This window comes from Pseudorhodobacter wandonensis, assembly GCF_001202035.1.
GTDB lineage: Bacteria > Pseudomonadota > Alphaproteobacteria > Rhodobacterales > Rhodobacteraceae > Pseudorhodobacter > Pseudorhodobacter wandonensis.
In genome coordinates this window covers 396,921-451,665 of sequence record NZ_LGHT01000025.1, presented here as the reverse complement: position 1 = coordinate 451,665, position 54,745 = coordinate 396,921, and the positions used below count along the sequence as shown (strand labels likewise).

The following is a 54,745-nucleotide window of genomic DNA, read 5'->3' as shown; positions in this document are numbered from 1 at the left end:
TGACGCGGGCGTCATCGTAAAGGATGGCAAAGCCATGGAGGATGGGGTTGCGCGGCACATCGGCCCCGCGGATGTTCAACAGCCAGCAGAGCGAATCCGGCAGCGTGACAACCATCGACTTCTGACCTGCCTTGCGCAATTGCGCGGCAAGGGTTTCGCATTTCTCGATGCGGGTCTTGCCTGCCAGCGCGTCCGGGTGGGCAAAGGCCTGACCCATGGGAGCGGCAGGTTGGTCGGGCCAAATGGAATCGATGAAATTTGTTGTTGGCGATAGGGTTACGCCGGTTTCTTCAAGTGCTTTCTCAATCGCGGCGATTTCATCCGCGCTGTGCAGCCATGGGTCAAACCCGATGGTGCCTTGCGTCAGATGCTCGGCGATCCACGGGCCGGGTTTTACCTCGGGCCATGGAACGGGCGTGAAATGCGCCAGATCGACTTGGCTTTTTACTTGGGTGCGGTAGCGGCCATCGATGAACACACCCGCAATTTTGGGAAGAACAATGCAAAAACCGGCCGAGCCGGTAAAGCCGGTAAGCCATTGCAAACGCTCATCCCGTGGCGCGACATATTCGCCCTGATGGGCATCGGCGCGGGGGATGATAAAGCCGGCAAGGCCGTCTCCGGCCAATGCGGCGCGCAAGGCGGCCAAGCGCGCCGACCCTTGGGCGGGGTTGGCGGTTGCATCAAAAGTTTGGTGCATTTAGCTGACCTTTCGCATGCCCAAAACACGGGCCCGTTTACGCGGATCGGTGTCAAACAACCCGGCGAGCTGCTCTGTCATCGCGCCGGCAAGTTGTTCGACATCAGTGATGGTGACGGCACGGTCGTAATAGCGGGTGACATCATGGCCGATACCGATAGCGATCAGTTCAATCGCCTTTTTCTTTTCGACCATGGCGATTACGTCGCGCAGGTGTTTTTCCAAGTAATTCGCGGGGTTAACCGACAATGTTGAGTCGTCAACCGGTGCGCCATCGGAAATAACCATCAGGATTTTGCGCGCCTCGGGGCGGGCCAACATGCGGCGGTGCGCCCATTCCAGCGCCTCACCATCGATGTTTTCCTTTAGCAGCCCTTCCTTCATCATCAGGCCAAGGTTTGGCCGCGCACGCCGCCATGGGGCATCGGCGGATTTATAGATGATATGGCGCAGATCGTTCAGGCGGCCCGGTTGCTGCACGCGGCCGGCACCAAGCCAGCGTTCGCGGCTTTGGCCACCTTTCCACGCGCGGGTGGTAAAGCCGAGGATTTCCACCTTGACCGAGCAGCGTTCCAGCGTGCGGGCCAGAACATCGGCGCAAATGGCGGCAATCGAAATCGGGCGGCCGCGCATGGACCCCGAGTTGTCGATCAGCAAGGTCACGCAGGTATCGCGGAACTCGGTGTCTTTTTCCTGCTTGAACGACAGTGGTGTAGTGGGGTTGGCGACCACACGGGCAAGGCGCCCTGCGTCCAGCGTGCCTTCCTCTAGGTCAAACAGCCAGCTGCGGTTTTGCTGCGCCTGAAGTCGGCGTTGCAGCTTGTTGGCAAGGCGTGAGACAGCGCCTTTCAGCGGTTCAAGCTGTTGGTCAAGATAGGCGCGCAGGCGTTCAAGCTCGGCCAGTTCGGCCAGCTCTTCGGCGCGGATTTCTTCGTCATAATCAGTGGTATAGACATGATAATTCGGGTCAGCATCGGAATGCGGCGCGGGGGGCGGCGGCTCTAGCGGGGCCTCGCCTTCGGGCATTTCGGCCTCTTCGCCGTCTTCCATGTCGGACATATCGTCTTCGGACACTTGTGCCTGTGAGGCGTCTTGCTGTTCCTCTTGGCTCTGCTCGGGTGAGGCTTCGCTGTCCTCATCCTCGCTATCGTCTTCGCCGGTGCTGTCTTGCTGCTCTTCCTCTTGCTGGGCGTCATCGCCTGCATCGGGGTCTTCGTCCTCGGCATCCGGGTCGTCGCCCAACTGGTCGCCATAGCCAAGATCTGCGATCACTTTGCGGGCGAGGCGGGCAAAGGCGGCTTGGTCGGCCAGCACATGGTCGATGTTTCCCAGCGTTTCGCCGGCTTGTTGTTCCATAAACCCGCGCCAGAGGTTCATCACATTTTCCGCGCCCTTTGGCAGGTCGCGACCGGTGGCGAGGTGGCGGACAAGGTAGCCAGCGGCAACAGGCAAAGGCGCGTCACTGGATTGCGTGATGTCGGCATAGCCCTTGCGCGTGGCCTCATGCCCGATTTTTGCGTCGATATTTCCGGCAGTGCCGGGCATGTCGCGTGCGCCTACGGCCTCGCAGCGCGCGGTTTCCATCGCCTCGTAAATCTCGCGGGCGAGGGTGCCATTGGGTGCGTATTTCGCGGCGGTGGCATCATTGTGATATTTGCGGCGCAGCGCAAACGCATCGGCGGTGCCGCGGGCCAGCAACACCTCATCCCGCGTCATACGGCGGGATACTTGCGGCAGGCGCACGCCTTCCTTGGTCATGCCTGACGGGTCGACCGAATAAGAGACGGTCATATCCGGATCATTGGCCAAGACCTTTGTAGCCTCGGCCAAGGCTTTTTTGAACGGATCAGCGGGGTTATCGGTGGGTTTTGTCATTGTTTTGGGCCCCTGTAGGGTGGGGTTTGGCCCCACCATTCCGGTAATGGCGGGGTGAACCCCGCCCTACATTATTTCATCGCCATGCTGGCAGCAGATTCCGGCAGTTCCTCGGCAAAGCAGCGCTGGTAGAATTCGGCCACGGTTTGTCGCTCCAGCTCGTCGCATTTGTTGAGGAAGGTCAGGCGGAAGGCGTAGCCGACGTTTTGGAAGATACGTGCGTTTTCGGCCCAAGTGATCACAGTACGCGGTGACATGACGGTCGACAGATCGCCGTTCATGAAGGCGGTGCGCGTCAGATCAGCGACGGTGACCATCTGGCTGATGGTTTTGCGGCCTTTCTCGGTGTTGTAATGCGCGTTCTTGGCCAGCACAATCGCGGCCTCGGCGTCATGCGACAGGTAGTTCAGCGTGGCGACCAGCGACCAACGGTCCATCTGGGCTTGGTTGATCTGCTGGGTGCCGTGGTAGAGGCCGGTGGTATCGCCCAAACCAACTGTGTTGGCAGTGGCAAACAGGCGGAAGGACGGGTGCGGAGTGATGATTTCGTTTTGATCAAGCAGGGTCAGCTTGCCGTCATGTTCCAGCACGCGCTGGATGACGAACATCACATCGGCGCGGCCTGCGTCATATTCATCGAACACAATTGCCACGGGGTTGCGCAGCGCCCAAGGCAAGATGCCTTCATGGAACTCGGTCACTTGTTTGCCGTCGCGCAGTTTGATGGCGTCTTTGCCGATCAGGTCGATCCGGCTGATGTGGCTGTCAAGGTTGACGCGCACTGTGGGCCAGTTCAGCCGTGCGCCGACCTGTTCGATATGCGTCGATTTGCCCGTGCCGTGATAGCCCTGCACCATGACACGGCGGTTATAGCCAAAGCCTGCAAGAATGGCCAAAGTGGTATCGGGGTCGAACTTATAGGTCGGGTCAACGGCCGGTACGCGGTCGGTTGGTTCGGCAAAGCCCTTTACCTTCATATCGGTGTCGATCCCGAAAACCTCACGTACAGAGATTTCTTCGGTGGGTTTCATCGTTGCGTCAACCATTGCTTTGCCCATTTCCTTGCGTAGGACAGGCACCCAACGCGGGGTGTCCCGATGTGTTTCGTGTTACCCGAGTGATGGAACATATTGCAAAAGGGTGCAAGGGAAAGGGGGCAAAGATTTGTATCGGTCACAAGGTGGCGGGTGGGTTGGATGGCGTGGTGCCAATGTTGCCGCGCGCGACCGAGACGGATTTAAGAATGGCAAAGCACCGGGTTCCAACCGCCAGCCCAAGGGCCGTGGCCGAGCGGCGGGTGATGCGGGCCAGGATAAGGTCATCGCCTGCACGCAGTTGCACCAAGGCGCCGGGGCCATCGCCTGTGCGCACGTCGGTCACTGTCGCGGGAAGGATGTTTAGCGCCGACAGGCCCGTGGGTGCGCTGCGCGACAAGATGACATCCTGCGCCAAAAGACGCACGCGGATGCGGCTGCCGATTGGCGCCGTAACTTGCGGCAACCACAAAGGGCCAGCCGAAGTGGTCAGCTGCGAAAGGCCGTCATCATCTTGGGCGGTCAGGGTTGCACAAAGAATGCTGCCTGCTTCGCGCACGCCCAAGGTGTGGGCGATGCTTGGGTCTGACAGAAGCGCCTCTATCGGGCCGTGATGGGTGATGCGGCCTGCGTCGATCAGCATCAGATGCGTCGCAAGGCGGGCCACCTCGGCCATATTATGGCTGACATACAGCATAGGGGTGCCGATCTGGTCGCGCAGGCGTTCCAGATAGGGCAATATCTCGGCCTTTCGCGCCTCATCAAGCGCGGCAAGCGGTTCGTCCATCAGCAGCATACGCGGGCGTGTCAGCAAGGCGCGACCGATCGCTGCGCGCGATGCCTCGCCCCCCGAAAGCGTGGTGGGGCGGCGGGACATCAAGGGGTCAAGGTCAAGCGCGGCAATGATTGCATCGAGGCTGGGGCCGGGCAGGCCTTTGGCGCGCGTGTCGGCATAGGCCAGATTTTGCGCCACAGTCAGGTGTGGAAACAGGCGGGTATCTTGGAACACAAAGCCAAGGCCGCGTTTATGGGGCGGGGTGAAATGGTTGGAATCTTGCCATACCTCATTCTGCCACGCCACGCGGCCTTTGGCGCCGGCATCCAGCCCCGCGATGACACGCAACAGTGTGGATTTGCCCGAACCAGAGCGCCCGAAAAGCGCGGTTATCCCCGATGATGGCAGGGCTTGCTGCACGCGTAGCTGAAAGCCGGGGTAGCTATGGGTGACATCCAACGTCAGCATTAGGCCTGCCCCCCATGCGCAAAGCGGCGGTTCAGGCTGTAGACCAGCAGCAAGGTGACAAAGGAAAACACCAGCAAAATGGCCGACAGCACATGGGCATCGGCATAGTTGATGGTTTCCACATGCTCATAGATCGCAATGGAAATCACTTTGGTCTTGCCCGGAATGTTGCCGCCAACCATCAGCACGACGCCAAATTCGCCTAAGGTATGGGTAAAGCTAAGGACCATCGCCGTCAGAAACCCGCGTTTGGCCATAGGGGCGGCGACAGTCAGAAAGCTGTCAAAAGGCGAGGCGCGCAGGCTTGCGGCAGCCTCGAGGGGCGCGCGGCCGATGGATTCGAACGCGGCCTGAAGCGGCTGCACGGTAAAGGGCAATGAGTAGAGGATTGATGCGATGACAAGGCCGGTAAAGGAAAAGGTCAGCGTCTCGCCCGTGGTTTGCAGCCAAAACCCGCCAAAGGTTGAGCTGGGGCTGAACAGGATCAGCAGGTAAAAGCCCAAAACCGTCGGCGGCAGCACCAGCGGGAGCGCGGTTAGCGCCTCGACCACCGGTTTGGCGCGTGACCGCGTTTGCGCCAGCCACCAAGCCAGCGGCGTACCAAGGACCAACAGCAACAGCGTGGTGATCGCGGCGAGGTGGAGCGAGAGCCAAAGTGGGCCGAGATCAGGAATGCTCATGGCAGGCCGTACCCATTTTGGGCGATGATCTGGCGGGCCTCGGGCGTTTTCAGAAAAGTCAGAAAGCCGGAGGCAGCGGGGTTGTTGGCCCCGTGCTGCAACAAGACTGCGTCTTGTTGAATGGGCGGGTAGAGGCTGGGTGTCACATCCCAAACATAGCCCTTGGCATCTGCGGGCAAGGCAGAGCGTGCTATAAACCCGGACTCGGCTGCGCCGGATTCAACCATCGCATAGGTTTGACCAATGTTTTGCCCCATCACGATTTTTTCGGCAATATTGTCGTAAACGTCCATCGCCTTTAGCGCCGCCATAGTTGCATGCCCATAGGGCGCAAGCGCGGGGTTTGCGATGGCGATATGGTGGATGCCTGCGTCTTGCAGAGTGACGGTCGGGGTGCGATCTGCTGGCAGGTTCGGGGCCCAAAGCGTCAGGATGCCAATCGCATAGGGCTGCGGCTGGCCGTGCCCTGCGGCGTGCAGCCGTGCCGGAGTGTCTGTATCGGCAGACAGCAACAGATCAAACGGCGCGCCTTGGGTGATTTGCGCGTAAAGCTTGCCGGTCGATCCGGTCGTGATCTGGATCTGGTGGCCGGATTGGGTTTCGAACCTTGCCGCCAGTTGCGTGGCTGTTTGTGCGAAATTCGCGGCCACCGCAGCCAGCGCGGTTTCGGCCTGCGCCATTTGGGTTTGGGCGGGCAGCGTGACGCATAAAATCAGGGCAGCAAGTCGCAGCATCGGCGGCCTTTCGGGGCGGTTTGGCTGAATATCGCTGTGCCGGGGGCAAGGGGCAAGGGGCTGATTTGCCCTTCACGCGGCGTGGGGGCTTGGCTTTTCTGCGCGGTTTGCCCAAAAGGGGCGGCAAATATGGGGGCTCTGATGGTGCAACGGTTTGGGTTTGAGGTGACGGCGACGGACGGTCGCGCGCGGCAAGGGGTCATTTCTACCCCGCGTGGTGAGGTGCGCACACCTGCGTTCATGCCGGTTGGCACAGCGGCCACTGTCAAGGCGATGATGCCAGAGTCGGTACGCGCCACGGGTGCCGATATTTTGCTGGGCAATACCTATCACCTGATGCTGCGCCCCTCGGCCGAGCGGATTGCGGCCCTTGGTGGCCTGCACAAATTCATGAATTGGGATCGGCCGATTTTGACGGATTCGGGCGGTTTTCAGGTGATGAGCCTGTCCAAACTGCGCAAGCTGTCTGAGGAAGGCGTGCAGTTTTCCAGCCATATTGACGGATCAAAACATATGCTGAGCCCCGAGCGCAGCATGGAAATTCAAAAGCTGCTGGGGTCGGACATCGTGATGTGTTTTGACGAATGCCCCGCCTTGCCCGCGACGGATGCCGAGGTGGCCAAGTCGATGGCGCTGTCGATGCGGTGGGCGCAGCGGTCTCGCGATGCCTTTGGCGACCGGCCCGGCTATGCGCTGTTTGGCATTCAGCAAGGCGGCGTGACGCGTGATTTGCGGGCCGAAAGCGCCGAGGCGCTGCGCGCGATCGGCTTTGACGGCTATGCGGTCGGCGGCTTGGCCGTGGGCGAGGGGCAAGAGGCGATGTTTGGCGTGCTGGACTATGCGCCCGACATGCTGCCCGAGGATAAGCCGCGCTATCTGATGGGCGTAGGCAAACCCGATGATATTGTCGGCGCGGTTGAACGCGGGATTGACATGATGGATTGCGTTTTGCCGTCACGCTCTGGCCGCACGGGGCAGGGCTGGACGCGGCACGGGCAGGTTAACCTGCGCAACGCGCGTCACAGGGATGATCCGCGCCCGCTGGAAGAGGCTTGCGGTTGCCCCGCTTGCCGCCAGTATTCGCGCGCCTATTTGCACCATGTGATCCGCGCGGATGAAATTATCGGGTCAATGTTGCTGACATGGCATAACCTGCATTACTATCAAGACCTTATGGCGGGGTTGCGGGCTGCCATTGGCGCAGGAACCTTGGCCGGTTTTGTCACTGATTTCCACGCGAAACGCGCCGAGGGCGATATTGAACCGCTTTAAGGCGGCTTGCGACAGGTTGCACCCTTTTCGGGCGCGGTGTCTTGGGGTAGGGCTGTTGTGATGGAATTGCGTGTAGATCAGCTTGCCGTGGCCCGTGGGGGTGTGACCGTGCTGGAGGGGGTAAGCTTTGCCCTGCCGGCGGGGCGCGGGCTGGTGCTGCGCGGGCCGAATGGCATTGGCAAAACCACACTGTTGCGCACGGTTGCAGGCTTGCAACCTGCTGCGGCGGGGGCTGTGTCGGCGGGTGCCGAGGCGATTGCTTATGCCGCCCATGCGGACGGGTTGAAAGCCACGCTGACGGTGACGGAAAATCTGGCCTTTTGGGCGGCGGTTTATGGCACAGCGGCGGTCGAGTATGCATTGGCGCAGATGAACCTGCTTGATCTGCGCGACCGCCAGGCCGCGAACCTGTCGGCGGGGCAAAAGCGGCGGCTGGGGCTGGCGCGGTTGCTGGTTACGGGGCGGCCGATCTGGGTGCTGGATGAACCGACGGTTTCGCTTGATACGGCTTCGGTGGCCCTGTTTGGCGATGTGGTGCGCGGGCATATGTCGCGCGGTGGTTCGGTACTGATTGCCACGCATATCGATTTGGGGATCGAGGCCGAGGTGCTGGAACTGGGGCCGTACCGTGCCCGTGATGGCAGCCAATCAAGCGCGTTTGACGCAGCGTTTGGCGGGGATTTCGCATGATCGCGCTGTTGGTTCGGGATATGCGGCTGGCGATGCGGGCGGGGGGTGGCTTTGGCCTTGGGCTTGCGTTTTTTCTGCTGGTCGCGGTGCTGGTGCCTTTGGGCGTGGGGCCAAATTCGGCGCTTTTGGCAAAAATTGCGCCGGGGATTCTATGGGTCGGCGCCTTGCTGGCCTGTTTGCTGAGTCTTGACCGGCTGTTCGCGCTGGACTTTGAGGATGGCTCGCTGGATTTGCTGGTCACAGCGCCGATCCCGTTGGAAGGGGCCGTGGCGATCAAGGCACTGGCGCATTGGCTGGTGACGGGGCTGCCGCTGACGCTGATCGCGCCGGTGCTGGGGGTATTGTTGAACCTGCCAGAGGCCGGATATTTTTGGCTGGTGGTTTCGCTGGCATTGGGGACGCCCGCGCTGTCGGTGATCGGGGCCTTTGGCGCAGCGCTGACCGTGGGGTTGAAACGCGGCGGGTTGCTGCTGTCACTGCTCGTGCTGCCGCTCTATGTGCCGACGTTGATTTTTGGCGCCGAAGTGGTCAAGCGCGGGGCAGATGGCATGGCGACGGCCACGCCACTGGCGCTGTTGGCCGCGATTACGGCGGGGGTGGCGGCGCTGTTGCCTTTTGCCTCGGCTGCGGCAATCCGTATCAATCTGCGGTGAACGAACTGTGTTACTGCTTGCCGCCGAAACAAGGAAAGTTTAGCTAATCGCCATGTCACTTTGGGAATATGCAAATCCGCAGAAGTTCATGCAGCTGTCACGCTGGGTTTTGCCCTTTGTGGCGGCGGCATCGGTGTTATGCCTTGTGATCGGGCTGGCGTGGGGATTTTTCTGGACGCCGGATGATTACAAGCAAGGATCGACGGTCAAGATTTTTTACCTGCATGTGCCTGCGGCGATGATGGCGATCAATGCTTGGGTGATGATGTTGGTGACGTCACTGGTGTGGCTGATCCGGCGGCATCATGTGTCGGCGCTTGCGGCCAAGGCAGCGGCACCGGTGGGGCTGACGTTTACGCTGATCGCGCTGGCGACTGGTGCGCTATGGGGACAACCGATGTGGGGAACCTGGTGGGCCTGGGACCCGCGTTTGACCAGCTTTCTGATTTTGGCGCTGTTTTATCTGGGGTATATCGCACTGTGGCAAGCGGTGGACGACCCTGATACCGCGGCCGATTTGACAAGCGTTTTGTGCATCGTCGGCTCGGTTTTTGCGCTGCTGTCGCGCTATGCGGTGAATTTCTGGAACCAGGGACTGCATCAAGGCGCATCCTTGTCGCTGGATAAGAAAGAAAACGTGGCGGATGTGTTCTGGTATCCGGCGCTGGTGTGCATCGCGGGGTTTGTGCTGCTGTTCATCTCGCTGGTGTTGCTGCGGACGCGGACCGAAATTCGGTCGCGGCGCTTGGGTGCGCTGTTGGCGCGGGAGCGGATGGGATGATGCCAGAACTGGGAAAATATGCAGGTGCGGTGCTGGGGTCTTATGCGGCGTCATTGGGGCTGATCGTGGCTTTGGTGGCATGGAGCCTGTGGCGCAGCGCAAAGGTGCGCCGAACCTTGGCCGAGGTCGAGGCCCGTGCGGCAAAGGCTGCAGCGTTGAAAGCAAAGGCTAAAAAGCATGGCTAAGGTATTGATGTTCTTGCCGCCTGTGTTGTTTGCAGGCTTGGCCGCGTTGTTTATTGTGGGGATGAACCGCGAAGACCCTGACACTTTGCCGTCGGCCCTTGCCGGTAAGCCGGCGCCCGCTGTGCAGGTGACCCCATTGGCGGATTGGCCCATGTTTGCGGATGCCGATTTGCGCCTGCCGGGTGTGAAGTTGGTAAACTTTTTCGCCAGCTGGTGTGCGCCGTGCCGCGCCGAGCATCCGATATTGGAAAAGCTGTCTGGCGAAGGGATTACGATTTACGGCGTGAATTATAAAGACCGCGCCGAGGATGCGCAGGGTTTTTTGGCAGAGCTGGGCAACCCATATGCCGCGATTGGTCAGGATGGTGGGCGCATGGCACTTGATTGGGGTGTCTATGGCGTGCCCGAAACTTATGTTATTAATGGCGCAGGGCAGATCATCCTGCGTTTCGCCGGACCAATTACCGAGCAAGAGCTGGAGCGCAGCATTCGGCCTGCCATTGCCGAAGCCTTGAAATAGCCTTTATATTTTCGTTGAAAATAAGGGGGCTGTCTGCCCCCTATGCCGTTTGCGGGTGCAAACGGCCCCCCGAGGATATTTGCGCCGAACAGAAAGCAGAACAATCTTTTGGGGGTTGCTGCGAGGTTTACAGCAAGCTTTGCATGAGAACCATCAACCCGAGGCCTATCAGGGCTGACGCCCAAGGCAGCGGACGGGTGATGCCCTGTCGTGGTTTGCTGCGTCTAAGCTGGTTATCGATTTCGGATTGGGATGGAAGCTGTTGGAAACGCATTTTGCCGGATTTTCCTTGATGTACCTTAGCATCACTATCAGATCAAGATTTTAACAACGGCATAACAGCAGACCTTACGCATGAAAAAAAGCGCCCCATAGGGGCGCTTTTGGATTGGTATATGGTGGAGAACTGGCCGCTTAGGCAGTTTTGGCCAAGTCGCGCAGCACGTAGTGCAATACGCCGCCATGCTCGACATATTCCTTTTCAATCGCCGTATCGATCCGGCATTTGATCTGGATTGTCTTGGTTTTGCCATCGGCATAGGTGATGTGGCATGGCACGTTTGACAAAGGCTTAAGATCGCCAGCCAAGCCCTCGATGCTGACCACTTCGTCACCTGTGAGGCCGAGCGTTTTGCGGGTGTCGCCGCCGGTGAATTCGAACGGGATGACCCCCATACCAACGAGGTTGGAGCGGTGGATACGTTCAAACGATTCCGCGATAACAGCCTTGACGCCCAGCAATGCAGTGCCTTTGGCTGCCCAGTCACGGCTGGAGCCTGCGCCATATTCGATGCCGCCAAAGATAACCAATGGTGTACCAGCATCTTGATAGGCCATCGAGGCATCAAAGATCGAGGTTTGTTTGCCATCCGGGCCCTTGGTGTAACCACCTTCAACGCCATCCAACATCTCGTTCTTGATGCGGATATTGGCGAAGGTGCCGCGCATCATCACTTCGTGGTTGCCGCGACGCGAGCCATAAGAGTTGAAGTCTTTGGGCGCAACCTGACGGTCTACAAGGTATTTCCCGGCAGGCGAGGTGTCTTTGAACGAACCCGCAGGCGAGATGTGGTCGGTGGTGATCATATCGCCGAGCAATGCAAGAACGCGCGCGTCTTTGATATCGGAAATCACGCCCGGTTCTTTGCCCATGCCGCGGAAATAAGGCGGGTTCTGGATATAGGTCGAGGTTGACGGCCAGTCGTAGGTTTCGGAATCTGGCGTCTTAACGGCTTGCCATTTTTCGTCGCCTTTGAACACATCGGCATATTTTTTCAAAAAGGCAGCGCGGGTCACGGTGCTTTCGACCAGATCCGAGATTTCCTTATTGGTTGGCCAGATGTCTTTCAGATAGACGGGCTGACCGTTGGAACCAATGCCCAAAGGCTCTGTCGTGATGTCGATGTTCATGTCGCCTGCCAGCGCGTAGGCCACCACGAGCGGTGGGGAGGCGAGGTAGTTGGCGCGAACATCGGGCGAAATGCGGCCTTCAAAGTTGCGGTTGCCCGAAAGAACTGCCGTCGCAACAAGGTCGCCTTCGTTGATGGCGGCCGAAATTTCAGGTTGCAGCGGGCCAGAGTTACCGATGCAGGTGGTGCAGCCATAGCCAACAAGGTTGAAGCCGATGGCATCGAGGTCTTCTTGCAGGTTTGCGGCCTCAAGGTATTCGCTGACCACCTGAGAGCCGGGGGCGAGCGAGGTTTTCACCCAAGGTTTGCGGTTGAGGCCCAAAGCGCGGGCCTTGCGGGCAACCAAACCAGCGCCGATCATGACGTAAGGGTTGGAGGTGTTGGTGCAAGAGGTGATGGATGCGATAACGATCGAGCCATCGCGCAGTTTGTAATCTTCGCCTGCGACAGCGGCTGTCGAGAAGCCATCGGTGTTGCCGGGAACATGGGCAGGGGCAGGGGCGCCGCCTTCGTCACGCATCTCGGTTTTTTCAGCCTTTGGCGCATCGGGAAGTTTGCGGACGCCGCGGATGTAATCTGCGAATACCGACGATGCGGTGTCGAGTGCCACGAAATCTTGTGGACGTTTTGGACCCGAGATTGCAGGCACGATGGTGCCCATGTCGAGCTCAAGCGTCGAGGTGTAGATCGGTGCGTAATCGGCATCGCGCCACATGCCGTTGGCTTTGGCATAGGCCTCGACCAAGGCGATACGGTCTTCGTCACGGCCCGAGTTGCGCAGGTAGCGCAGGGTCTCATTGTCGATCGGGAAGAAGCCGCAAGTCGCGCCATATTCCGGTGCCATGTTAGCAATGGTCGCGCGGTCGGCCAATGGCAGGTGGTCAAGACCTTCGCCATAGAATTCGACGAATTTGCTGACAACGCCATGTTTGCGCAGCATTTGAACGACTTTCAGCACGAGGTCGGTGGCGGTTGTGCCCTCAATCATCTCGCCTGTCAGTTTAAAGCCGACGACTTCGGGGATCAGCATCGAAACCGGCTGGCCCAACATTGCGGCCTCGGCCTCAATCCCGCCAACGCCCCAACCAAGTACGGCCAAGCCGTTAACCATGGTGGTGTGGCTGTCGGTACCGACCAGCGTGTCGGGATAGGCGACTTCCTGGCCGTTCTGGTCTTTGTCGGTCCAGACGGTTTGGGCCAGATATTCAAGGTTTACCTGATGGCAAATGCCGGTGCCCGGGGGAACAACGCGGAAGTTGTTAAAGGCGTTCTGGCCCCATTTCAGGAAGGTGTAACGCTCAAGGTTGCGTTCATATTCGCGGTCAACGTTCATTTGGAACGCGCGCGGGTTGCCGAATTCATCGATCATAACCGAGTGGTCGATGACCAGATCAACAGGCGCCAAGGGGTTGATTTGCTGGGCGTTTCCGCCAAGACCGATGATGCCGTCACGCATGGCTGCAAGGTCAACTACGGCAGGAACGCCGGTGAAATCCTGCATCAACACGCGGGCAGGGCGGTAGGCGATTTCGCGCGGGTTCTTGCCGCCGTTTGCGCCCCATTCAGCGAAAGCCTTGATATCATCCACCGAGACGGTTTTGCCATCTTCAAAGCGGAGCATGTTTTCCAACACAACTTTCAGGGCGGCAGGCAGTTTGGCGAAATCGCCAAGCCCGGCCTCTTGGGCGGCTGGAATCGAGTAATAGGCGATGGATGAACCGCCCGCAGTTAGCGTGCGGCGGGTCTTGGTGCTGTCATGTCCGACGGTTACGGTCATGTCTAACCTCCTGGCTGGCGTGAATGTCGATTTCTTCCCTTGGGTAATGCCCGTAAAAGGGCATCCATGCAAGGGAGTCGCCGCTTTGTATACAATAGTATGCAGAAAATCCAGCCCCATTTTTAAGGCTATCTTGATGCAGTATCTTGGCGAGGTAAGTGTATTGTAACGAAGCCTCGCAAAACCTTGATTGGCCCCAGCAAGGTGATTTAGGTAGATAGAACGGGACTAGGGGAAACAGGACAACCAGCATGAAAAACACGCTTACAGCTCTTTGCGCCGGTTGGCTGGTGTTGGCCTCACCTGTATCTGCGCAAAGTGATGATGCCGTTGTGGTTGAATTGTTTACTTCACAGGGTTGTTCTTCTTGCCCTGCAGCAGATGCGCTGATGACCGAGTTGGCGAAAGACCCGCGTTTGCTGACATTATCCTTGCATGTGGATTATTGGGATTACCTTGGCTGGAAAGACAAGTTTGCCAGCCCGCAGTTTACCAAACGTCAAAAGGCCTATGCGCATTATGCGCATGACAAAATGGTCTATACACCCCAAGCAATCGTGCAGGGGCAACACCGCCTTATTGGCAACCGAGCAGACGAATTGGCTGACGCCGTCGGAAAGCAATTGTCGCATGAACAGCCGGGGCGTGTGGTGCTGACCCGACAGGGTGATGTGCTGTCCATTGATGCCGCGCCGATTGTTGGCGGGCAAGGGCCGATCCGTGTGCAGCTGGTGCGCTATACGCCAACCGAGACTGTGCAAATTGAACGCGGTGAAAACGCCGGAAAAGAACTTACATACAATAATGTTGTAACATCCTGGACGACTATTGGAAAATGGGATGGCGCCTTGCCGCTTGCCATGCAGGTGCCCGTTGAAGGCGACGCGGGGCTTGCTGTTATTTTGCAGGCTGAAGGGCCAGCCGCGATTTTGGCGGCGGCGGCATTGCGTTAAAGCTGTCGTGCCGATCAGGCCCGCATCTATTGTCGCCTGCTATTTCCAGCGGCGGTGAATCCAGAACCATTGATCCAAATGCTGCCGCACAAGGCGTTCAAGCGAATCATTCAGGGCTTGGGTCATTTCTTCGGCGGTGCCATGCGGGATAGGAGGCTCGATGATAATATCGAAATCCAGACCACTTGCGCGGCGCACGGCATAAGTCGGAACCACCAGCGCATCATATTTCAAAGCGAGTTCGGCGGCGGAAAGGGCGGTCATTGCCGGTTGGCCAAAGAACGAGAGCGGCACGCCGTGTCCCATATGCTGATCTATCAGCAGACCCAGCATACCGCCCGAGCGCAAAAACCGTACCATATCGGCCAGGCCCGCGCGACCACGCGGAAAAACGGGTGTGCCAATCCGCGAAATGGCCTCAACGTAATGCGCATTGAAATCGGCCGCGCCCATCGGCCGGTAAAGCGCGCCAACCCGATAGCCGCGCGCAATCAGGGCGGCACGGCTGGCGTCGTAATTTCCGAAATGTCCGGTCACCAAGATAACCGGGCGGCCCGCGGCGTGGGCCTCATCCAGCGCGGCCAAACCTTCGCCTTTCAGCGGCTCGGCAGCGGCGCGGGCAACGAATTCGTCACCTGAATAAATCTCGATCAAGGTGCGGCCGACATTGCGGGGCACGGCGCGCATCATGCGTTTCACCTCATCCTGCGGCAGATCGGGCAGAACCAGCGCAAGGTTTTCGCGGACACGTTTGTCGTAGCCGGCAATAGGGGCGATGATATAGGCCATCACCCAACCGCACAGCGGCACACGCCACGTGTAGGGAAGGGCCAATAACATCCCGATCAGGTTGCGCAAAATGAAGTTGCGTATCTGTTTGGACCGGGTTTCGTGTTCAGTTTGTTTTGCCATCAGCCTGTCAATTCGTCTGTCCGCGCGATGCGTGTCTCTCGGTGCCAGACATAAAGCCCCGCGACGACGATCACAAGCGCACCGACAACGGTCCAGCGGTCGGGGTAGTTGCCAAAGAACAAAATGCCCCACACCGTCGCAAACAAAATCCCGGCATAGGCGAAAGGCGCCACAGATGAGGCCTCGGCCAAGGTGAAGGCGCGGATGAGGCAAAGCTGGGCGATTGTGCCGAGCAACCCGACTAGGGCAAATCGCGGGAGGTCATTGCCGTCAATCGGGACCCAAAAGAACTGCAGCGCAAGGCTGGCGAGGGATGTACAGATGACCGATGTAAAGACCATCGAGGTCCAGGCGCTTTCTTTTGCGCCGATCCAACGGGTGATAAGGGCGTTGGCGGCATAGCTGGTGGCACCGATTAATGGCAAGAGGGCCGCAAGCGAAAAGACCGACGCACCGGGCCGCAGAATGATCAGCGCACCGGCTAGCGCAGCTAGAACGCCAAATATCCGGCGCGGCCCCAGCTTTTCACCCAAGAATAAAGCCGCGCCCAAGGTGATGAAGACTGGGTTGATGTCTATCAACGCTGTCGCCTCGGCCAGGCCGATATAGGCGAGGCTGGTGAAAAATAGCGCGGTCGAGGCGATCTGTGTAATGCCGCGCGCGACCTGAACGCCCAAGTGCTTAGTGCGCAAATGGGTCAGAAAACGATGTCGAAGCAAAGCAAATACCAAGAGCAACTGACCCACAAACCGTATCCAGACCAACATCGGGGCAGGGTACCGGTCAACCATCGATTTGACTGTAGCATCCATCAAGGTAAAGCAAAAAATAGCAAGCAACATGAACAGTATGCCAGCCCCGTTAGCGCCAATAGCAGGGCGGGTAGAGAAAGAGAATTTCATTCAAGCGTCCAAATTGCGAGTATTGTGTCGCACGCTAACGGCTTTAGCCGCAGAGTAAAAAGGCAAAAGCGCATTTATTGACCGCTTAGTCAGTTTATTATTGCTCATCTTCTTGAATGAGGACCAAATCGCCCGAAGTTTCCAACGCGCGGATGGCCGTGATGATCGCGGATTGCGCAGCTTCGCCGTCTTTTTCTTTTACCTTTCCACGCTCGGCAATCTCTTCTCGCAGTGACTGTGCCATGCGCTGTGACATGTTGGATAGAAAAAACTCGGCCGTAAGGTTTTGCACGCTGTCGGCTGCCGCCGCAGCGAGAGCAGTTACCAAAACCGGTTGCTCGACCATGCGGGTGATTTTTGGAACATCTCTTGGGCTAACTCTGGTTGGGATATGGACAAAGGTAAAAATGGCCTTACGCACGAGTGTTGCGAAATCTTCATCATCTTGATCGAGGCCGGCTAGAACCTCATCCCGTATCAGCTGAGGTGCGACGTTTAAAATTGCACCAACACGCTCGACCGGGCCGGTATCAAAAGCCCTTGCAGGCAGGTTTTCAAGCTGTGTCACCAAAGACAGACCGATCCTGCGCACGGTTTCCGGATCGACGTTGCCGGTGCGCGACACGGCAAAGGCCACGCGCCGTGCCCGTTCACCATCAAGCTTGCCAAGCAATTCAGCGGCTTTGGGTACGGCCAGTTTGGACAACATGACCGCAGCAATCTCGACGCTTTCCTCTTCAAGCACTGGCAGCAGGCGTTCGATTGGCAGTGCAGCGATTCTGTCCCAAGGATCGGCACGCGATGACGCGCCTGCAAGGCGACGCAAGCGGCTGGCGGCTGTGGTTGAAATATGGCCATCCATTATTGAAAGCGCACCTTCGATGCCGCCGGGAAAAGACAGGCCAACCTCTTCAAGCTCGGTCACAAATTCAACAACCACACGGTCAAGCGTACGGCGATCGATCAGACGCATTTTGCTCATCTGTTCTGCGAGAGAGGCTTGGATATGTTCGGGCAAGCCGGACAGCGTGATCGGGGCGCCTTTGGCCAGCATAAGCCGCACAATTACGGCCGCTTTTTCACGGTTGGTAAGTTCGCGTCGATTTGTCCGCCGCTCTTTGTTCGGCGCAAAGGCAATACCGGGCGTAATTTGCGCAAGTTCTGATGTGCCGCCGTCCATTTGGCCCCCGTTATGCTAAAGCTACAGGGACCACGATGTCAGGTTCAGGTTAATACGGGCTTACATTCTGCCAATTTAGGTCCGCATGTTCACTTTTTATCCCGCGACAGGCACGCATGCGTTTGTAGCGGCATCCAATACCTTGCCATCGCCGCAATTCATCGCGCTTTGGCTGTGGTCAGAACCTTGGCAATACGCCATCGCAGAACCGGGCGTAAAGGCAAGAATAAGCAATGTGAAAGCAATCTTGATTTTCATCAGTGGTCCTTCCTCGTGCTATAAAAACAACTCGCGTCTTGCCCCGTCTACAGTGCCAACAGGGCTTTCGCTGACCCAAGGATACCACAAAAAACATAAGGGCAGGCAGAAAATCTGCTTGCCCTTAAGTGCCGGATTTGCCGGATTTCAGGCGCCAAAGACGCGCTTGAAGATCGTGTCGACATGCTTGGTATGGTAATCCATGTCGAATTTCTCATTGATCCCGTCAACGCCAAGGGCTGCCACAACATCGGCATCCGCCAGCAATTCCTCACGGAAATCAACGCGGTCTTCCCATACTTTCAGCGCGTTACGCTGTACCATGGAATAGGCCGCCTCGCGGCTAACACCGGCTTGGGTCAGCGCAAGCAGAACGCGTTGCGACATCACGAGGCCAGGAAATTTGTTCATGTTGTCCAGCATGTTTTGCGGGAAAATCAACATTTTATCTACAACGCCGGTTAGACGGTTCAGCGCAAAATCCAGCGTGATCGTGGCGTCAGGGCCAATCGCCCGCTCGACCGAGGAATGCGAAATATCGCGCTCATGCCACAGTGCCACGTTTTCCATCGCCGGAATCACCGACATCCGCACAAGGCGGGCAAGGCCGGTCAGGTTTTCGGTCAATACGGGGTTCTTCTTATGCGGCATCGCGGAAGAGCCTTTTTGCCCCATCGAGAAAAACTCGGCCCCTTCCAGCACTTCGGTGCGCTGCATGTGGCGGATTTCAATCGCGACGTTTTCGATCGAGGAGGCAATCACCCCCAACACCGCAAAGAACATCGCGTGGCGGTCGCGTGGAATCACTTGGGTCGAAATCGGCTCTGGCGTCAGGCCCAGCTTGGCGCAAACATGTTCCTCGACCCGCGGGTCGATATTGGCAAAGGTACCAACCGCGCCCGATATTGCACCGGTCGCGATTTCCGCGCGAACAGCCTTCAGGCGGGCAAGGTTGCGGTCCATTTCCGCATAAAAGCGGGCGAATGTCAGGCCCATCGTGGTGGGTTCGGCGTGGATGCCGTGGCTGCGGCCAACGCGGACAGTATGCTTATGCTCCATCGCGCGTTTTTTCAACGCGGCCAACAAGGCCACCAGATCGGCAATCAAAATATCGGACGCACGCACCAGCTGCACGTTCAGGCAAGTATCCAGCACATCCGAAGAGGTCATGCCTTGATGCACAAACCGCGCCTCATCCGACCCGACATGTTCGGCCAGATGGGTCAGGAACGCGATCACGTCATGCTTGGTGACTGCCTCGATCTCGTCAATCCGCGCGACGTCAAACTGGACATCCTTGGCCTTCCACACCGCATCGGCGTTTCCGCGTGGGATGGTCCCCAGATCGGCCATTGCATCGCAGGCATGTGCCTCAATTTCGTACCAGATTTTGAACTTGGTTTCCGGCGACCAGATGGCAACCATGTCGGGGCGGGAATAACGGGGGATCATAGGGCAGAGCCTTTCAATTTGGGCAGCAAGGGCATTGCGTCAGGGATTGCCCTTCCCATAGTGCGCGATGGACCTAAGGGCAAGCCGAAGCCGAGAAAACAAGATGAATTCGGCTTTGCGCGGCGCATTGCTTGCGCTATGGCTGCGTGATGACCGCGATATTGCACCACAGCCTGCCTGCCATGCCTTGGCTTGACCCGCGCCTCGCCCGGTTGCCGGGCGTCATGCCCGTCGAAAACGACGATTGGTTGCTGCGCGATGAGGTTTTCGCCGCGCAAATGGCTGAACGCGACAGGCTTGTTGCACTAGGGGCCGAGGTGCACGCGCTGATGCCAATGGCAAAGGCGGCCGCAGAGGAAACCTATGATCTTGTACTGGCGAAACTGGCGCAGGACAGCGGTTATCGCATTCAGGCGCAAACGGCGCTGCGGCCCGATGGCGTGTCGGTCGCGCTGAATCGTGATGATCCGCTGCGCTGCCTTGGGCGCTTGGTTCAGGAAGATCTGTGCCTGATGCTGCCAAATGGGCAGGGCGAACATTTGCTGGCAGGCGCAATCCTGTGCTTTCCGGCCAGTTGGGCCTTGGACGAAAAGCTGGGCAAGCCGATGTCGCGCATTCATCAGCCGGTTGCCCAATATGATGAAAACATCGCGCGGCGGGTACAACGCTTGCTGGATGCCGTGCAAACAGGACGGCCGATTTGGCGGATGAACCACAACCTCTATGCCAGCCCCGATTTATTCCATCCGCGCCGCGAATCCGATCCGCGCATTGATAACAGCCCCAAATACTTGCGCGCAGAACGTCAATGCTTGCTGCGCCTGCCACAAACCCAAGCCGTGCTTTTCACCATTCACACCTATGTCTTGCCGCTAGACGCTTTAACACCAGACCATCGTGCCAGCCTGACCAAAGCGCATTCCACCTGATCCTGCTTTCTTTTCGGTACAAATATCCCGGGGGTGAATGGGCCTCAAGGCCCAGAGGGGGCAGCGCCCCCTGCGCCAGCGCTAGGCCTCTTGCCAAACAGCACGTATTGCGAAACTCTCGAACAAAACCAAATCCAGCGGAGCATCAATATGGGCAAGTCATTCAACCAACCTCTGGGCGGCAATGACATGCCGCGTTTCGGTGGGCCTAATACGATGATGCGTCTGCCAACCCAAGCTACGGCTGCGGGGCTCGATGCTTGCTTTGTCGGCATCCCGATGGATATAGGCACCTCAAACCGGCCCGGCACGCGGCTTGGGCCACGTCAGATCCGCGATGAATCGCGGATGTTGCGGCCCTATAGCATGGCCACCGGCGCCGCGCCGTTTGACCATTTGCAGGTGGCCGATATTGGCGATGTGCCGATCAACACTTTTGACCTCAAGAAATCGGTCGACATCATTACGGCGCATTACCGTGAAATTCTCGCCCATGGCGCGGTTCCACTGACCTTGGGTGGCGATCACACCCTGACATGGCCGATTCTACGCGCAATCAAAGAACGGCATGGTCCGGTTGCCCTTATCCATGTCGATGCCCATGCCGATATCAACGACCAGATGTTTGGCGAAACGGTCGCTCATGGTTGCCCGTTTCGCCGCGCATGGGAAGACGGCTGCCTGATCAACGATAAGGTGTTTCAGATCGGCCTGCGCGGCACTGGCTATGGGCCAGATGATTTTGACTGGGCGCGTGACAAGGGCTGGACAGTGGTTCAGGCCGAGGCCTGCTGGCACAAATCGCTCGCGCCCCTCATGCACGACATTCGCGCCAGAATCGGCGCAGCACCTTGTTACATTTCCTTTGATATCGACAGCCTTGATCCGGCCTATGCGCCAGGCACCGGTACGGTCGAACCGGGTGGGCTTACCACCATCCAGGCGCTTGAGATTATTCGCGGATCTGCAGGGCTGAACCTTATTGGCGGGGATCTGGTCGAGGTCTCGCCGCTCTATGACCCCAGCGGCAATACAGCCTTGATCGGGGCAAACCTGTTGTATGAAATGCTCTGCGTATTGCCGGGCGTGCCACAACGCGCCGGACAAGCCGGTCCCCAATAGCAAGGACCGTGGTTCAAGAATTCGTTTGGCCGACCAAAATTTACGAAAACAAAATACTGAGAGGCATGGAGGCGAACCATTTGGATGACGCCAGAAACAGGCCTGTAACTGTCATGACCTGAGCGGTTCGGCGAAGTTCGCCGCCATTGAAAATATGGTAGGCCAGCATTGCTGCGCCCACGGGCAGGCATACGACCACCAATGTGGCATCCATTGCAGTCGCGGTCAGGCGCACAGCAACAGAATTCCGTTCAGGGCCGGTGGCTTTGGTGGCATCCTGCTCTTCATACAGGGCGGTACGCACCGCGCGAAGCTGATCGCTTTCCTGAAAACGCCCGCCAGCCACGTCATTCGCCACTTCTCCTGCCCGGCCACGAAGCATGGAGAGCGGGATTTTGCGTGCGCGAGCCGTGTTGCGTGCATCGCCTTTCGTGCGGAAATTCGGGAATCGGCTTTTGGGGGCCGACATATGAATAATGTTTTCTTGCGTGTGCCGCTCTGTCGCGCCAGCAACGGCCTCGGCTTCCCCATCAATTGTCTGGGTTTTGCTTTGGGCCAGCGCGATTCTGTCAAAAATCTCGTCAACAGTTTCAGAGGTGACACATTCTTCGACTTGCTGCCAATAGACAGGCTGGGTTTCATAATAGGCGCAAACGCGTTCAACGATTACGCTGCAAAGCTGTTCATATGAAATTTCCGGTTGGCGCCGAAGCGGCCCCTTTGAGGGTGGGCCAACGCTTATCAGCAGGCGGTCATGTACCGGCTCTTCGGTCGGCGCTGCATTGTCCTCAAGCGACAAAACAATCCGGGTACTTTCGAAATCGAAAGTGGCAATGTCGTCATGATCCCATGTCAAAGCATAGTTGCTTTGCGGCGATTTATCGAGCGAACGCTGCATTTCCCCCACGATATGGGCGAAATTTATCCTAGAACTCGTTTCATACGTTACTAGGGCAATGGTACTCGTTGTTGTCGTCGTCATTTCGAGATTCCCTTAGAGTTGTCAAGAGCAACCTAAGAAGAAATTAAAGCAATATTTTGTGACCAATATGGCAATGTTGAATTGATTGTTGTTCATTTTGACAATTGTTGAACATAATTTAAAAAAGCCGCCCTGAGGCGGCTTTTGTTTCCATCACGCGGGTTTTGGTGTTGAAACCGGCCCGGTGTGGAATGATTTGCGCCCAATCTGGTTCAGATTGGGCGCAGTCGTTTAGCAGGAGTAGTACATCGCGTACTCGATTGGGTGTGGTGTATGCTCATAAGCATAAACTTCTTCCCATTTCAGCGCCATGTAGCCTTCCAGCTGGTCTTTGGTGAACACGTCACCCGCCAACAAGTAGTCATGGTCTGCTTCCAGCGATTCCAGAGCTTCGCGCAGGCTGCCGCAAACTGTCGGGATTGCTGCCAATTCTTCTGGCGGCAAATCGTACAGGTCTTTGTCAGATGCCGGGCCTGGATCGATCTTGTTCTTGATGCCGTCGATGCCTGCCATCAACAAGGCCGCGAATGCCAAGTATGGGTTTGCCGATGGATCGGGGAAACGGGCTTCAACGCGTTTTGCTTTTGGCGATTCTGTCCACGGAATACGAACGCAGCCCGAGCGGTTGCGTGCCGAGAAGGCGCGCAGAACAGGTGCTTCAAACCCTGGGATCAAACGCTTGTAGCTGTTGGTCGACGGGTTGGTCAGTGCGTTCAACGATTTCGCGTGCTTCAGAATGCCACCGATGAAATACAGTGCTTCTTGGCTAAGGTCCGCGTATTTGTCGCCGGCAAACAGTGGCTTGCCGTCTTTCCAGATCGACATGTTCACGTGCATACCCGAGCCGTTGTCGCCCTTCATAGGCTTTGGCATGAAGGTAACGGTTTTGCCGTAAGCGTGGGCCACGTTGTGGATCACGTATTTGTATTTCTGGATGTTGTCAGCCTGTTCAACCAAGCCACCAAAGATCATGCCCAGTTCGTGCTGGCAGGTCGCCACTTCGTGGTGGTGCTTGTCAACCTTGATGCCCATACGCTTCATGGTCGAGAGCATCTCGCCGCGAATGTCCTGAGCTTCGTCGATTGGGTTTACAGGGAAGTAGCCGCCTTTATGGCCGGCACGGTGGGCAAGGTTGCCACCTTCAAACTCGGCGTCTGTGTTCCAGGCAGCGGCTTCGGCGTCAATGCTGAAGGCCACTTTCTGTGGTGTCACAGAATAGCGTACATCGTCGAACAGGAAGAATTCAGCCTCTGGGCCGTAGTAAGACGTGTCACCAATACCAGTTGCTTTCAGGTAGGCCTCGGCCTTGGCAGCGGTGCCGCGTGGGTCACGCGAATAGGCCTCGCCAGTGTCGGGCTCGACCACGTTGCAATGCACGCAGAGGGTTTTTTCGGCATAGAAGGGGTCGATGTAGACCGAAGACGGATCAAGGATCAGCTTCATGTCGGATTGATCGATCGACTTCCAGCCTGCGATGGAGGAACCGTCGAACATGAAGCCTTCATCAAAGAAGTCTTCGTCGACCAGATCAACATCCAGCGTCACGTGCTGCAATTTGCCTTTTGGGTCAGTAAAACGAACGTCGACATAGGCGACCTCTTCGTCTTTGATCAGTTTCAGAACGTCTGCGACCGTTTTCATAGGGTCATTCCTTCTGCTTAAGCGTGGTTTGGCAAGGGGGTTAGCCTTGCCGTCGGATTAGATCGCGTCGTCGCCGGTTTCACCGGTGCGGATGCGAATGGCTTGTTCGACGGTCGATACAAAGATCTTGCCGTCGCCGATTTTGTCAGTGCGGGCAGCGCCGACGATTGCTTCAATCGCGGCATCCACCATGTCATCCGACAGTACGACTTCGATTTTTACCTTTGGCAAGAAATCAACGACATATTCCGCGCCGCGGTACAGTTCGGTATGGCCCTTTTGGCGGCCAAACCCCTTAACTTCGGTCACGGATAGGCCCTGAATGCCGGCTTCTTGAAGGGCTTCCTTCACTTCATCCAGCTTGAATGGCTTGATGATCGCTTCGATCTTTTTCATCGTCAGGCTCCCCCGAGGCAAATTCCATCTGTTGCGTGTTGACCATTTTAACGCGGGAGGGACAATTACAGAGGGCGTTGGCGGCGGCTTCAGGCTTTGGGAATCTGGTGCGGTGATTAAATTTTAGGCGATCATGCTGAATATTGTGCGAAATGAAAACTTGTGGGGTGCGAAATATGAGCGAGTTGTTAACTGCTGCCCAAATGCGCGCCATTGAAACCGCTGCAATTGAGTCTGGCACCGTCACGGGTTTGGAGTTGATGGAGCGCGCCGGGCGCGGCGTGGTCGATGCGGTATTCGAGGCATGGCCCGAGTTGTGCCAGACGAAGGGTGGGGGCGCTGCCCCCACACCCCCGAGGTATTTGGACCAAGATGAAAGAGGGGCGTTTCGGGCCTTGGTGTTGTGCGGGCCTGGCAACAACGGCGGCGACGGGTTTGTCGTGGCGCGGTTGTTAAAAGATGCGGGTTGCGAGGTGCAGGTGTGTTTCTTTGGCACACCCGAGAAGATGCCTGCAGATGCGCGGGTAAATTACGAGAGATGGTTGGCGCAACGCGATGTTTTGCCGATTGTGCCTTTGCAAGGCAAGAACTGGGCGGATGTTGAGCAGCAAATCCGCGGTAAAACTTATCAGCTTGTGATCGACGCCGTTTTTGGCATTGGCCTGACCCGACATATTGACGACCCATTGAAGATGGTTCTGAACACCTTGAATGATTCGATGGATCGCGGTGTTAGCCGAGTTATTGCGATTGATACGCCCTCGGGGCTGTGTTCGGATACGGGCGAGGCAATGGCGCAATGGCCGCTGCGGGCAGATATGACTGTCACGTTTCACCGCGCGAAGCTTGGTCATTTCTTGGGGCAGGGTTCGTTTTATTCCGGTCGCCTGCGGGTTGTGGATATTGGCTTGCAGCCGCTTGATGCGGAACAGAACGACGGCATTGCGCTGATTGAACAGCCGCATCCGATGACGGCACAGCGCGCAAGGGGGCATAAATATGCCTACGGTCATGCACTGATTCTGTCGGGAGGGGTTGCCTCGGGCGGGGCTGCGCGGTTGGCGGCACGGGGGGCGCTGCGGGTTGGGGCTGGTGTGGTGACGCTGGGGTGTCCGCCCGCCGCAGTGATGGCGAATGCGGCGCAATTGAATGCGGTAATGCTGCGACCGGTTCGGGATGCGGCGGCGCTGGAGGCTGTTCTTGCAGATCGTCGAATCAATGCATTGTGTTTGGGGCCGGGAATGGGGATCGGAATGCGCGAGGCAGAGATTCTACGAGTGGCTTTGCAAAGACGTGATGAATCCATCCCTACGGTTTTGGACGCAGATGCCCTGACGATGTTGGCAAATGATGCGGGGCTGTTTGGCTTATTGCATGGCGGCTGCATATTGACGCCGCATGCAGGCGAATTTGCGCGTCTTTTTCCCGATATCGCGGCGCGTTTGGAGGAACCGACAGTGCAAGGCCCTGCCTATTCCAAGGTGGACGCGACACGTGATGCGGCCAAGCGCGCGGGCTGCGTGGTGCTTTTCAAAGGGCCAGATACGGTGTTTGCAGCGCCGGATGGGCGCTGTTCGATCAATGCTGCACTGTATGAACGCGCGGCACCTTGGCTTGCGACAGCAGGCTCGGGCGATGTTTTGGCTGGGTTCGTTGCGGGATTGGTTGCACAAGGCATGGCCCCGATGCAGGCCGCTGAAACGGGCGCCTGGCTGCATGTGGAATGTGCACGATCCTTTGGGCCGGGGTTGATTGCCGAAGATCTGCCGGAAGAACTGCCAAAGGTTTTTCGTACTTTGGAAAGTATGCGCATGACCGCTGGTCAAAGGCCGATTCTGGCCTAGGGTTATGGAAAAGCGCAATATTTTAGGCATTGATGGATGCGGGGAGGCAGAGCAGGCCTATTCCGTTGGCGTAAATAACTTCGGCGTTGTCAAATTCCAAGCTGTACAAGCATACCCCGAAATGGGTTTCCATGCGGATGAATTGACCGTCGGTTAGATCTTTTGCCGAGGCCACGCCTTGTTCGATCCCTTTCAGCACGTTTGCGCGCCAGTCACGAATATGGATGCTTTGAAAGGTGGAGACGCACATATCTTCTTCGGGCTGCTCGACCCCTAAAGTCGAGGCGGAAATGCAAACGAGCTGTGCCCTTGGCAAACACATGCAGCGCAGGGTGACCAAAGCGCGCGCACCGGAGCGGGTGATGACCCGATCACCAATCGACAGATGTTGAACCGGTACCTTACCTGCAAGGGTCAGAATGGCGGTGCCTGCAAGCACTCCCTCGGTCATGGTAACGCGACGATCATTGGTGCCGTGCGCAGTGACATTATTGGCCTTCCTTTCCTGATTGGCTGGCGTTGCGTCCAAGTCTGGAGGTGTCGGGTAAACCAAAGGTAAAACTTGGAATTTGGATCTTGCAAATTTAAGGCACATTTTTCCTCTCGCATCCTGCGCAAGGCTTTGCTAGAAGGGCGCGGAATTTCATCGCAACCGGATGGCGCAAGCCAAACAATGCGTTGATGAGATGCGGGTATGGCGAAATTGGCAGACGCACCAGATTTAGGTTCTGGCGCCGCAAGGCGTGGGGGTTCAAGTCCCTCTACCCGCACCAGATATATGAGAAGGATGGATTTATATGCAGGTCACTGAGACCCTGAACGAAGGCCTTAAGCGCGGCTACACTATCACTGTGACCGCGGCCGAGCTTGACGCGAAAGTGCAAGAAAAGCTGGTCGAGGCGCAGCCTGAAGTCGAATTGAAGGGCTTCCGCAAGGGTAAAGTGCCAATGGCAATGCTGCGCAAGCAGTTTGGCCCGCGTATCATGGGCGAAGCCATGCAAGATGCCATCGATAATGCAATGCGCGAGCATTTTGAGAAATCCGGCGACCGCCCCGCGATGCAGCCAGACGTGAAAATGGTTGGCGGCGAAGAGTGGAAAGAAGGCCAGGACGTTGTGGTTGAAATGACCTACGAATCCCTGCCAGAGATTCCGGATGTAGACGCGAGCAAAGTGACGCTGGAGCGTTTGGTCGTGAAAGCAGAAGAGTCGGCCGTGGATGAGGCTTTGGCCAATCTTGCCGAATCGGCACAGAACTTTGATGACCGCAAGAAGGGCTCGAAAGCCAAAGACGGCGACCAGGTTGTGATTGACTTCAAAGGTTCGGTTGACGGCGACTATTTCGAAGGCGGCACCGGCGAAGATTATCCGCTGGTTCTGGGCTCGAACTCGTTCATCCCAGGCTTTGAGGCGCAGCTTATTGGCGCAAAAGCCGGTGAGGAAGTGAAGGTTGAAGTGTCGTTCCCTGCGGAATACGGCGCGGCACATCTTGCTGGCAAAGCCGCTGTTTTTGAATGCACTGTTAAGGCTGTAAAAGCCCCCGTTGCAGCCGAAATCAACGACGAGCTGGCAAAGAAATACGGTGCCGAGGATCTGGCTGCCCTGAAAGGCCAGATTTCCGAGCGTTTGGAAGCTGAGTATCAGGGTGCTGCACGCGCTGTGATGAAGCGTTCCTTGCTTGACCAGTTGGATGCTTTGGTCAAATTCGAGCTGCCGCCATCGCTGGTAGAAGCTGAAGCTGGCCAGATTGCGCACCAGCTGTGGCACGAGGAAAACCCAGAGGTTCACGACCACAATCATGGCAATGTAGAAGCCACTGACGAGCACAAGAAACTGGCCGAGCGCCGCGTTCGCTTGGGTCTGTTGCTGGCTGAAGTTGGTCGCAAGGCTGAGGTTACTGTGACTGATCAGGAAATGACGCAGGCTGTGATGACGCAGGCGCGTCAATATCCGGGCCAGGAACGTCAGTTCTTTGAATATGTCCAGAAAAACCAGCAAATGCAGCAGCAGCTGCGGGCGCCGATTTTTGAAGACAAAGTTGTTGATCATATTGTTGCCGGCGCGAAAGTTTCCGACAAGGAAGTCAGCAAAGAAGACCTGCAAAAAGCGATTGAAGCCCTGGACGAAATGTAAGGCTTGTCGGATTTTTCGACTTAAGATCGGGGGCCGTACCAGCTGGTGCGGCCCTTTGCTTTTCCAAAGGGTGACCGCGCGCGGACGGTCTTGTAAGGCCTTGAAACCGAACGAAATCGCCCGAAAAATTTACCAAATATTAACCCGACACCGCTGCCAAAGAGGGCCAATCCCATGCCAGAGTTTCTTCCTGATCTGCCCGTTGATCTGATCCTTGCTGCACTTGGCCAAGTGCCCGGGAATGAACTGAAAACGGGCAAGTTTGACAGCCCGGATTCGTCTTCGGCGCTGGTGGCCAATGGCTTTGGCTGGTTTTTGAACCGCGCCGATATGATGCCGATGCTGCCAAGCGGGCTGGGCCGCGCCAAAACGGTGACGCTTGCGGCTGAAATGCGTTACCCGTGGGCCGGGGGCAAGCACCCTTGGCTGGATGTGGAAATTGTGACCGACCGCTATTTGATCGGGGTTGTCTCAACCCGCTTTGAACCCTTCCGCCCTGCCAAAAAGAACGAATTTTCAGAAAACTATGACCGCAAGGTTTGGGGCGAGAAGATGGAGGGCTATACCCGTCTGCGCCGTACCCATGCCAATGGCGCGCGCCGGTTTGCGCATCTGGATGATGCCCAGCTGGTAAAAAGCGCCTATGGCTTGCGGTCCGAGGTGCATCGTGCCGAGGGCAAGAACCGTGGGCTGAAACCTGTGCTGATGTATCTTTATGCCGAGCCAGAGGCGTTTTCGAACGGGCGTGCGGTGGGCCAGGACAAGCTGGAGGCGCATCAGGCCGATATTGCGATGTTCGCGCAGGCTGTTGAAGGCGACGAGGTTGGCTTTGTGCCGATGGCATGGTCTGACATGCTGGCGCTTTGGGGGCGGGGCAAGATGCCTGTGGCCGAACATGCGCGCCGCGTAGAAGAACGGTTTGGCCCATTATAAGCCAAGGGTTACGGGTTTGGATGCCGCCCGCGCAACGGTATTTGCGCGGGCGGATGGTGCGCTGAAGCGCACCCTACGGCGGGTTATAGGGTGATGCGGAAGCGGGTAAAGCCGTTTTCGCCGTCACCAGCCGGTTCAATTTTTAGACCTTTGATATCGGCAGCGTATTGGGCAGCCTTGGGGCCGGTATCAAACAGGACGCTGGTGTTCGGCATCGGCGCAAAGCCCCAGTTGCCATCGGCGGATGGGTTGACCGTACCCTTTTCAACGATATAGCGGACAAGCACATCGCGGTTGGTATCGGGGGCCTCATAGATTATGGTGCTGCCATCGGCACCGGGGAAGTTGCCACCACCCGAGGCACGGTAGTTGTTGGTGGCGATCACGAATTTCGCTGCGGGGTCAATCGGTTGGCCGTTATATTGCAGGTCGGTTATGCGGGTCGAGGCTTCATTGACCACCGCGCCGTCCTTGTCGAATTTGGCGGGTTGGCTGAGGTCTATCTTATAGGTGACACCGTCGATCACATCGAAATTATAGCTTGGGAAATCGGGGTTCAGCAAAACCTGATCCGCCACGCCGGGGGTGATCTGGTTGAACATACCCGCCGAGCGTTCGAGCCAGCCTTGAACCTGCGCACCGGTGACCGCGACTGCGCGGACGGTGTTGGGATAGAGGTAAAGGTCGGCCACGTGTTTGATGGCGACATCGCCGACAGGCACATCGGTATAATAGTCGGCCCCACCGCGCCCGCCGGCCTTGAACGGGGCGGCGGCGGATAGCAGCGGAAGGTCTGCGTAATCCGTACCTTGCAGCATTTGTTTGACGTACCACATTTGCGCGTTTGACACGATTTGCACCGATGGGTCATCGGCGACGAGGGCGAAATAGCTGTAAAGCGGGGCCTCGGTTTTGCCAACGGCGCGGCGGACGTATTCAAGCGTTGCGTCATGTTCTTTTTGCGCGGCGGCGAGGACGGGGGCATAATCAGTCGCAAGGGCCGTATAGCTGCGATCTTCATTGCGTTTGACGATGGGGCGGGCCTCGGCGGTGTGGGCCGAGATGCGCCATGTGCCGCCATCTTGTTCCAGCATCAGATCCAAGAGGCCCATGTGGCTGCCCCAGAATCCGCCCATGACGCCGGGTTTGCCCGCGATAGTGCCCGCGGCGATGTCTACGCCTGTTGTTGCCTCGTAGGTTGACGAGGGGAATACAAGGTGGCTGTGGCCGGTCAGAATGGCGTCGATGCCGTCGATAGCGGCCAGCGGGATGGCGGCGTTTTCCATGCCGTCGCTATGGTTGGCCTCGCCAATGCCCGAATGGCAGAGCGCGATAATGAGGTCGGCGCCTTTCTCTTTCATTTCAGGAACATAGGCGCGGGCAGTTTCCACAATATCGCGTGCTTGGACGTTGCCTTCGAGGTGTTTGCGATCCCAGTTCATGACTTGGGGTGGCACGAAACCGATCAGGCCGAGTTTGATTTGATGCTGGGTGCCTGCGCCATCGGTGATGGTTTTTTCCACGATGACATAGGGGGGGAGGAGGGTTTCATCCTCGCGCGCGGTGGCGCCGAGTTTCTTGGCGATATTGGCCGAGACGACGGGGAAGTTGGCGCCGGCCACCGAATTCATCAGGAAATTCAGGCCGTAGTTAAATTCGTGGTTGCCGAGGGTCGAGGCCTCATACCCCAGGGTGTTCATCGCGTTGATGATGGGGTGGGTGTCGCCCGCTTTCATCCCGCGCTCATAAGCGATGTAATCACCGAGCGGGTTGCCCTGAAGGAAGTCGCCGTTGTCGATAAGCAGCGAGTTGGTCGATTCGGCGCGGGTGGCCGCGATCAGGCTGGCGGTGCGTGAGAGGCCGAGCGTGTCGACCGGTTTGTCGGCGTAATAGTCGTAAGGGAAAACGTGGACGTGAAGGTCGGTGGTTTCCATGATGCGCAGATGCGCCTGATTGGCAGCGGCGCGGGCCGAGAACGGGTGCAGCGCGATCAGGCCAGCGGTGCTGGCAAGGAAATGGCGGCGGGTGAATTGGATTGGCATGGTTTGTCCCCCTGAGGATTTGACCGGATGGTCTATGAAACGCCTAAATGGCGAATGTGACAAGGGGGTAACGCAGTGGCGGTCATGACGGGGGCAGGGTCACCTTGGCGAGGGTGGAGTAGTGTTCGGCGTCGGGGATGAGGTGGAGTGTGGCGGGGCCGGGCAGGGCGGCGCTGATCACTTGGGCCATTGCAGATGGCGCCGATCTGTCATTTTCGCCGTGCCAGATGGTGACGGGGCAGGTGACTTTTGCAAGATCGGCCGACCAATCGGTGACGTAGGATTGGAGCATGGCGATATAGCTGGCGGGGTGGGTGCAAAAGCTGTTTTTGAAGCCGGCGGCGAGCGTGGCGCGGAAGGCGGGGTTGGTGAGCAAGGTGCGGTCTTGGCTGCCGGATTTGTGGAAAAGCTGGTTGCGCAAGAGTTTGGGGGCGAACTTGGTCAGCAGGCATTGCAGCTTTGTCAGCGACTTCAGTAGTTTCGGGTTGTTTTTGGCCAGTTCAAATACCGGTTTTCCGGCCATATGGGGCAGGAAGTTGCCCAAGGAAAGCGGGGCGGCGGGGGAAATGAGGATGAGCGATTTGACCTGAGGCGCGCGGGTAGCGGCGAGTTGCAGGGCGAGCATGGCGCCGAGGGAAAAGCCGATGAGGGTGACTTGGCCATCGGAGGTTTGCGCGGCGGTTGTGTCGAAAGCCTTTTGGGCATCGGCAAGCAAGGCGTGGGGGGCAGCGGCAAAGATGTCATGTGCCACGCGCAGGGTTTCAGGTGGCAGTGGCGGCAGCAGGGTTGCGTCTTGGGGGCTGCCGGGGGCGCCATGGCAAAAGAAAACAGCGTTTGAGAATTGGGACATCGGGGCAAGCCTTTGAAGCGGGGTTGCGGCGATCTAGGGGATGGGGGGGCGGGTTGCAAGGTTTTAGGGGGGACTTGGGGGGTGTTTTGGGAATATGGGGTGGTGCGCTGAAGCGCACCCTACGTATTTGGTGGGGGCGGGGATGAAAAAAAACCGCGCGAGGTTGCCCTTGCGCGGTTTTCGATTTTACCTGGATGGGTGCGATCAGTCGCGGCCCATATCCTCGCCGTCTTCGTTTGCAGCGCCCATTTCGTCGAACAATTCGGCGATTTCGAACTCTGCTGCGGCTTCTGCTTCGGCTGCCAGTTCCTGAATGGATTTGCCAGCAGCTTGCAGTTCGGCCTCTTCGGTCGAGCGCGCCACGTTAACCGAGAATTGAGCGGTTACTTCGGGGTGCAGAACGACGGAAACCTTGTGCAGGCCCAGTTCTTTGATCGGCTTGTCCAGAACAACCTGGTTGCGATCAACCGTAAAGCCTGCGTCATGCGCCGCTTCGGCAGCGTCACGGGTGGTGACGGAACCATAAAGCGCGCCTGCATCAGATGCGGAACGGATGATGACAAAAACCTGACCGTCAAGAGTCGCGGCGATTGCCTCGGCCTCTTTTTTGGTTTCAAGGTTCTGTGCTTCGAGCTGAACTTTGCGTGCTTCGAACGACTTGATGTTCGCATCGTTCGCGCGCAGCGCTTTGCCTTGGGGCAACAAGAAGTTGCGGCCGAAACCGTCTTTGACGTTTACGACATCGCCCATTTGGCCCAGCTTGGCCACGCGTTGAAGAAGGATCACTTTCATATCAGTTGCTCCTTATTTCACAGCATATGGCAGCAAAGCGAGGAAGCGAGCGCGTTTGATTGCGCGGGCCAGCTCACGCTGCTTTTTCGCCGAAACGGCGGTGATACGCGATGGCACGATCTTGCCACGCTCGGACACGTAGCGTTGCAGCAAACGTGTGTCTTTGTAATCGATCGCCGGTGCATTGTCGCCCGAGAATGGGCAGACCTTGCGGCGACGGAAGAAGGGTTTATTCGCCATTTGAATGGTCCTTTCCTGAGCCTGAGATCAACGACGCGGACGGTCGCCGCGGTCACCACGATCGGGGCGGTCGCCGCCACGGTCGCCGCGTTCACGGTCGTCACGCTTTTGCATTTGCACGGATGGGCCTTCTTCGTGGGCGTCAACCTTGATGGTCAGCACACGCATCACGTCATCGTGCAAGCGCATCAGGCGTTCCATTTCCTGAACTGCGGTCGCTGGAGCGTCCGAGCGCAGGAAGGCATAGTGGCCCTTGCGGTTTTTGTTGATCTTGTAGGCCATCGTCTTCACGCCCCAGTACTCGTGCTCAACGACTTTGCCGCCGTTGTCTGCGAGAACTGTGGAGAAGTGTTCGATAAGCCCTTCGGCTTGCGTGTTGGAAAGATCCTGACGCGCGATCATGACATGCTCGTATAGCGGCATGCTGTCTCCGTTCATTTACTTGTGGTGCATTTCATAGGTCGGGGTCACCATCTTACCGCGTCCCGACCACGAGAGGCTGCACCGGATCAAAAGATATAGTGCGGCAAGATCGGGCGCGTATAGCGGGGGATGGGGTTTTGCGCAAGCCGTTTGTGCAGTGTGGGCTATTTTGCCAGCCGCAGCAGGGCCACGCCAAACAGGGTGATCGCGGTTGAGGTGACTTTGGCAAGGTTGAGCTTTTCGCGCAGGAAGATCATGCCGATCAGCAGGGCAAAGATGATCGAGGTTTCGCGCAGGGCGGTGACAAGGGCGATGGGGGCCTGCGTAAAGGACCAGATTACCAGCGCGTAGGCGGTAAAGCTGGCCGCGCCGCCGAACAGGAAGGCGCGTTTGCCATGGGTCCAGAGCGCGGGGATTTGGTGGGGTGCGGTGCGTTTCAGATAGGCGAGCATGATGACGGCGTTCAGGCTGCCGAGCCAGCCATAAAAGCCAAGTGCCGTGCCTGCATGCCGCGCACCAATGCCATCGACCAGCGAGTAGGAGGCGATGAAACAGCCGGTGATCAGCGCCAGTTTGGTGCCGGTAACATTCAGGCGGCCTGCGGATTTATGGGTCAGCGCGATGGAGAGGATGCCGATGCCGATGGTGGCAACAGCGGCGATTTCGATCGGTTCGAGGTGGGTGTCGAGGAACAGCACCGAGACGGCTGCCACGATCATCGGGGCCGAGCCGCGGGCGATGGGGTAGACCTGGCTGAGGTCGCCCGCGTGATAGGACCGCAGCAAAAAGAGTTGGTAGCCAAAGTGCAGCAAGGTGCCTGCGGCAAGGTAGGGCAGGCTGGCGGCGGTGGGCAAGGGAGAGAACAGAATCGCGAGGGTTGCGAGGGGCAAGTGGCCGACGATGACGCCTGCCATGTTCAGTTGTTTATCGCGCCCGCCTTTGACCATCGCATTCCAGACCGCATGCAGCAGGGCGGCCGCGATGACGGCGCAAAAGACGGTAAGGGTCATGGAAGGTCTTTCTGTTAGGTAGGGGTACATTAAGCCGCGAGGGGTTTGGTGCAAGTCTGAAATGGCGGGCTGTTTTGGGAAGCGGTTTTGCGGCATGGTGATTTGGAATGGATTTTGGAGCGGTGACTGACGTGGCGTATGAAGTAGAGCCTTTGGGCGAAAAAAACGGTGATTGCGCCTGTTGTGGCAAGGTGACCCGCGCGATTTGGGGGATCATCCATGCCGAAGGGGCCGAGACCGTTGCCAGCTATTTCGTGAACTGGACGGTGGGGGCGGATTTGGCCGACCATCCTGCGAATATGGATTTGATTATTGGTGCTTGGGGCGAAGGCACCGGGGCGCCCGACCGTGTGGCGGTATCCTTGCTTTACTCCGTCGTTGAAACGGGGCCTGCGGTGATGGTGATTGATGCGGGCGGGCGCAATATTGCCAAGAACCCGTTGGTCGGGGCGGCATTGGGGCGGGACGAGGTGGTTGGAACGCCGGTGGCGGCGCTTGCCTTTGGGCTGTTTGATGCGGTCTTTTTGCAGGATGCACGGTTCAAGCCCTAGGTCGTGCGCTGTGCGAAATATTGCGAAGGGGGCAAGGCTGGGCTATGGCTTGGTCAAAGATAAATCGGAGGAACTATGAGCAGAGCATTCGTTTTCCCAGGGCAGGGGTCGCAAGCTATCGGGATGGGGCGCGCCTTGGCCGAGGCCTATCCGGCCGCGCGCGCGGTGTTTGACGAGGTGGATGAGGCGCTGGGGGAAAAGCTGTCGGCGCTGATTTGGGACGGGGCGATTGAAGATCTGACCCTGACGCAAAATGCGCAGCCTGCGATCATGGCGACCTCTTTGGCGGCAATGGCGGCGCTGGAGGCCGAAGGGTTGGGGCTGGCGCAGGCGAGTTTTGTGGCCGGGCACAGCCTTGGGGAATATTCGGCGCTGTGTGCGGCGGGGGCGATCGGGCTGAGTGATACGGCGCGGTTGCTGCGCATTCGCGGCGAGGCGATGCAGGCGGCGGTGCCTGTGGGTATGGGCGCGATGGCGGCTTTGTTGGGCTTGGATTATGCTGGGGCCAAGGCTGTTGCAGCCGAGGCTGCCGGGGATGAGGTGTGTCAGGTTGCCAATGACAATGATCCGGGGCAAGTGGTGATCTCGGGGCATAAGGCGGCGGTCGAGCGGGCATGTGAGATTGCCAAGGCGGCAGGGGCCAAGCGGGCCTTGTTGTTGCCGGTGTCGGCGCCGTTCCACTGTGCGTTGATGGAGCCTGCGGCGGCGGTGATGGCCGAGGCGCTGGCGGGGGTAGACATTCGTACCCCTTCGGTGCCGGTGGTGGCCAATGTGCGGGCCGAAGCGGTGCAGGATGCAGGCGAGGTGCGTAAGCTGCTTGTGGCGCAGGTCACGGGCGAAGTGCGCTGGCGCGAATCTGTGCAATGGCTGGTGGGTGCCGGTGTGACCGAGTTTTGGGAAATCGGTGCCGGTAAGGCGCTGTCAGGGATGATCAAGCGGATCGAGCGCGAGACGGTGCAGCGTAATGCGGGTGTGCCCGAGGATATTGCGGCGTTGAAGGGCTGATCTGTTTGGGGGCGGGCCTTTCGGGCCAAAAGCCGGGGGGCGTGCGCCGCCCCCCGGACCCCCCTGCGGGATATTTGTACCGAAAAGAAAGCCGGAGCGGTTTTTGGGTTTTGGTGCGGTTTTTGAGAAAGAGGATTTGGGATGTTTGATCTGACGGGTAAGAATGCGCTGGTGACCGGGGCGTCGGGTGGTATCGGTGGCGATATTGCGCGGGCGCTGCATGCGGCGGGGGCGACCGTTGCACTGTCTGGTACGCGTGAGGCGCCGTTGGAGGCCTTGGCGGCCGAGCTGGGCAGCCGTGCGCATGTGTTGACCTGCAATCTGTCGGATGCGGCATCGGTTGAGGCGCTGCCAAAGGCGGCGGCGGCGGCGATGGGGTCGGTGGATGTGTTGGTGAACAATGCGGGCATCACGCGCGACAATCTGTTCATGCGCATGTCGGATGACGAATGGGCGTCTGTTCTGGAGGTGAACCTGACCTCTACCTTCCGGTTGTGCCGGGGGGTTTTGCGCGGGATGATGAAGGCGCGTTGGGGGCGGATTGTGAATATCTCATCCGTCGTTGGGGCCACGGGCAACCCCGGTCAGGCGAACTATGCCGCCAGCAAGGCGGGGATGGTGGGGATGTCGAAATCGCTGGCCTATGAGGTGGCGAGCCGTGGGATTACAGTAAATTGCGTGGCGCCCGGCTTTATCACCACCGCGATGACCGAGAAGCTGACCGACGACCAGAAGGGCAAGATTTTGACCCAGGTGCCTGCGGGCCGCATGGGCGAGGCCAGCGAGATTGCGGCGGCCTGTTTGTATCTGGCAAGCCCGGAGGCGGGCTATGTGACGGGTGCGACTTTGCACGTCAACGGTGGTATGGCGATGATTTAAGGGGCTGCTTTCATTGCCCCTTGATTTGACGGGGGCAATGGCCCTACATCTTAGCGACCGAAAGCGTTTGCCATTCCCAAAGACTATGATATAGGCGGCGCTGATAACGCTAAAGGACAGGTTGTTCTTTGGTAGCCTGGGTATTCCGGGATGAGCCGCTCGAATGAGCTTGAGAAAAAAATCGGGATGTATGGCCCGTAACTGAGTAAGGAAATGACATGAGCGACATCGCTGACCGCGTAAAGAAGATCGTCGTCGAGCATCTTGGCGTTGAAGAGAACAAGGTAATTGAAAATGCCTCGTTCATTGACGACCTGGGCGCGGACAGCCTTGATACCGTTGAGCTGGTAATGGCGTTTGAAGAAGAGTTCGGGATTGAAATTCCGGATGACGCTGCTGAAACCATCCAGACCTTTGGCGATGCGGTAAAGTTTATCACTGGCGCTGCCTGATAGACCTTCGTTCTGAAGTTTACGTTAAACGGCACCCCTTGCGGGTGCCGTTTTCGTATGTGGGGGCTGCCGTTTTCCCAGAGGGGCGGGCAGCATTTAAGGGCGCCAAAGTGCCGATTGGTACTGCCCTATGTTGCGCGGCGCGGGCTTGCCGTGTAACTGTGCCCCTAGGTTGAATATAAATGCGGGAGATGCCGATGCGTCGAGTGGTTGTCACGGGTCTTGGGATGGTTACGCCGCTGGCGTGTGGTGTTGAAGAGACATGGTCGCGGCTGATCGCTGGCGAGTCTGGTGCCGGGCCGATCAAGCGGTTTGACCCTGCAGGGGTGATTACGCAATACGCCTGCGAAATCCCGCTGGGCGATGGCACGAATGGCACGTTTAACCCCGACGACTGGATGGAGCCGAAGGACCGTCGCAAGGTCGATGATTTTATCCTGTATGGCATGACGGCGGCGGTGCAGGCCGTGCGCGATTCCGGTTGGGAAGCTGTGACCGAAGAGGACAAGCACCGGACCGGCGTGATGATCGGCTCGGGGATTGGCGGCTTGTCGTCGATTGCCGAAACGGCTGTTTTGATCAAGGAACGTGGCGCCAAGCGGGTGAGCCCGTTCTTTATTCCCGGTGCGTTGATCAACCTTGTGTCGGGGCAGGTTTCGATTCGCTTTGGGTTTAAAGGGCCGAACCATGCGGTTGTGACGGCTTGTTCGACCGGCGCACATGCGATTGGTGATGCGGCGCGGATGATTGCATTTGATGATGCGGATGTGATGATTGCGGGCGGTGCCGAGAGCCCGATTTCCGAGATCGGGATTGCGGGTTTTAACGCTTGCAAGGCGCTTTCAACCAAGCGCGCCGATGACCCGACCAAGGCGAGCCGCCCTTATGACGCCGACCGTGATGGCTTTGTCATGGGCGAGGGTGCGGGTGTCGTGGTGCTTGAGGAATACGAGCACGCCAAGGCGCGCGGTGCCAAGATCTATGCCGAGGTATTGGGCTATGGCCTGTCGGGTGACGCCTATCACATCACTGCGCCAAGCGAGGATGGCGACGGTGGCTACCGCTCTATGCAGATGGCGATCAAGCGCGCGGGGCTGACGCCTGCCGATATTGATTACATCAACGCACATGGCACCAGCACGATGGCCGACACGATTGAGCTGGGCGCGGTTGAGCGGTTGATGGGCGACGCGGCGGCTGGGGCGACGATGTCCTCGACCAAGTCGGCGATCGGGCATTTGCTGGGGGCTGCGGGCGCGGTTGAGGCGATTTTCTGTATTCTGGCCATTCGCGACCAGATTGCGCCGCCGACGATCAACCTTGATAACCCTGCGGTCACACCCAAGCTGGACCTTGCGCCGAACAAGGCGGTCAAGCGCAAGATTGACGTGGCGCTGTCCAACTCATTCGGGTTTGGCGGCACCAATGCCAGCCTGATTATCGGGAAGGTATCAGCATAATGTGGCGGGCGATTGCGTCTAACGCTTTGACATTGTTCATCGTTCTTTTGGTCATAGCCTCGGGGCTATTGGCCTGGGGGCGGCAGGAGTATTCGGGGCCGGGGCCGCTGGCTGATGCGGCCTGTGTCAAGGTGGACCGGGGTGCATCGCTGTCAGCTGTTAGCCGCACGCTGGAAACCAATGGCGTGATTTCGGACGCGCGGATTTTCCGCATCGGTGCGGAATATTCAGACAAGGGCAAGGATTTGAAGTTCGGCAGCTATCTGGTACCGGCGGGGTCTTCGATGGCGCAGGTATTGGATATTGTGACGGCCGGCGGGCAATCGACCTGTGGCCGCGAAGTGAATTTCCGGATCGGGATTGCCTCGGCCGATGTGATTTTGCGCGAGTTGGACCCGGTGACGAACCGCTATGTCGAGGTTGTATCATTTGACCCGTCTGTTGATGCTGCGCCGCAGGGCTATGTTGATGCGGTACAGGATAAGGACCTGCGCTACCGCGTGACTTTGGCCGAGGGGGTGACCTCTTGGCAGGTGCTGGAAATGCTGCGCCGCGCCGAGTTTTTGGATGGCACGGTTGCGGAAAAGCCGCCCGAGGGCAGCCTTGCGCCGGATAGTTATGAAGTGACACGCGGCGGTGACCGTGCGGCGCTGATCGCGGCGATGCAAGACAAGCAAAGCCGGATTCTGGCCGAGCTGTGGGCCGAACGTGCCGATGGATTGCCCTATGACACGCCCGAAAAGGCGCTGGTTATGGCCTCGATTGTGGAAAAGGAAACCGGTATTCCCGAAGAGCGCAAGCAGGTGGCCAGCGTGTTTGTGAACCGCTTGCGGCAGGGGATGAAGCTGCAAACCGACCCCACCGTGATTTATGGCGTGACCAATGGTGAGGGTATCCTGGGCCGTGGCTTGCGCCAGTCCGAGCTGCGCCGTGAGACGCCGTATAACACCTATGTCATCGATGGCTTGCCACCTACGCCGATTGCCAACCCCGGCCGGTTGAGTATCGAGGCCGCCTTGCACCCCGATGACACGCCATTTGTGTTCTTTGTTGCCGATGGAACGGGGGGCCATGCCTTTGCCGAAACGCTGGAAGAGCATAACGCCAATGTTGTGAAATGGCGGGCGATTGAAGCACAGCAGGGCAAGGCCGATGAAGGTGGCGTGCAAGGTAACTGATGCGAGTGTTAACAGATCGTGAAGGGTGCGATCTGTTAAGGTGTTGATTTAAAGTCAAAAAACTTGACTTACCGCGCGGTCTGCGGTATCACTTGTGACATGCTAGAAGAATTGGGCAAGCGGCTTGGGGGTGACCCCAGTGCCGCTTTTTCAATTCTCTCGTTCGGGCAGCGAGAGGCATGGGCATAAGATCAATGACAGTGAATTTCCTTGGGCTAGACGGGCAGCTGGCAGAATTGCTGGAGGCCACGGAAGAGATGTTCCGCGATGCAGGTTTGGGGCTGGCACGGGCCGTGAAGGCTGCGAAATCGGGCGAGGCGGGCGATGCCAAAGCGGCCTTGCAAGCGGCGCGTGATTTGAAGGCTGCATTCCAACTGGTGATGGATGAAAGGACAAAAATTGAGAAACTCCGCAAAGATACCGCATGTGTTATCGGGGAAGAAATCCTCGACCTTGACGCCGCGCGCGATGAAATCGGGCGCAGGCTGGCTCGCCTCCGCGACGCCGGAGGGGGTGAATGAGTTTTTGGCGGGGCTAAGTGACAATGCGTTGCTGGCCTTGCCGTGGTTGTTTGAATTCTGGGCCTTGCCGCATCAGTTGCCGCCGGAGGGGGCGTGGAAAAGCTGGGTGATTATGGGGGGGCGCGGGGCGGGGAAAACCCGCGCCGGGGCCGAATGGGTGCGCGCACAGGTGGAGGGGCCGCTGCCGCAGGATTTGGGGCGCGCGCGTTGTGTGGCGCTGGTGGGTGAGACCGTCGATCAGGTTCGGGATGTGATGATCTTTGGTGAGAGCGGGATTTTGGCCTGTTCGCCGCCTGACAGGCGCCCGAAATGGGAAGCGGGGCGCGAGCGGTTGGTCTGGGCCAATGGGGCCGAGGCGCGGGTTTATTCGGCCAGCAATCCTGAGAAGTTGCGGGGGCCACAGTTTGATGCGGCTTGGGTGGACGAGTTGGCGAAATGGCCGAATGCGCAGAACACATGGGACATGCTGCAATTCGCGCTGCGTTTGGGGGACCATCCGCAGCAGGTGGTGACGACGACGCCCAAGAATGTCGAGGTTTTGAAAGCGGTGCTGAAGAACCCGTCAACCGTTTCGACCCACGCGCCGACGCAGGCCAACCGCGCCAATCTGGCGGCGTCTTTCCTTGAAGAGGTTGAGCGCCGCTATGCCGGTACGGCGCTGGGGCGACAGGAAATCGAAGGTGTGTTGCTGGAAGAGGCCGAGGGCGCGATGTGGACGCTTGCGGCGCTAGAGGTGGGGCGGGTTGCGCGTGCGCCTGCGCTGTCGCGCATTGTGGTGGCCGTGGACCCGCCGGTGACGGGGCACGCGGGATCGGATGAGTGTGGGATATTGGTGGTGGGGGCCGTAACCGAGGGGCCGCCGCAAACCTGGCGGGCCTATGTGCTGGAGGATGCGAGTGTCAAGGCCGCGTCACCCGATACATGGGCGCGGGCGGTGATTGCCGCGTCAACGCGGCACGGGGCTGACCGTGTGGTGGCCGAGGTGAACCAAGGGGGGGACATGGTGGAAAGCATCATGCGCCAGATTGACCCGTTGGTGGCATACCGTGCGGTGCGGGCGACACGCGGCAAAACCTTGCGGGCCGAGCCTGTGGCGGCGCTGTATGAGCAGGGGCGCGTGCTGCATTTGCCGAACTTGGGCAAGCTGGAGGACCAGATGTGCCAGATGACGGCTACGGGGTATCAGGGCAAAGGCAGCCCTGACCGTGTGGATGCGCTGGTTTGGGCGCTGACGGATTTGATCCTGGATGCGTCAGCCAAGTGGCAACGCCCCACCGTGCGCCCGCTTTAACGCATTTTAATCAATTCAGATCAGATTGATGTCAAGCCGAGGGGGCAGGGATGCCGCCGGACAAAGACAAAAGGAGCTGACCCAAATGGTTTTCGATTTCCTGAAACGCAGCGCGATTGCGGTGCCGGAACAAAAGGCGTCGGCCACGGGGCCGGTGATCAACTACCATGGCACCGGCCGCGTAGCATGGAGCCCGCGAGACACGGTTAGCCTGACCAAGACGGGGTTTCTGGGCAACCCGATCGGGTTTCGCGCGGTCAAGCTGATTGCAGAAACGGCGGCCTCGATGCCGTTGGTTTTGCAAGATTGCGAGCGACGGTTTGACGTGCATCCGCTGCTGGGCCTGCTGCGCCGCCCGAACCCGATGCAGGGACGGGCCGAGTTGCTGGAGGCGCTTTACGGGCAGTTGTTGCTGTCGGGGAATGCCTATCTGGAGGCGGTGCAAGGGGCTGCGGAGTTGCCAGCCGAGCTGCATGTGCTGCGCTCGGACCGGATGAGCGTGATACCGGGGGCGGATGGCTGGCCGGTGGCCTATGACTATACGGTTGGCAACCGCAAGCACCGGTTTGATATGACGACGGGGTTGAACCCGATTTGCCATATCCGCAATTTCCACCCGCAAGATGACCATTACGGGTTTTCGCCGATGCAGGCGGCGGCGGTGGCGCTGGATGTGCATGTTTCGGCCTCACACTGGTCGAAGGCGTTGCTGGATAATGCGGCAAGGCCAAGTGGGGCGATTGTGTACAAAGGCGTGGACGGGCAATCGCAGCTGTCGAATGACCAGTATGACCGGCTGCTGAACGAGATGGCCTCGCACCACCAAGGCGCGCGCAATGCGGGGCGGCCGATGCTGCTGGAAGGGGGTCTTGACTGGAAGCCGATGGGGTTTAGCCCGTCGGATATGGAATTCCAGAAAACCAAAGAGGCGGCGGCGCGGGAAATCGCGATTGCCTTTGGCGTGCCTCCGATGCTGATGGGGATTCCGGGCGATGCGACCTATGCAAATTACCAAGAGGCCAACCGCGCGTTTTTCCGGCTGACGGTGCTGCCTTTGGTAACCAAGGTTGTGGCGAACCTGTCGCATTGGTTGTCGGGGTTTAGCGGCGAAGAGGTCGAGTTGAAGCCCGATCTGGACCAGGTGCATGCACTCGCGACTGAGCGTGACCAGCAATGGGCGCGTGTGGGGGCTGCGGATTTTCTGACGCAGGCCGAAAAGCGGGCGATTTTGGGCCTGCCTGCTTTGGCAGATGAATGAGCTTGCGCGGCAAAGAGGCCGGAGGCTCGCGCTATTTGTACGACAGCTTTGATGCGGCACAAGCGCGGATAGATGCAAACGAGCGGGTGGCCGAGGAACGCTGGTCGGGGCTGGAATACCGATTGGGCCAGATAGAGGGCACGCTGGACCGGCTGGAGCGGCGGATCTGGCTTGGCGTTTACGGGGTTGCGGCCTTTTTGCTGGCGCAAGGGGCCGAGGCTGTACTGAATGCGGCAATGAGGTAAGATTATGGGATATATGGATAATCACGGCGCGCCCGAGCGCAAGTTTCATGCCCCCGAGGCGGGGTTGATGGTGACAGACGGACGCCTGATTGAGGGCTATGCCAGCCTGTTTGGCAAGCGCGATCAGGGCGGCGACGTGGTGCAAAAGGGCGCCTATGCGGCCAGCCTGAAGGCGCTTGCGGCGTCCAATCGGCGGGTGAAAATGCTGTGGCAGCATGACCCGCAACAGCCCATCGGCGTGTGGGATGAGGTGCGCGAGGATAGCACGGGCCTGTATGTCAAAGGCCGCATTCTGACCGATGTGGAAAAGGGGCGCGAGGCGGCGGCACTGCTGGCTGCGGGCGCGATTGACGGGCTTTCTATCGGTTACCGCACCTTGCGGGCCGAAAAGGATGGCAAAGGCCAGAGGCTTTTGTCGGAACTGGAGCTTTGGGAGGTGTCGCTGGTGACATTCCCGATGCTTGCCGAGGCACGGGTGGCGGCAAAGGGCGATGCGCTTACCGACATCTGGCACAGTGTGGCGCAGATCTTTGAAGATGCGCGCCGGGACTTGGCCGCGCGTTAGCGGCTTTCACGACTGAAACCCAAAAAGGAAAAGATGATGACCGAGGTAAAGGCTCGGGCCGGGGAAGCATACCCTGAGGCCCACGCTATGGCCCCCAATCCGGGTGCGGAAGTGAAATCCGCAATGGCCGGATTTTTAAAAGAATTCAGCGGCTTTCAGGCCGAAGTGAAGACAGCGTTGCAACAACAGGAAGAGCGTATGACCATGCTTGATCGCAAATCGATGACCCAACGCCGCCCGGCGCTTTCCGCCCATGCGGATGTGGAAGTGCCCCATATGAAAGCCTTTGACGCCTATTTGCGTTCGGGAGATGACGACGGGTTGCGCGGCCTTGTGCTGGAAGGCAAGGGGTTGAACACCGCCGTCAATGCCGAAGGTGGCTACTTGGTCGACCCGCAGACGGCAGATACCATTCGGTCGAGCCTGAAATCGACCTCGTCCATTCGGGCGATTGCGAATGTGGTGCAGGTTGAGGCGACATCGTTTGACGTGCTGATTGACCATACAGATGTAGGGTCGGGCTGGGCAACCGAAAGCGGCCCGCAGGTGGAAACCGGCACGCCGACGATTGAGCGCATTTCCATTCCGCTGCATGAGCTGTCGGCGATGCCGAAGGCCAGCCAGCGTTTGTTGGACGATGCGGCGTTTGACGTAGAAGGCTGGCTTGCGGGTCGAATTGCCGACAAGTTCATGCGGGCCGAGGCTGCGTCCTTTGTGGCGGGCAATGGTGTCGACAAGCCGCGTGGGTTCCTGAACCATACAGCCGTGGCTGAGGGTGTTTGGACCTGGGGTAATCTGGGGTATATCGCGACCGGTGAGGCCGGCGATTTTGCGGCGAGCAACCCTGTGGATGCGATTGTTGATCTGGTCTACGCGCTGAATGCGACCTACCGCGCCAATGCGTCCTTTGTGATGAATTCGAAAACAGCGGGCGCCGTGCGCAAGATGAAGGATGCCGATGGCCGCTTCCTTTGGTCGGATGGATTGGCCGCGGGTGAGCCTGCGCGGCTGATGGGGTATCCGGTGCTGATTGCCGAAGACATGCCCGATATTGCGGCAAATGCCTATGCGGTTGCCTTTGGTGACTTTACCAATGGCTACACCATTGCCGAGCGCCCTGATCTGCGGGTGATGCGCGACCCCTTTAGCGCGAAACCGCATGTTCTGTTCTATGCGACCAAGCGTGTGGGCGGCGATGTTTCCGACTTTGCGGCGATCAAGCTGCTTAAATTCGCTGTGTCCTAAACGGCGATTGCGAAGACCCGACCCTTTAAACGGGGGTCGGGTTTTGGGCGCGCACTTGGGTTCGACCCTGACCCGGGTCGTCTAGCTGCTCCCTCCCGATCGAGCGATGCGGGGTGTGCGCCCAAGTTTTGGCTGACGGTTTTGGGCGGAATTATCGGAGATTTAGAGATGATGTTGATCGAGCAAACAACGGTTCCCACGCAGGCCTTGCCCGTGCAGGCGTTGAAAAACCATCTGCGGCTTGGCACCGGGTTTGCCGATGACGGGATGCAGGACGGATTGGTCGAAAGCTATCTGCGGGCCGCGATGGCCGCGATTGAAGGGCGCATCGGTAAGATATTGATCGAACGTAGCTTTTCATGGCGGCTAGGGGGGTGGCGTGGATGCGGGCAAGCACTGCCGGTAGCGCCAGTGCGCAGTATCAGCCAGATATCACTGTTCGACAGTGAAGGTGGCGCCGAGGTTGTGCCCGCGTCTTTGTACCGTTTGGTACATGATATGCACCGGCCCAAACTGCAACCCCAAGGGTTCATGCTGCCGCTAGTGCCGATGGGCGGGGCGGTTGAGGTGACGTTTCTTGCAGGTTTTGGCCCCGCATGGGCCGATGTGCCTGCCGATCTGGCGCAAGCGGTTCTGATGCTGGCCGCCGCATATTACGAGCGCCGACATGATGGCGGGATGAGCGGCGATGCAGGGCTGCCCTTTGGCGTGGTCACGTTGATTGAACGCTGGCGCACGGTGCGCGTGCTGGGGGGGGCGGGCGTATGAAAGGCGTCAACCTGTCACGCGCGCTGGTGTTGGAGGCACCGGTTGAAACGGTGGATGGCATGGGCGGGATTGCCCTGAGCTGGGCGGCGATTGGCACGCTCTGGGCCGAGGTTTTGCCCGGCACGGGGCGTGATACCTCGGGCGAAGAGGTGGTTCTGTCAACTGTACCTTACCGGATCACAGTGCGAGGTGCAGCGCAGGGGGCTGCGTCGCGGCCTGTCGTGGGGCAGCGGTTTCGAGAGAACATGCGGATTTTCAGCATTCTGGCCGTGACCGAACGCGATGACAGTGGCCGCTATCTGGTCTGCTTTGTCCGAGAGGAGGTGCCGGCATGAGTTACGGTGCAGCGGCGGCGCTTCAGGCCGCGATTTACGGGCGATTGACAGCGGCGGCAGCACTTGCGGGTGTGGCGGTGCTGGATGCGGTGCCATCGGGCGGTGGCACTGGGACGTTTGTGCTGATCGGGCCCGAAGAGGTGTTTGACCAGTCGGATAAAACCGGCGGCGGGGCCGAGCATCGGCTGACCGTGGCGGTAATTTCAGACGCGGCGGGGTTTCAGGCGGCCAAGGATGTGGCGGTAGCGGTTTCTGACGCGTTGGTTGATGCGCCGCTGGCGCTGGCACGTGGAAATCTGGTGGGCCTGCGGTTTCTGAAGGCCAAAGCGGTGCGGTTGGACAACGGGTTGACGCGCCGGATCGATCTGAGCTTTCGGGCGCGGGTTGAAGACTAGGCCGATGCCCGCTGGGGCAAGGTGATGTTTTAATAATGGAGATGTGCGATGGCTGTTCAAAACGGCAAGGATTTGTTGATCAAACTGGATATGGTCGGTGACGGAAGCTTTGAGACGATTGCGGGATTGCGGGCCTCGCGCATCAGCTTTAACGCCGAAACGGTCGATGTGACGAGCCTTGAAAGCACCGGTGGTTGGCGTGAGCTGCTTGCAGGTGCGGGGGTGAAAACGGCATCGATCTCGGGGTCGGGCGTGTTTCGCGATGCCAGTACAGATGAGCGCGCGCGGCAGATTTTCTTTGACGCGGAAATTCCGTCTTTTCAGGTGATTATCCCTAGTTTTGGCGTGGTTGAGGGGCCGTTTCAGCTGTCGTCAATTGAATATTCGGGCAACCATAATGGCGAGGCGACCTATGAGATGACGATGGCCTCGGCCGGGGCTTTGACGTTCACGGCGCTTTGATGGTGGTGGGGATGGCGAACCCTTGGGCAGGAGAGGTGGCGGTCGTGCTGGATGGCACGCGCCATGTGGCCAAGCTGACGCTGGGGGCGCTGGCCGAGTTGGAGGCGGTGCTGGAAACCGGATCGCTGATCGAATTGGTCGAGCGGTTTGAGGCGGGCCGGTTTTCGACGCGCGATGTGCTGGCGCTGTTGGTCGCTGGCTTGCGCGGTGGTGGCTGGCAAGGCACGGCGGCGGATTTGCGCACGGTCGATATTGGCGGCGGGCCGGTCGAGGCAGCGCGCTGCGCGGCGGAACTGCTGGCGCGGGCTTTCGCAACGCCGGGTGAGACATGACAGGGATCGATTGGGTAGGGCTTATGCAGGTGGGCCTGCACGGTTTGGGCATGCAGCCCGATGCGTTCTGGCGCCTGACGCCGGTAGAATTGCGCATCAAGCTGGGTGCGCAGGCCGGTGCTGCCCCATTGACCCGCGCGCGCCTTGAGGATTTGGCGCGCGCTTTTCCAGATGTGAAAAGGGGGCCGAAAGATGGCTGATATATCCGGATTGGAAGACCAGATTGCTGCGCTTGAGGTATCGCTTGACGGTGCGGGCGGCATGGTTGGCGCGTTTGAGGGCGAGCTGTCGCGGATGCGCGAAAGCCTTGTTTTTACAGGGCGCGAGGTGAACACGCTGTCAAACAGCATTGGTGGCGGGTTGCGGCGGGCCTTTGACGGGTTGGTTTTTGACGGCATGAAGCTGTCAGATGCCCTGAGTGGTGTCGCGCAGACGATGATTGACACGGTCTATTCGGTAGCAATGAAGCCTGTGCAAAGCGCGCTTGGCGGGTTGGTGTCGAATGGCATGAACTCCCTTCTGAGTGGCGTGATGCCCTTTGCCAATGGTGGTGCGTTCGCGCAGGGCCGCGTGATGCCTTTTGCTAAAGGCGGTGTTGTATCCTCGCCCACCAATTTTCCGATGCGCGGTGGTACGGGCTTGATGGGCGAGGCGGGGCCAGAGGCGATTATGCCCCTGGCGCGGGGCGCGGATGGGCGTCTTGGCGTGCAAGCCGCAGGCGGTGGGCAAGCGGTGACAGTGGTGATGAATATTTCCTCGCCGGATGTGGCGGGGTTTCAGCGCAGCCAGAGCCAGATCGCAGCACAAGCCTCGCGGGCTTTGTCGCGTGGGCAACGGAATAGGTAAGGGCAGGCAATGGGATTTCATGAAATACGGTTTCCGGCGAATCTTAGTTTTGGCTCGGTTGGTGGGCCTGAGCGGCGCACCGAGATTGTGACGCTGGCTAACGGGTTTGAAGAACGCAACACGCCTTGGGCCCATTCGCGCAGGCATTACGATGCGGGTGTCAGCCTGCGCAGCCTTGATGATGTAGAGGCGCTGATCGCGTTTTATGAGGCGCGGCGCGGGCAATTATTCGGGTTTCGCTGGAAGGATTGGTCGGATTACAAATCCTGCTTGCCCTCGAAAACGGTTTCGGCGCTGGATCAGTTGATCGGGTTGGGCGATGGCGTGCAGTTGGTTTTCAAACTGTCCAAGACCTATCAATCGGGCGAGCAGAGCTATGTGCGCCCCATTATAAAGCCGGTTCTGGGCACGGTTCTGGTGGCGCTTGCGGGTGACCCAAAGGTGGAAACGCTGGAATTTTCGGTGGATGTGTCGCGCGGCGAGATTTCGTTCCCGACGCCGCCTGATCCGGGGGTGCGTGTTACGGCCGGCTTTGAGTTTGACGTGCCGGTGCGTTTTGATACCGATCAGATCCAGACCTCGGTGGAAAGTTTCAGGGCGGGCAGCGTGCCGAATGTACCTGTATTGGAGCTGAGAGTTTGATGGTGGGGGCAGAGGGGCTGTATGCGCATCTGGCAACCGGAACGACGACCGTTTGCCATGCTTGGGAAATTTTGCGCAAGGATGGTGTGTGGTTCGGGTTTACCGACCATGACACTGACCTTGAGTTTGGCGGCAAAACCTTTACCGCCAATTCGGGCCTGACGGCGCGGGCGTTGCAACAAACCACGGGGCTTTCGGTGGATAATACCGAGGCTGCCGGGGCTTTGTCTGATTTCGCGATCACCGAGGCCGACATTCTGGCCGGCCGGTTTGATGGCGCAGCGCTAACGGGTTGGGAGGTGAACTGGGCCGACACGGAAAGCCGTGTTTTGACGTTTCGGGGCACGATAGGCGAGATTACGCGGGCAGGCGGCGCGTTTCAGGCCGAATTGCGCGGGTTGACCGAGACGCTGAACCAACTACAGGGCCGCGCGTTTCAGCGAAGCTGCCCTGCGATTTTGGGTGACGCGAAATGTGGGTTTGATCTGTCGCAGCCGGGCTATTCGACCGAGTTGGTCGTGGAAAGCATTTCCGACAATCGCATTCTGGTTTTTGCGGGGTTGTCCGGGTTTGAGGACCGCTGGTTTGAAAAAGGCCGTCTGAAGGCGCTCTCTGGGGCAGCGAGCGGTGTGATCGGGATTATCAAGAATGACCGGATCATTGGCGACCAGCGTTTAGTCGAATTGTGGCAGAGCATTGGGCCAAAGCTGGGTGTGGGCGACAGTGTTCGTCTGGAAGCAGGCTGTGACAAGCGCGGCGAAACCTGCCGGCTGAAATTTGACAACTTTCTGAATTTTCGCGGGTTTCCGGATATTCCGGGGGATCAATGGCTGACATCCTACCCGATCTCGTCGCAAGCAAACGATGGCGGGAGCCTCGTGCGATGACCCCGCATCAGAAACGTATTGTCGCCGAGGCGCGGCGCTGGATCGGCACGCCCTATGTGCATCAAGCCAGCGTCCAAGGCGCAGGGACGGATTGTCTGGGCCTGCTGCGCGGTGTCTGGCGCGCGGTGTTGGGGCAAGAACCCGAACGCGTGCCGGCCTATACCGCCGATTGGGCCGAGCCGGGGCGCGACGAGGTGTTGCTGCGCGCGGCGCTTCGATGGTTGCGGCCTGTCATGGCGGGGCATGAGGCGCCGGGTGATGTGCTGTTGTTTCGGATGCGCCAGGGCAGTGTTGCCAAACATATCGGGATTGTGGGCATGACTGGCCCCGATCCCAGTTTTATCCATGCCTATACGGGGCATGGCGTTATTGAAAGCCCACTGTCCGAGCCGTGGGCGCGACGCGTGATTGCGCGGTTTGAAATTCCACAAGGAGTGCTGTGAATGGCCACTATTTTGCTTTCAGCTGTGGGGGCTGCCGCCGGGGCGGGGTTTGGCGGCACGGTTTTGGGCCTGTCGGGGGCTGTTATTGGCCGTGCTGTCGGGGCAACATTGGGTAGGGTTATTGACCAGCGTCTGCTTGGGTCCGGCTCGGAGGCTGTGGAAACCGGCCGCGTTGAACGGTTCCGGCTTGCGGGCGCGTCTGAGGGTGCATCCGTGCCGCAAATCTATGGGCGCATGCGTACGTCGGGGCATATCATTTGGGCCACGCGCTTTGAGGAAACCTCGACCACGCAAAGTAGTGGCGGCGGAAAAGGTGCGCCCAAGACCAGCGCCACCACTGTTACCAGCTATACCTACACTGTCAGTTTTGCCGTCGCATTATGTGAGGGTGAGATTTCAACCATTGGCCGTGTCTGGGCAGATGGGGCGGAAATTAATCCTGATACGATCAATCTGCGTGTATATCGCGGCACCGAAAACCAGCAGCCTGACCCCAAAATTGCAGCGGTTGAAGGGGCTGGCAATGCGCCAAGCTATCGCGGAATTGCCTATGTGGTGATCGAGGATCTTGATCTGGCGGCCTATGGCAACCGTTTGCCGCAAATGAGTTTTGAAGTGGTTAGGTCAGCGCAGGGCCAATATGCGGCCACCACGACCGATTTGACGCGTGCGGTAAAAGCTGTAGCAATGATGCCAGGGACGGGCGAGTATGCGCTGGCCGCGACGGCCTTGCACTACAATGACGGCCCCGGCCTAAGCCGCAGTGCAAATGTGCATTCGGCCTCGGGTAAGAGCGATTTCTTGACCTCTCTCGGACAGTTGAGAGGAGAGCTGCCGCATGTGAAATCTGTATCGCTGATCGTGTCTTGGTTTGGCAGTGATCTGCGGTGTTCTGAATGTACCGTCAGGCCAAAGGTCGAGCAAACAGCGCAGGATGCAATGGCTATGGCGTGGCGCGCCGGAGGGATTGCGCGCGCGTCGGCACCTGTGATTGCCAAAGTGGCCGGGCGGTCAATCTATGGCGGGACACCATCGGATGCTTCGGTCATCGAGGCGATCAAGGCTGTGCGCAGTGGTGGCCAAGAGGTCATGTTCTATCCGTTTATTCTGATGGATCAGATGGATGGGAACATGTTGCCGGATCCGTACTCGGAGGCAGCGACGCAACCCAAATTGCCATGGCGCGGCAGAATTACCCTGTCTTCTGCGCCGGGCCGCGATATGAGCCCGGATGGCACCGCCGCCGCAGCGGCAGAGGTTGCCGCGTTTTTTGGAACGGCAGCGGCAGCGGATTTCTCGACCACCGGCAAAAAAGTCAGCTATTCCGGCCCGAATGAATGGGGGTATCGGCGTTTTGTGCTGCATTATGCACATTTATGCGTGCTTGCGGGCGGTGTGGATGCGTTTTGCATCGGGTCAGAAATGCGGGGTTTAACGCAAATCCGGGGGGCGGCAGACAGCTTTCCTGCGGTTGCTGCCTTGCGCCAGCTTGCCGCGGATGTGCGCAGCATTTTGGGGCCGGGGACAAAAATCACTTATGCCGCGGATTGGACCGAATATTTCGGCTATCAGACTGGTGGAAATGTCTATTTTCATCTGGACCCGCTTTGGGCTGACCCGAATATCGATTTCATTGGTATCGACAATTACATGCCACTTTCAGATTGGCGCGACGGTGATGACCATGCCGATGCTGCGTATGACACCATCTATGACCTCGACTATCTGGGCGGCAACGTCTTGGGTGGTGAAGGGTTTGATTGGTATTATGACAGCCCCGAAGGTGAGGCTGCACAACGCCGTCTGCCCATTGAGGATGGCGCGTATGATGAGCCATGGGTGTTTCGCTACAAGGATTTGAAAAGTTGGTGGTTGAATGACCACTATGAGCGCATCAATGGGGTGCGTCAGCAAGTGGCGACGGGCTGGGTGCCGCAATCAAAACCTATCCGTTTTACCGAGTATGGATGCGCGGCAATAGACAAAGGGGCCAACCAGCCCAACAAGTTTCTTGATCCGAAATCATCCGAGTCAAGTTTGGCAAAATATTCGAATGGTCGTCGTGATGATACGATGCAGATGCAATATTTGCGTGCGATGGCATTGACCTGGGCCAAGCCCGAAAACAACCCTGTCTCAAACCTGTATGGTGCGCCTATGCTGGATATGGAACGCGCGCATGTTTGGGCATGGGATGCGCGGCCATTTCCACACTTTCCAAACAACCAAGAGCTTTGGGCTGATGGTGGAAATTATGCGCGCGGGCATTGGCTGACAGGACGCAGCGCGAACCAGCCGCTGTCGCTGGTCGTAGCCGAGATTTGCGAACGTTCGGGCCTGAAACATATTGACGTTTCAGGTTTGTATGGCGTGGTTCGCGGGTATATGCCCGAAGGTGTTGGAACCGCGCGGGCCGCATTACAGCCTTTGATGCTTGCCTATGCCTTTGAAGCTGTTGAGCGCGCGGGCGTGTTGGTTTTTCAGATGCGTGGCGTCAAACAGCCAAACATCCTGAACAGTGAGCATCTGGTCGAAGCCGACGATCTGGACGGTGTGTTAGAGGCAACGCGCAACCCCGAAGCGGAAACGGCAGGGCGGGTACGGCTGAATTTTGTGGAGGCTGAGGCAGATTTCGGGGTTCGGCAGGTTGAGGCAATTTTTCCCGATGAAGAAAGCTTTGGCGTATCGCAAAGTGAGCTTGCGCTGGCGCTGACAGATGCAGACGGGCGCAGTATTGCCGAGCGTTGGCTTTCCGAGGCGCGGGTAGCGCGTGACACTGCGCGTTTTGTCTTGCCTCGATCGCTGGCGCATTTGGGGGCGGGCGATGTAGTTGATCTTGCAGGTACGCAGTACCGCATAGACCGGATAGAGCAAACCAACGCGGCCCTTGTTGAGGCGGTGCGGATCGAACGGTCGATCTATAAGTCCTCGGACGCGGCCGATGAACGCCGGCAGATCAACCAGTTTGTGGCCCCTGTTCCTGTCTTTCCGGTGTTTCTTGACCTACCGCTTTTGACCGGAGACGAGGTTGATAACGCGCCACATATTGCTGTTGCTGCGCAGCCTTGGCCGCAATCGGTTGCCGTGTGGAGTGCCGTTCAGGATGCGGGCTATAGCCTTAACCGATTGATATCGCGCCCATCTACATTGGGCGTTACCCAAACACACCTTGCTGCAGCCAAGCCGGGGCTGTGGGATCGGGGCGATGCGCTAAGGGTTAAGTTGAGTTATGGGACGTTGTCGTCAGCAGATGAGTTGGAGGTGTTGAACGGTGCGAATGCGATGGCGATCGGTGATGGCAGTCCAGACAATTGGGAGGTTTTTCAGTTCGCCGATGCCCAATTGGTTGCGCCGGGTGTCTATGACCTCAGCCTCCGCTTGCGGGGCCAACTGGGCACTGACGGGGTTCAACCCGACAATTGGCCGGCCGGCAGTTTGGTTGTTCTTTTGAACACCGCCTTGCAACAAATCGACGTCGCGCAATCGGCAAGGGGGTTGGCACGCAACTACCGCATTGGCGCGGCGGGTCGCGGTGTGGATGATCCCAATGTCGTGCATTTGGTCGAGGCGTTTTCAGGGATTGGGCTGCGACCTTATGCGCCCGCGCAATTGAAGGCAAAGACAGCGTCAAATGGTGACCGAGAGGTATCATGGCTGCGGCGCACGCGGGTTGATGGCGATAGCTGGGAATCCGTAGAAGTACCTTTGGCCGAGGCGCAAGAGCAGTATCTTGTGCGGGTTTTCGCGGCGGGAAATCTGGTTCGCGAGGTACAGACGACTGTCAGCAACTGGACCTATTCCAGCAGCGCTCAGCAAGCCGATGCAGCCGCAGGCGCTGTGAAGATCTCGGTGGCGCAACTCTCGGATCGGTTTGGGCCGGGCCCGTTCAGCAGCATTGATCTTTGATCCGGTCGGGTAAAATGCGCCAAGTTTTAATGGGGGATATTATTGCGGCGGCACGATCCTTGCAAAACGTGCCGCCGCAAAACCAAAGGCGGGCAGCTGATGAGATGCTCTATAGGGCGCATGTCGCGGATAAAATTGTCAAACTACAGGCGTGGGTCATGCAGTTTGGGGCAACGGCAGCCTGCTTGCGTCGGCCTCGGTTTTGCCAGCCAAGGCAGAGCCATTTCCAAACAATCTGGATTACCTAGACAGCCTGCGTCTGGTGATTGACGCGTTGATTTCCTGGAAAAAGGAACAGGCGGCCCTCAACTCGGCGTGTGTGGCAATGGACCTTTGCTAGAAACTTCCGCTATACTCAGGCCTAGACCTCTGACGGAGCATAGCTATGGCCGAACACAAGAAAAGCGTCGCAACGGTTGATCCGGTGTGGCAACGCGTTTGCGAAGAAGCAGTGCAAGCCATCGCAGCCGAGCCGCTTTTGGGGGGTCTGGTCCATTCAAGCATTTTGCATCACCCGTCGTTTGAGCGTACGT

58 protein-coding genes, 1 tRNA gene and 1 pseudogene (2 of these 60 only partly in view) are annotated in these 54,745 nt (G+C 58.5%); 38 read left to right on the top strand and 22 right to left on the bottom strand.

Features of this window, described 5'->3' with window-relative positions; translation table 11 throughout:
• From AKU79_RS06240 to modA, 6 genes are all read right to left on the bottom strand, one after another.
• A protein-coding gene (locus tag AKU79_RS06240) for an aminopeptidase P family protein (protein WP_050522680.1) crosses the window boundary here: on the bottom strand, positions 1-700 show its beginning. Its footprint begins 1,097 nt before the window's first position; the window shows 700 of its 1,797 coding nt (coding positions 1-700); the start codon lies at positions 698-700; the stop codon falls past the left edge of the window.
• Positions 701-2,575 (bottom strand): cobaltochelatase subunit CobT, encoded by a 1,875-nt coding sequence (gene cobT, locus AKU79_RS06235; protein WP_050522776.1) that lies wholly within the window; start codon positions 2,573-2,575, stop codon positions 701-703. It lies immediately after the preceding gene.
• Positions 2,576-2,646: 71 nt separating this feature from the next.
• On the bottom strand, positions 2,647-3,621 hold the full coding sequence (cobS, locus tag AKU79_RS06230; protein ID WP_197087231.1) for a cobaltochelatase subunit CobS: 975 nt from the start codon (positions 3,619-3,621) through the stop codon (positions 2,647-2,649).
• A 127-nt stretch (positions 3,622-3,748) separates the two neighbouring features.
• A complete protein-coding gene (modC, locus tag AKU79_RS06225) occupies positions 3,749-4,852 on the bottom strand; it encodes a molybdenum ABC transporter ATP-binding protein (RefSeq protein WP_050522678.1) in 1,104 nt (367 codons plus the stop codon).
• Positions 4,852-5,532: a molybdate ABC transporter permease subunit gene (modB, locus tag AKU79_RS06220; RefSeq protein WP_050522677.1), complete on the bottom strand. Its 681-nt coding sequence runs from the start codon at positions 5,530-5,532 to the stop codon at positions 4,852-4,854. Before modB ends, modC begins: the two co-directional genes overlap by 1 nt.
• Positions 5,529-6,266: a molybdate ABC transporter substrate-binding protein gene (gene modA, locus AKU79_RS06215; protein WP_050522676.1), complete on the bottom strand. Its 738-nt coding sequence runs from the start codon at positions 6,264-6,266 to the stop codon at positions 5,529-5,531. The genes modB and modA overlap by 4 nt, the downstream gene beginning before the upstream one ends.
• Positions 6,267-6,407: 141 nt before the next feature.
• On the opposite strand from modA, the gene tgt reads away from it, so the two are divergent.
• Genes tgt through AKU79_RS06185 form a run of 6 tightly spaced genes read left to right on the top strand, consistent with a single transcriptional unit; the run spans position 6,408 to position 10,367 of the window.
• On the top strand, positions 6,408-7,538 hold the full coding sequence (gene tgt, locus AKU79_RS06210; protein WP_050522675.1) for a tRNA guanosine(34) transglycosylase Tgt: 1,131 nt from the start codon (positions 6,408-6,410) through the stop codon (positions 7,536-7,538).
• A gap of 60 nt (positions 7,539-7,598) precedes the next feature.
• Positions 7,599-8,228 (top strand): heme ABC exporter ATP-binding protein CcmA, encoded by a 630-nt coding sequence (ccmA, locus tag AKU79_RS06205; RefSeq protein WP_050522674.1) that lies wholly within the window; start codon positions 7,599-7,601, stop codon positions 8,226-8,228.
• Positions 8,225-8,881, top strand: a complete 657-nt coding sequence (gene ccmB, locus AKU79_RS06200) for a heme exporter protein CcmB (RefSeq protein WP_050522673.1) — start codon at positions 8,225-8,227, stop codon at positions 8,879-8,881. Before ccmA ends, ccmB begins: the two co-directional genes overlap by 4 nt.
• Before the next feature lie 52 nt (positions 8,882-8,933).
• Positions 8,934-9,662, top strand: coding sequence for a heme ABC transporter permease (locus tag AKU79_RS06195; RefSeq protein ID WP_050522672.1), 729 nt, complete (start codon positions 8,934-8,936; stop codon positions 9,660-9,662).
• Entirely contained in the window at positions 9,659-9,847 is a 189-nt protein-coding gene (gene ccmD / locus AKU79_RS06190) for a heme exporter protein CcmD (protein WP_050522671.1), read from the top strand. The genes AKU79_RS06195 and ccmD overlap by 4 nt, the downstream gene beginning before the upstream one ends.
• Complete coding sequence (locus tag AKU79_RS06185; protein WP_156209502.1) at positions 9,840-10,367, top strand: DsbE family thiol:disulfide interchange protein; 528 nt, start codon at positions 9,840-9,842, stop codon at positions 10,365-10,367. The genes ccmD and AKU79_RS06185 overlap by 8 nt, the downstream gene beginning before the upstream one ends.
• Before the next feature lie 414 nt (positions 10,368-10,781).
• Here the strand turns inward: AKU79_RS06185 and acnA are convergent, their stop codons facing one another.
• Entirely contained in the window at positions 10,782-13,553 is a 2,772-nt protein-coding gene (gene acnA / locus AKU79_RS06180; protein WP_050522670.1) for an aconitate hydratase AcnA, read from the bottom strand.
• A gap of 251 nt (positions 13,554-13,804) precedes the next feature.
• Here acnA and AKU79_RS06175 point away from each other — a divergent pair, with 251 nt between their 5' ends.
• Positions 13,805-14,506, top strand: coding sequence for a DUF1223 domain-containing protein (locus AKU79_RS06175; RefSeq protein ID WP_050522669.1), 702 nt, complete (start codon positions 13,805-13,807; stop codon positions 14,504-14,506).
• Between the two features lie 39 nt (positions 14,507-14,545).
• Here the strand turns inward: AKU79_RS06175 and AKU79_RS06170 are convergent, their stop codons facing one another.
• The 5 genes from AKU79_RS06170 to purB form a co-directional block, all read right to left on the bottom strand.
• Complete coding sequence (locus AKU79_RS06170) at positions 14,546-15,418, bottom strand: lysophospholipid acyltransferase family protein (protein WP_050522668.1); 873 nt, start codon at positions 15,416-15,418, stop codon at positions 14,546-14,548.
• Positions 15,418-16,320 carry a DMT family transporter gene (locus AKU79_RS06165; protein WP_050522667.1) on the bottom strand — a complete coding sequence of 301 codons (903 nt, stop codon included), beginning with the start codon at positions 16,318-16,320 and terminating at the stop codon, positions 15,418-15,420. Before AKU79_RS06165 ends, AKU79_RS06170 begins: the two co-directional genes overlap by 1 nt.
• Positions 16,321-16,417: 97 nt before the next feature.
• Complete coding sequence (locus tag AKU79_RS06160; RefSeq protein WP_082223946.1) at positions 16,418-17,500, bottom strand: flagellar motor switch protein FliG; 1,083 nt, start codon at positions 17,498-17,500, stop codon at positions 16,418-16,420.
• A 96-nt stretch (positions 17,501-17,596) separates the two neighbouring features.
• Positions 17,597-17,758 (bottom strand): hypothetical protein, encoded by a 162-nt coding sequence (locus AKU79_RS19210; RefSeq protein WP_156209500.1) that lies wholly within the window; start codon positions 17,756-17,758, stop codon positions 17,597-17,599.
• 147 nt (positions 17,759-17,905) lie between these two features.
• On the bottom strand, positions 17,906-19,210 hold the full coding sequence (purB, locus tag AKU79_RS06155) for an adenylosuccinate lyase (protein WP_050522666.1): 1,305 nt from the start codon (positions 19,208-19,210) through the stop codon (positions 17,906-17,908).
• Between the two features lie 149 nt (positions 19,211-19,359).
• Between purB and AKU79_RS06150 the strand changes: the two genes are divergently transcribed.
• Positions 19,360-20,139, top strand: coding sequence for a heme-dependent oxidative N-demethylase family protein (locus tag AKU79_RS06150; RefSeq protein ID WP_050522773.1), 780 nt, complete (start codon positions 19,360-19,362; stop codon positions 20,137-20,139).
• Positions 20,140-20,289: 150 nt separating this feature from the next.
• A complete protein-coding gene (gene speB, locus AKU79_RS06145) occupies positions 20,290-21,261 on the top strand; it encodes an agmatinase (protein WP_050522665.1) in 972 nt (323 codons plus the stop codon).
• A gap of 40 nt (positions 21,262-21,301) precedes the next feature.
• Here the strand turns inward: speB and AKU79_RS06140 are convergent, their stop codons facing one another.
• The 3 genes from AKU79_RS06140 to AKU79_RS06130 form a co-directional block, all read right to left on the bottom strand.
• Positions 21,302-22,159, bottom strand: a complete 858-nt coding sequence (locus AKU79_RS06140; RefSeq protein WP_050522664.1) for a hypothetical protein — start codon at positions 22,157-22,159, stop codon at positions 21,302-21,304.
• A 315-nt stretch (positions 22,160-22,474) separates the two neighbouring features.
• Positions 22,475-23,884, bottom strand: coding sequence for a type I glutamate--ammonia ligase (gene glnA, locus AKU79_RS06135; RefSeq protein WP_050522663.1), 1,410 nt, complete (start codon positions 23,882-23,884; stop codon positions 22,475-22,477).
• A 57-nt stretch (positions 23,885-23,941) separates the two neighbouring features.
• The gene (locus AKU79_RS06130) at positions 23,942-24,280 is read right to left on the bottom strand and encodes a P-II family nitrogen regulator (protein WP_050522662.1); all 339 of its coding nucleotides are present in this window, start codon (positions 24,278-24,280) and stop codon (positions 23,942-23,944) included.
• A gap of 176 nt (positions 24,281-24,456) precedes the next feature.
• On the opposite strand from AKU79_RS06130, the gene AKU79_RS06125 reads away from it, so the two are divergent.
• Positions 24,457-26,124 (top strand): bifunctional ADP-dependent NAD(P)H-hydrate dehydratase/NAD(P)H-hydrate epimerase, encoded by a 1,668-nt coding sequence (locus tag AKU79_RS06125; RefSeq protein WP_050522661.1) that lies wholly within the window; start codon positions 24,457-24,459, stop codon positions 26,122-26,124.
• A 22-nt stretch (positions 26,125-26,146) separates the two neighbouring features.
• Here AKU79_RS06125 and AKU79_RS06120 read toward each other — a convergent pair whose 3' ends face one another.
• A complete protein-coding gene (locus AKU79_RS06120; protein WP_050522660.1) occupies positions 26,147-26,575 on the bottom strand; it encodes a Hint domain-containing protein in 429 nt (142 codons plus the stop codon).
• A gap of 237 nt (positions 26,576-26,812) precedes the next feature.
• Between AKU79_RS06120 and AKU79_RS06115 the strand changes: the two genes are divergently transcribed.
• The 3 genes from AKU79_RS06115 (at position 26,813) to AKU79_RS06105 (ending at position 29,189) form a co-directional block, all read left to right on the top strand.
• Positions 26,813-26,897, top strand: a tRNA-Leu gene (locus AKU79_RS06115).
• 24 nt (positions 26,898-26,921) lie between these two features.
• Positions 26,922-28,256: a trigger factor gene (gene tig / locus AKU79_RS06110; RefSeq protein ID WP_050522659.1), complete on the top strand. Its 1,335-nt coding sequence runs from the start codon at positions 26,922-26,924 to the stop codon at positions 28,254-28,256.
• A gap of 174 nt (positions 28,257-28,430) precedes the next feature.
• Positions 28,431-29,189 (top strand): hypothetical protein, encoded by a 759-nt coding sequence (locus AKU79_RS06105; RefSeq protein ID WP_050522658.1) that lies wholly within the window; start codon positions 28,431-28,433, stop codon positions 29,187-29,189.
• Between the two features lie 83 nt (positions 29,190-29,272).
• Here AKU79_RS06105 and AKU79_RS06100 read toward each other — a convergent pair whose 3' ends face one another.
• From AKU79_RS06100 to AKU79_RS06075, 6 genes are all read right to left on the bottom strand, one after another.
• On the bottom strand, positions 29,273-31,231 hold the full coding sequence (locus AKU79_RS06100) for a bifunctional 2',3'-cyclic-nucleotide 2'-phosphodiesterase/3'-nucleotidase (protein ID WP_050522657.1): 1,959 nt from the start codon (positions 31,229-31,231) through the stop codon (positions 29,273-29,275).
• 82 nt (positions 31,232-31,313) lie between these two features.
• Positions 31,314-32,081: an alpha/beta hydrolase gene (locus tag AKU79_RS06095; RefSeq protein ID WP_050522656.1), complete on the bottom strand. Its 768-nt coding sequence runs from the start codon at positions 32,079-32,081 to the stop codon at positions 31,314-31,316.
• 204 nt (positions 32,082-32,285) lie between these two features.
• Positions 32,286-32,873, bottom strand: coding sequence for a 50S ribosomal protein L9 (gene rplI, locus AKU79_RS06090; protein WP_050522655.1), 588 nt, complete (start codon positions 32,871-32,873; stop codon positions 32,286-32,288).
• Between the two features lie 12 nt (positions 32,874-32,885).
• On the bottom strand, positions 32,886-33,113 hold the full coding sequence (gene rpsR / locus AKU79_RS06085) for a 30S ribosomal protein S18 (RefSeq protein ID WP_022704737.1): 228 nt from the start codon (positions 33,111-33,113) through the stop codon (positions 32,886-32,888).
• Between the two features lie 27 nt (positions 33,114-33,140).
• Positions 33,141-33,536 (bottom strand): 30S ribosomal protein S6, encoded by a 396-nt coding sequence (gene rpsF / locus AKU79_RS06080; protein ID WP_050522654.1) that lies wholly within the window; start codon positions 33,534-33,536, stop codon positions 33,141-33,143.
• A 164-nt stretch (positions 33,537-33,700) separates the two neighbouring features.
• Positions 33,701-34,546, bottom strand: a complete 846-nt coding sequence (locus AKU79_RS06075) for a DMT family transporter (RefSeq protein WP_050522653.1) — start codon at positions 34,544-34,546, stop codon at positions 33,701-33,703.
• Positions 34,547-34,653: 107 nt separating this feature from the next.
• On the opposite strand from AKU79_RS06075, the gene AKU79_RS06070 reads away from it, so the two are divergent.
• The 25 genes and pseudogenes from AKU79_RS06070 to cysE all read left to right on the top strand — a co-directional run.
• Entirely contained in the window at positions 34,654-35,097 is a 444-nt protein-coding gene (locus AKU79_RS06070; protein WP_050522652.1) for a hypothetical protein, read from the top strand.
• A 75-nt stretch (positions 35,098-35,172) separates the two neighbouring features.
• Complete coding sequence (gene fabD, locus AKU79_RS06065; protein WP_050522651.1) at positions 35,173-36,102, top strand: ACP S-malonyltransferase; 930 nt, start codon at positions 35,173-35,175, stop codon at positions 36,100-36,102.
• Positions 36,103-36,243: 141 nt separating this feature from the next.
• Positions 36,244-36,981 (top strand): 3-oxoacyl-ACP reductase FabG, encoded by a 738-nt coding sequence (gene fabG, locus AKU79_RS06060; RefSeq protein WP_050522650.1) that lies wholly within the window; start codon positions 36,244-36,246, stop codon positions 36,979-36,981.
• A gap of 218 nt (positions 36,982-37,199) precedes the next feature.
• Complete coding sequence (locus tag AKU79_RS06055; RefSeq protein ID WP_050522649.1) at positions 37,200-37,433, top strand: acyl carrier protein; 234 nt, start codon at positions 37,200-37,202, stop codon at positions 37,431-37,433.
• Between the two features lie 197 nt (positions 37,434-37,630).
• Complete coding sequence (gene fabF / locus AKU79_RS06050) at positions 37,631-38,893, top strand: beta-ketoacyl-ACP synthase II (protein WP_050522772.1); 1,263 nt, start codon at positions 37,631-37,633, stop codon at positions 38,891-38,893.
• Positions 38,893-40,071 carry an endolytic transglycosylase MltG gene (gene mltG, locus AKU79_RS06045; protein WP_082223944.1) on the top strand — a complete coding sequence of 393 codons (1,179 nt, stop codon included), beginning with the start codon at positions 38,893-38,895 and terminating at the stop codon, positions 40,069-40,071. Before fabF ends, mltG begins: the two co-directional genes overlap by 1 nt.
• Positions 40,072-40,265: 194 nt before the next feature.
• Complete coding sequence (locus tag AKU79_RS06040) at positions 40,266-40,592, top strand: hypothetical protein (protein ID WP_050522647.1); 327 nt, start codon at positions 40,266-40,268, stop codon at positions 40,590-40,592.
• Entirely contained in the window at positions 40,540-41,883 is a 1,344-nt protein-coding gene (locus tag AKU79_RS06035; RefSeq protein ID WP_197087230.1) for a DNA-packaging protein, read from the top strand. Before AKU79_RS06040 ends, AKU79_RS06035 begins: the two co-directional genes overlap by 53 nt.
• Positions 41,884-41,968: 85 nt before the next feature.
• On the top strand, positions 41,969-43,141 hold the full coding sequence (locus tag AKU79_RS06030) for a phage portal protein (protein WP_050522646.1): 1,173 nt from the start codon (positions 41,969-41,971) through the stop codon (positions 43,139-43,141).
• Positions 43,138-43,386: a GTA head formation protein, RCAP_rcc01685 family gene (locus AKU79_RS06025; protein ID WP_050522645.1), complete on the top strand. Its 249-nt coding sequence runs from the start codon at positions 43,138-43,140 to the stop codon at positions 43,384-43,386. The genes AKU79_RS06030 and AKU79_RS06025 overlap by 4 nt, the downstream gene beginning before the upstream one ends.
• A gap of 4 nt (positions 43,387-43,390) precedes the next feature.
• Positions 43,391-43,951: an HK97 family phage prohead protease gene (locus AKU79_RS06020; protein WP_408002835.1), complete on the top strand. Its 561-nt coding sequence runs from the start codon at positions 43,391-43,393 to the stop codon at positions 43,949-43,951.
• Positions 43,952-43,987: 36 nt separating this feature from the next.
• On the top strand, positions 43,988-45,196 hold the full coding sequence (locus AKU79_RS06015; RefSeq protein WP_050522769.1) for a phage major capsid protein: 1,209 nt from the start codon (positions 43,988-43,990) through the stop codon (positions 45,194-45,196).
• 168 nt (positions 45,197-45,364) lie between these two features.
• Positions 45,365-45,964 (top strand): head-tail connector protein, encoded by a 600-nt coding sequence (locus AKU79_RS06010; protein WP_050522644.1) that lies wholly within the window; start codon positions 45,365-45,367, stop codon positions 45,962-45,964.
• Positions 45,961-46,299, top strand: coding sequence for a head-tail adaptor protein (locus AKU79_RS06005; RefSeq protein WP_050522643.1), 339 nt, complete (start codon positions 45,961-45,963; stop codon positions 46,297-46,299). The genes AKU79_RS06010 and AKU79_RS06005 overlap by 4 nt, the downstream gene beginning before the upstream one ends.
• On the top strand, positions 46,296-46,694 hold the full coding sequence (locus AKU79_RS06000) for a DUF3168 domain-containing protein (RefSeq protein ID WP_050522642.1): 399 nt from the start codon (positions 46,296-46,298) through the stop codon (positions 46,692-46,694). The genes AKU79_RS06005 and AKU79_RS06000 overlap by 4 nt, the downstream gene beginning before the upstream one ends.
• Positions 46,695-46,742: 48 nt before the next feature.
• Positions 46,743-47,156, top strand: coding sequence for a phage major tail protein, TP901-1 family (locus AKU79_RS05995; protein ID WP_050522641.1), 414 nt, complete (start codon positions 46,743-46,745; stop codon positions 47,154-47,156).
• 11 nt (positions 47,157-47,167) lie between these two features.
• On the top strand, positions 47,168-47,488 hold the full coding sequence (locus tag AKU79_RS05990; RefSeq protein ID WP_050522768.1) for a gene transfer agent family protein: 321 nt from the start codon (positions 47,168-47,170) through the stop codon (positions 47,486-47,488).
• Entirely contained in the window at positions 47,485-47,688 is a 204-nt protein-coding gene (locus tag AKU79_RS05985) for a rcc01693 family protein (RefSeq protein ID WP_050522640.1), read from the top strand. Before AKU79_RS05990 ends, AKU79_RS05985 begins: the two co-directional genes overlap by 4 nt.
• A complete protein-coding gene (locus AKU79_RS05980; protein ID WP_050522639.1) occupies positions 47,681-48,334 on the top strand; it encodes a phage tail tape measure protein in 654 nt (217 codons plus the stop codon). Before AKU79_RS05985 ends, AKU79_RS05980 begins: the two co-directional genes overlap by 8 nt.
• Positions 48,335-48,343: 9 nt before the next feature.
• Positions 48,344-48,976, top strand: coding sequence for a DUF2460 domain-containing protein (locus AKU79_RS05975; RefSeq protein ID WP_050522638.1), 633 nt, complete (start codon positions 48,344-48,346; stop codon positions 48,974-48,976).
• The gene (locus AKU79_RS05970) at positions 48,976-49,863 is read left to right on the top strand and encodes a DUF2163 domain-containing protein (protein WP_050522637.1); all 888 of its coding nucleotides are present in this window, start codon (positions 48,976-48,978) and stop codon (positions 49,861-49,863) included. Before AKU79_RS05975 ends, AKU79_RS05970 begins: the two co-directional genes overlap by 1 nt.
• Complete coding sequence (locus AKU79_RS05965) at positions 49,860-50,306, top strand: NlpC/P60 family protein (RefSeq protein ID WP_050522636.1); 447 nt, start codon at positions 49,860-49,862, stop codon at positions 50,304-50,306. Before AKU79_RS05970 ends, AKU79_RS05965 begins: the two co-directional genes overlap by 4 nt.
• Entirely contained in the window at positions 50,307-54,212 is a 3,906-nt protein-coding gene (locus AKU79_RS05960) for a baseplate multidomain protein megatron (protein WP_050522635.1), read from the top strand.
• A 14-nt stretch (positions 54,213-54,226) separates the two neighbouring features.
• Positions 54,227-54,552: pseudogene (locus tag AKU79_RS20055) on the top strand (DUF7742 family protein).
• Between the two features lie 45 nt (positions 54,553-54,597).
• Positions 54,598-54,745, top strand: the 5' end (the start) of a protein-coding gene (gene cysE / locus AKU79_RS05950) for a serine O-acetyltransferase (protein WP_050522633.1). The gene runs 662 nt beyond the window's last position; the window shows 148 of its 810 coding nt (coding positions 1-148); its start codon is at positions 54,598-54,600; the stop codon falls past the right edge of the window.

What these genes read in the sequence shown, in the direction of transcription:
- AKU79_RS06175 (WP_050522669.1), top strand. Translation starts at nt 13,805, where the DNA reads ATGAAAAACACGCTTACAGCTCTTTGCGCCGGTTGGCTGGTGTTGGCC.
- AKU79_RS06055 (WP_050522649.1), top strand. Translation starts at nt 37,200, where the DNA reads ATGAGCGACATCGCTGACCGCGTAAAGAAGATCGTCGTCGAGCATCTT.
- AKU79_RS05975 (WP_050522638.1), top strand. Translation starts at nt 48,344, where the DNA reads ATGGGATTTCATGAAATACGGTTTCCGGCGAATCTTAGTTTTGGCTCG.
- ccmD (WP_050522671.1), top strand. Translation starts at nt 9,659, where the DNA reads ATGATGCCAGAACTGGGAAAATATGCAGGTGCGGTGCTGGGGTCTTAT.
- mltG (WP_082223944.1), top strand. Translation starts at nt 38,893, where the DNA reads ATGTGGCGGGCGATTGCGTCTAACGCTTTGACATTGTTCATCGTTCTT.
- rpsR (WP_022704737.1), bottom strand. Translation starts at nt 33,113, where the DNA reads ATGGCGAATAAACCCTTCTTCCGTCGCCGCAAGGTCTGCCCATTCTCG.
- tig (WP_050522659.1), top strand. Translation starts at nt 26,922, where the DNA reads ATGCAGGTCACTGAGACCCTGAACGAAGGCCTTAAGCGCGGCTACACT.
- ccmA (WP_050522674.1), top strand. Translation starts at nt 7,599, where the DNA reads ATGGAATTGCGTGTAGATCAGCTTGCCGTGGCCCGTGGGGGTGTGACC.
- AKU79_RS06035 (WP_197087230.1), top strand. Translation starts at nt 40,540, where the DNA reads ATGAAATCGGGCGCAGGCTGGCTCGCCTCCGCGACGCCGGAGGGGGTG.
- AKU79_RS05970 (WP_050522637.1), top strand. Translation starts at nt 48,976, where the DNA reads ATGGTGGGGGCAGAGGGGCTGTATGCGCATCTGGCAACCGGAACGACG.
- AKU79_RS06010 (WP_050522644.1), top strand. Translation starts at nt 45,365, where the DNA reads ATGATGTTGATCGAGCAAACAACGGTTCCCACGCAGGCCTTGCCCGTG.
- AKU79_RS06020 (WP_408002835.1), top strand. Translation starts at nt 43,391, where the DNA reads ATGGGATATATGGATAATCACGGCGCGCCCGAGCGCAAGTTTCATGCC.
- AKU79_RS06160 (WP_082223946.1), bottom strand. Translation starts at nt 17,500, where the DNA reads ATGGACGGCGGCACATCAGAACTTGCGCAAATTACGCCCGGTATTGCC.
- AKU79_RS05980 (WP_050522639.1), top strand. Translation starts at nt 47,681, where the DNA reads ATGGCTGATATATCCGGATTGGAAGACCAGATTGCTGCGCTTGAGGTA.
- AKU79_RS06070 (WP_050522652.1), top strand. Translation starts at nt 34,654, where the DNA reads ATGGATTTTGGAGCGGTGACTGACGTGGCGTATGAAGTAGAGCCTTTG.
- cobT (WP_050522776.1), bottom strand. Translation starts at nt 2,575, where the DNA reads ATGACAAAACCCACCGATAACCCCGCTGATCCGTTCAAAAAAGCCTTG.
- rplI (WP_050522655.1), bottom strand. Translation starts at nt 32,873, where the DNA reads ATGAAAGTGATCCTTCTTCAACGCGTGGCCAAGCTGGGCCAAATGGGC.
- AKU79_RS05990 (WP_050522768.1), top strand. Translation starts at nt 47,168, where the DNA reads ATGGCGAACCCTTGGGCAGGAGAGGTGGCGGTCGTGCTGGATGGCACG.
- fabG (WP_050522650.1), top strand. Translation starts at nt 36,244, where the DNA reads ATGTTTGATCTGACGGGTAAGAATGCGCTGGTGACCGGGGCGTCGGGT.
- AKU79_RS06100 (WP_050522657.1), bottom strand. Translation starts at nt 31,231, where the DNA reads ATGCCAATCCAATTCACCCGCCGCCATTTCCTTGCCAGCACCGCTGGC.
- fabD (WP_050522651.1), top strand. Translation starts at nt 35,173, where the DNA reads ATGAGCAGAGCATTCGTTTTCCCAGGGCAGGGGTCGCAAGCTATCGGG.
- AKU79_RS06015 (WP_050522769.1), top strand. Translation starts at nt 43,988, where the DNA reads ATGACCGAGGTAAAGGCTCGGGCCGGGGAAGCATACCCTGAGGCCCAC.
- AKU79_RS06165 (WP_050522667.1), bottom strand. Translation starts at nt 16,320, where the DNA reads ATGAAATTCTCTTTCTCTACCCGCCCTGCTATTGGCGCTAACGGGGCT.
- ccmB (WP_050522673.1), top strand. Translation starts at nt 8,225, where the DNA reads ATGATCGCGCTGTTGGTTCGGGATATGCGGCTGGCGATGCGGGCGGGG.
- AKU79_RS06030 (WP_050522646.1), top strand. Translation starts at nt 41,969, where the DNA reads ATGGTTTTCGATTTCCTGAAACGCAGCGCGATTGCGGTGCCGGAACAA.
- AKU79_RS06075 (WP_050522653.1), bottom strand. Translation starts at nt 34,546, where the DNA reads ATGACCCTTACCGTCTTTTGCGCCGTCATCGCGGCCGCCCTGCTGCAT.
- modC (WP_050522678.1), bottom strand. Translation starts at nt 4,852, where the DNA reads ATGCTGACGTTGGATGTCACCCATAGCTACCCCGGCTTTCAGCTACGC.
- AKU79_RS06185 (WP_156209502.1), top strand. Translation starts at nt 9,840, where the DNA reads ATGGCTAAGGTATTGATGTTCTTGCCGCCTGTGTTGTTTGCAGGCTTG.
- glnA (WP_050522663.1), bottom strand. Translation starts at nt 23,884, where the DNA reads ATGAAAACGGTCGCAGACGTTCTGAAACTGATCAAAGACGAAGAGGTC.
- AKU79_RS06140 (WP_050522664.1), bottom strand. Translation starts at nt 22,159, where the DNA reads ATGCAGCGTTCGCTCGATAAATCGCCGCAAAGCAACTATGCTTTGACA.
- purB (WP_050522666.1), bottom strand. Translation starts at nt 19,210, where the DNA reads ATGATCCCCCGTTATTCCCGCCCCGACATGGTTGCCATCTGGTCGCCG.
- AKU79_RS06040 (WP_050522647.1), top strand. Translation starts at nt 40,266, where the DNA reads ATGACAGTGAATTTCCTTGGGCTAGACGGGCAGCTGGCAGAATTGCTG.
- AKU79_RS06130 (WP_050522662.1), bottom strand. Translation starts at nt 24,280, where the DNA reads ATGAAAAAGATCGAAGCGATCATCAAGCCATTCAAGCTGGATGAAGTG.
- cobS (WP_197087231.1), bottom strand. Translation starts at nt 3,621, where the DNA reads ATGGTTGACGCAACGATGAAACCCACCGAAGAAATCTCTGTACGTGAG.
- AKU79_RS05965 (WP_050522636.1), top strand. Translation starts at nt 49,860, where the DNA reads ATGACCCCGCATCAGAAACGTATTGTCGCCGAGGCGCGGCGCTGGATC.
- modB (WP_050522677.1), bottom strand. Translation starts at nt 5,532, where the DNA reads ATGAGCATTCCTGATCTCGGCCCACTTTGGCTCTCGCTCCACCTCGCC.
- tgt (WP_050522675.1), top strand. Translation starts at nt 6,408, where the DNA reads ATGGTGCAACGGTTTGGGTTTGAGGTGACGGCGACGGACGGTCGCGCG.
- AKU79_RS06195 (WP_050522672.1), top strand. Translation starts at nt 8,934, where the DNA reads ATGTCACTTTGGGAATATGCAAATCCGCAGAAGTTCATGCAGCTGTCA.
- AKU79_RS06125 (WP_050522661.1), top strand. Translation starts at nt 24,457, where the DNA reads ATGAGCGAGTTGTTAACTGCTGCCCAAATGCGCGCCATTGAAACCGCT.
- AKU79_RS06095 (WP_050522656.1), bottom strand. Translation starts at nt 32,081, where the DNA reads ATGTCCCAATTCTCAAACGCTGTTTTCTTTTGCCATGGCGCCCCCGGC.
- AKU79_RS06120 (WP_050522660.1), bottom strand. Translation starts at nt 26,575, where the DNA reads ATGACCGAGGGAGTGCTTGCAGGCACCGCCATTCTGACCCTTGCAGGT.
- AKU79_RS05985 (WP_050522640.1), top strand. Translation starts at nt 47,485, where the DNA reads ATGACAGGGATCGATTGGGTAGGGCTTATGCAGGTGGGCCTGCACGGT.
- fabF (WP_050522772.1), top strand. Translation starts at nt 37,631, where the DNA reads ATGCGTCGAGTGGTTGTCACGGGTCTTGGGATGGTTACGCCGCTGGCG.
- AKU79_RS05960 (WP_050522635.1), top strand. Translation starts at nt 50,307, where the DNA reads ATGGCCACTATTTTGCTTTCAGCTGTGGGGGCTGCCGCCGGGGCGGGG.
- AKU79_RS06025 (WP_050522645.1), top strand. Translation starts at nt 43,138, where the DNA reads ATGAGCTTGCGCGGCAAAGAGGCCGGAGGCTCGCGCTATTTGTACGAC.
- AKU79_RS19210 (WP_156209500.1), bottom strand. Translation starts at nt 17,758, where the DNA reads ATGAAAATCAAGATTGCTTTCACATTGCTTATTCTTGCCTTTACGCCC.
- AKU79_RS06105 (WP_050522658.1), top strand. Translation starts at nt 28,431, where the DNA reads ATGCCAGAGTTTCTTCCTGATCTGCCCGTTGATCTGATCCTTGCTGCA.
- AKU79_RS06150 (WP_050522773.1), top strand. Translation starts at nt 19,360, where the DNA reads ATGACCGCGATATTGCACCACAGCCTGCCTGCCATGCCTTGGCTTGAC.
- acnA (WP_050522670.1), bottom strand. Translation starts at nt 13,553, where the DNA reads ATGACCGTAACCGTCGGACATGACAGCACCAAGACCCGCCGCACGCTA.
- rpsF (WP_050522654.1), bottom strand. Translation starts at nt 33,536, where the DNA reads ATGCCGCTATACGAGCATGTCATGATCGCGCGTCAGGATCTTTCCAAC.
- AKU79_RS06000 (WP_050522642.1), top strand. Translation starts at nt 46,296, where the DNA reads ATGAGTTACGGTGCAGCGGCGGCGCTTCAGGCCGCGATTTACGGGCGA.
- AKU79_RS06005 (WP_050522643.1), top strand. Translation starts at nt 45,961, where the DNA reads ATGAAAGGCGTCAACCTGTCACGCGCGCTGGTGTTGGAGGCACCGGTT.
- modA (WP_050522676.1), bottom strand. Translation starts at nt 6,266, where the DNA reads ATGCTGCGACTTGCTGCCCTGATTTTATGCGTCACGCTGCCCGCCCAA.
- speB (WP_050522665.1), top strand. Translation starts at nt 20,290, where the DNA reads ATGGGCAAGTCATTCAACCAACCTCTGGGCGGCAATGACATGCCGCGT.
- AKU79_RS05995 (WP_050522641.1), top strand. Translation starts at nt 46,743, where the DNA reads ATGGCTGTTCAAAACGGCAAGGATTTGTTGATCAAACTGGATATGGTC.
- AKU79_RS06170 (WP_050522668.1), bottom strand. Translation starts at nt 15,418, where the DNA reads ATGGCAAAACAAACTGAACACGAAACCCGGTCCAAACAGATACGCAAC.